54 protein-coding genes, 4 tRNA genes and 1 pseudogene are annotated in these 57,671 nt (G+C 43.5%); 18 read left to right on the top strand and 41 right to left on the bottom strand.

Annotated elements, in window-relative coordinates:
- Window positions 1-42 precede the first annotated feature (42 nt).
- The 6 genes from DBZ36_RS12985 to dnaQ all read right to left on the bottom strand — a co-directional run bounded on the left by DBZ36_RS12985 (window position 43) and on the right by dnaQ (window position 2,783).
- A tRNA-Asp gene (locus DBZ36_RS12985) sits at window positions 43-119 on the bottom strand.
- 33 nt (window positions 120-152) lie between these two features.
- A tRNA-Asp gene (locus tag DBZ36_RS12990) sits at window positions 153-229 on the bottom strand.
- Window positions 230-264: 35 nt separating this feature from the next.
- A tRNA-Asp gene (locus DBZ36_RS12995) sits at window positions 265-341 on the bottom strand.
- Between the two features lie 29 nt (window positions 342-370).
- Window positions 371-447: transfer RNA gene (locus DBZ36_RS13000), tRNA-Asp, on the bottom strand.
- A 162-nt stretch (window positions 448-609) separates the two neighbouring features.
- On the bottom strand, window positions 610-1,917 hold the full coding sequence (locus DBZ36_RS13005) for a hypothetical protein (protein ID WP_120355398.1): 1,308 nt from the start codon (window positions 1,915-1,917) through the stop codon (window positions 610-612).
- Window positions 1,918-2,012: 95 nt separating this feature from the next.
- Window positions 2,013-2,783 carry a DNA polymerase III subunit epsilon gene (dnaQ, locus tag DBZ36_RS13010; protein ID WP_120355399.1) on the bottom strand — a complete coding sequence of 257 codons (771 nt, stop codon included), beginning with the start codon at window positions 2,781-2,783 and terminating at the stop codon, window positions 2,013-2,015.
- Window positions 2,784-2,834: 51 nt separating this feature from the next.
- Between dnaQ and rnhA the strand changes: the two genes are divergently transcribed.
- Window positions 2,835-3,305 (top strand): ribonuclease HI, encoded by a 471-nt coding sequence (rnhA, locus tag DBZ36_RS13015; RefSeq protein WP_120355556.1) that lies wholly within the window; start codon window positions 2,835-2,837, stop codon window positions 3,303-3,305.
- On the opposite strand, the gene DBZ36_RS13020 is transcribed toward rnhA, so the two are convergent.
- A complete protein-coding gene (locus tag DBZ36_RS13020; RefSeq protein ID WP_120355400.1) occupies window positions 3,302-4,015 on the bottom strand; it encodes a methyltransferase domain-containing protein in 714 nt (237 codons plus the stop codon). The genes rnhA and DBZ36_RS13020 overlap by 4 nt on opposite strands.
- A gap of 162 nt (window positions 4,016-4,177) precedes the next feature.
- Between DBZ36_RS13020 and gloB the strand changes: the two genes are divergently transcribed.
- The 5 genes from gloB to DBZ36_RS13045 all read left to right on the top strand — a co-directional run bounded on the left by gloB (window position 4,178) and on the right by DBZ36_RS13045 (window position 11,139).
- On the top strand, window positions 4,178-4,942 hold the full coding sequence (gene gloB / locus DBZ36_RS13025; protein ID WP_120355401.1) for a hydroxyacylglutathione hydrolase: 765 nt from the start codon (window positions 4,178-4,180) through the stop codon (window positions 4,940-4,942).
- 87 nt (window positions 4,943-5,029) lie between these two features.
- The gene (locus DBZ36_RS13030; RefSeq protein WP_120355402.1) at window positions 5,030-6,550 is read left to right on the top strand and encodes a LysM peptidoglycan-binding domain-containing protein; all 1,521 of its coding nucleotides are present in this window, start codon (window positions 5,030-5,032) and stop codon (window positions 6,548-6,550) included.
- Between the two features lie 10 nt (window positions 6,551-6,560).
- Window positions 6,561-7,103 (top strand): DUF1439 domain-containing protein, encoded by a 543-nt coding sequence (locus tag DBZ36_RS13035; RefSeq protein WP_120355403.1) that lies wholly within the window; start codon window positions 6,561-6,563, stop codon window positions 7,101-7,103.
- 434 nt (window positions 7,104-7,537) lie between these two features.
- On the top strand, window positions 7,538-9,205 hold the full coding sequence (locus tag DBZ36_RS13040) for a methyl-accepting chemotaxis protein (protein WP_120355404.1): 1,668 nt from the start codon (window positions 7,538-7,540) through the stop codon (window positions 9,203-9,205).
- 266 nt (window positions 9,206-9,471) lie between these two features.
- Window positions 9,472-11,139, top strand: coding sequence for a methyl-accepting chemotaxis protein (locus tag DBZ36_RS13045; RefSeq protein WP_120355405.1), 1,668 nt, complete (start codon window positions 9,472-9,474; stop codon window positions 11,137-11,139).
- A 63-nt stretch (window positions 11,140-11,202) separates the two neighbouring features.
- Here DBZ36_RS13045 and DBZ36_RS13050 read toward each other — a convergent pair whose 3' ends face one another.
- Both DBZ36_RS13050 and purL read right to left on the bottom strand, forming a co-directional pair.
- On the bottom strand, window positions 11,203-11,538 hold the full coding sequence (locus DBZ36_RS13050; RefSeq protein ID WP_120355406.1) for a YciI family protein: 336 nt from the start codon (window positions 11,536-11,538) through the stop codon (window positions 11,203-11,205).
- 141 nt (window positions 11,539-11,679) lie between these two features.
- Window positions 11,680-15,573 (bottom strand): phosphoribosylformylglycinamidine synthase, encoded by a 3,894-nt coding sequence (gene purL / locus DBZ36_RS13055; RefSeq protein WP_120355407.1) that lies wholly within the window; start codon window positions 15,571-15,573, stop codon window positions 11,680-11,682.
- A 180-nt stretch (window positions 15,574-15,753) separates the two neighbouring features.
- On the opposite strand from purL, the gene mltF reads away from it, so the two are divergent.
- Window positions 15,754-17,379, top strand: coding sequence for a membrane-bound lytic murein transglycosylase MltF (gene mltF / locus DBZ36_RS13060; protein WP_158589099.1), 1,626 nt, complete (start codon window positions 15,754-15,756; stop codon window positions 17,377-17,379).
- 533 nt (window positions 17,380-17,912) lie between these two features.
- Here the strand turns inward: mltF and DBZ36_RS13065 are convergent.
- Window positions 17,913-18,371, bottom strand: coding sequence for a hypothetical protein (locus tag DBZ36_RS13065; RefSeq protein WP_120355409.1), 459 nt, complete (start codon window positions 18,369-18,371; stop codon window positions 17,913-17,915).
- A 306-nt stretch (window positions 18,372-18,677) separates the two neighbouring features.
- On the opposite strand from DBZ36_RS13065, the gene DBZ36_RS13070 reads away from it, so the two are divergent.
- A complete protein-coding gene (locus DBZ36_RS13070; protein WP_120355410.1) occupies window positions 18,678-19,166 on the top strand; it encodes a hotdog fold domain-containing protein in 489 nt (162 codons plus the stop codon).
- 105 nt (window positions 19,167-19,271) lie between these two features.
- Here the strand turns inward: DBZ36_RS13070 and DBZ36_RS13075 are convergent, their stop codons facing one another.
- Window positions 19,272-20,174 carry a LysR family transcriptional regulator gene (locus DBZ36_RS13075; protein ID WP_120355411.1) on the bottom strand — a complete coding sequence of 301 codons (903 nt, stop codon included), beginning with the start codon at window positions 20,172-20,174 and terminating at the stop codon, window positions 19,272-19,274.
- A 97-nt stretch (window positions 20,175-20,271) separates the two neighbouring features.
- Here DBZ36_RS13075 and DBZ36_RS13080 point away from each other — a divergent pair, with 97 nt between their 5' ends.
- Complete coding sequence (locus DBZ36_RS13080; protein WP_199711869.1) at window positions 20,272-21,066, top strand: TSUP family transporter; 795 nt, start codon at window positions 20,272-20,274, stop codon at window positions 21,064-21,066.
- A gap of 3 nt (window positions 21,067-21,069) precedes the next feature.
- Here the strand turns inward: DBZ36_RS13080 and tadA are convergent, their stop codons facing one another.
- Entirely contained in the window at window positions 21,070-21,597 is a 528-nt protein-coding gene (gene tadA, locus DBZ36_RS13085) for a tRNA adenosine(34) deaminase TadA (protein ID WP_199711870.1), read from the bottom strand.
- A gap of 140 nt (window positions 21,598-21,737) precedes the next feature.
- Here tadA and DBZ36_RS13090 point away from each other — a divergent pair, with 140 nt between their 5' ends.
- Complete coding sequence (locus DBZ36_RS13090; RefSeq protein ID WP_158589100.1) at window positions 21,738-23,663, top strand: methyl-accepting chemotaxis protein; 1,926 nt, start codon at window positions 21,738-21,740, stop codon at window positions 23,661-23,663.
- 171 nt (window positions 23,664-23,834) lie between these two features.
- Here the strand turns inward: DBZ36_RS13090 and DBZ36_RS13095 are convergent, their stop codons facing one another.
- From DBZ36_RS13095 to ppnP, 15 genes are all read right to left on the bottom strand, one after another.
- Complete coding sequence (locus DBZ36_RS13095; RefSeq protein ID WP_120355413.1) at window positions 23,835-24,230, bottom strand: ACT domain-containing protein; 396 nt, start codon at window positions 24,228-24,230, stop codon at window positions 23,835-23,837.
- Between the two features lie 284 nt (window positions 24,231-24,514).
- Complete coding sequence (locus tag DBZ36_RS13100; protein ID WP_120355414.1) at window positions 24,515-24,973, bottom strand: GNAT family N-acetyltransferase; 459 nt, start codon at window positions 24,971-24,973, stop codon at window positions 24,515-24,517.
- A 121-nt stretch (window positions 24,974-25,094) separates the two neighbouring features.
- Window positions 25,095-25,403: a hypothetical protein gene (locus DBZ36_RS13105; protein WP_120355415.1), complete on the bottom strand. Its 309-nt coding sequence runs from the start codon at window positions 25,401-25,403 to the stop codon at window positions 25,095-25,097.
- A 105-nt stretch (window positions 25,404-25,508) separates the two neighbouring features.
- Window positions 25,509-26,123: a LysE family translocator gene (locus DBZ36_RS13110; protein WP_120355416.1), complete on the bottom strand. Its 615-nt coding sequence runs from the start codon at window positions 26,121-26,123 to the stop codon at window positions 25,509-25,511.
- A gap of 611 nt (window positions 26,124-26,734) precedes the next feature.
- A complete protein-coding gene (locus tag DBZ36_RS13115; RefSeq protein WP_120355417.1) occupies window positions 26,735-27,367 on the bottom strand; it encodes a glutathione S-transferase family protein in 633 nt (210 codons plus the stop codon).
- Window positions 27,368-28,180: 813 nt separating this feature from the next.
- Complete coding sequence (locus tag DBZ36_RS13120) at window positions 28,181-29,170, bottom strand: transposase (protein WP_120355418.1); 990 nt, start codon at window positions 29,168-29,170, stop codon at window positions 28,181-28,183.
- Between the two features lie 190 nt (window positions 29,171-29,360).
- Window positions 29,361-29,927: an acyloxyacyl hydrolase gene (locus tag DBZ36_RS13125; RefSeq protein WP_120355419.1), complete on the bottom strand. Its 567-nt coding sequence runs from the start codon at window positions 29,925-29,927 to the stop codon at window positions 29,361-29,363.
- A gap of 210 nt (window positions 29,928-30,137) precedes the next feature.
- The gene (locus tag DBZ36_RS13130; RefSeq protein WP_120355420.1) at window positions 30,138-30,554 is read right to left on the bottom strand and encodes a GNAT family N-acetyltransferase; all 417 of its coding nucleotides are present in this window, start codon (window positions 30,552-30,554) and stop codon (window positions 30,138-30,140) included.
- Between the two features lie 82 nt (window positions 30,555-30,636).
- Window positions 30,637-31,284 carry a glutathione S-transferase family protein gene (locus tag DBZ36_RS13135; protein ID WP_120355421.1) on the bottom strand — a complete coding sequence of 216 codons (648 nt, stop codon included), beginning with the start codon at window positions 31,282-31,284 and terminating at the stop codon, window positions 30,637-30,639.
- Between the two features lie 44 nt (window positions 31,285-31,328).
- Window positions 31,329-32,603: an O-acetylhomoserine aminocarboxypropyltransferase/cysteine synthase family protein gene (locus DBZ36_RS13140; RefSeq protein WP_120355422.1), complete on the bottom strand. Its 1,275-nt coding sequence runs from the start codon at window positions 32,601-32,603 to the stop codon at window positions 31,329-31,331.
- Between the two features lie 128 nt (window positions 32,604-32,731).
- Window positions 32,732-34,594: a TIGR00341 family protein gene (locus DBZ36_RS13145; RefSeq protein ID WP_120355423.1), complete on the bottom strand. Its 1,863-nt coding sequence runs from the start codon at window positions 34,592-34,594 to the stop codon at window positions 32,732-32,734.
- Window positions 34,595-34,624: 30 nt separating this feature from the next.
- Window positions 34,625-35,071, bottom strand: a complete 447-nt coding sequence (locus DBZ36_RS13150; RefSeq protein ID WP_120355424.1) for a GFA family protein — start codon at window positions 35,069-35,071, stop codon at window positions 34,625-34,627.
- Window positions 35,072-35,265: 194 nt separating this feature from the next.
- Window positions 35,266-36,123, bottom strand: a complete 858-nt coding sequence (locus tag DBZ36_RS13155; RefSeq protein ID WP_120355425.1) for an SMP-30/gluconolactonase/LRE family protein — start codon at window positions 36,121-36,123, stop codon at window positions 35,266-35,268.
- Between the two features lie 38 nt (window positions 36,124-36,161).
- Window positions 36,162-36,758, bottom strand: coding sequence for a GNAT family N-acetyltransferase (locus DBZ36_RS13160; RefSeq protein WP_120355426.1), 597 nt, complete (start codon window positions 36,756-36,758; stop codon window positions 36,162-36,164).
- 42 nt (window positions 36,759-36,800) lie between these two features.
- Window positions 36,801-37,118, bottom strand: coding sequence for a pyrimidine/purine nucleoside phosphorylase (gene ppnP / locus DBZ36_RS13165; protein WP_120355427.1), 318 nt, complete (start codon window positions 37,116-37,118; stop codon window positions 36,801-36,803).
- A gap of 259 nt (window positions 37,119-37,377) precedes the next feature.
- Here ppnP and DBZ36_RS13170 point away from each other — a divergent pair, with 259 nt between their 5' ends.
- Window positions 37,378-37,884, top strand: a complete 507-nt coding sequence (locus DBZ36_RS13170) for a GNAT family N-acetyltransferase (protein ID WP_120355428.1) — start codon at window positions 37,378-37,380, stop codon at window positions 37,882-37,884.
- A 12-nt stretch (window positions 37,885-37,896) separates the two neighbouring features.
- Here the strand turns inward: DBZ36_RS13170 and DBZ36_RS13175 are convergent, their stop codons facing one another.
- From DBZ36_RS13175 to DBZ36_RS13195, 5 genes are all read right to left on the bottom strand, one after another.
- Window positions 37,897-38,775, bottom strand: coding sequence for an aldo/keto reductase (locus DBZ36_RS13175; protein ID WP_120355429.1), 879 nt, complete (start codon window positions 38,773-38,775; stop codon window positions 37,897-37,899).
- A 155-nt stretch (window positions 38,776-38,930) separates the two neighbouring features.
- Window positions 38,931-39,560 (bottom strand): LysE family translocator, encoded by a 630-nt coding sequence (locus DBZ36_RS13180; RefSeq protein ID WP_120355430.1) that lies wholly within the window; start codon window positions 39,558-39,560, stop codon window positions 38,931-38,933.
- Between the two features lie 55 nt (window positions 39,561-39,615).
- Window positions 39,616-39,999: a nuclear transport factor 2 family protein gene (locus DBZ36_RS13185; RefSeq protein WP_120355431.1), complete on the bottom strand. Its 384-nt coding sequence runs from the start codon at window positions 39,997-39,999 to the stop codon at window positions 39,616-39,618.
- Window positions 40,000-40,016: 17 nt separating this feature from the next.
- A complete protein-coding gene (locus DBZ36_RS13190) occupies window positions 40,017-40,718 on the bottom strand; it encodes an aspartate/glutamate racemase family protein (protein WP_120355432.1) in 702 nt (233 codons plus the stop codon).
- 33 nt (window positions 40,719-40,751) lie between these two features.
- Window positions 40,752-41,318 (bottom strand): class I SAM-dependent methyltransferase, encoded by a 567-nt coding sequence (locus DBZ36_RS13195; protein ID WP_120355433.1) that lies wholly within the window; start codon window positions 41,316-41,318, stop codon window positions 40,752-40,754.
- A gap of 204 nt (window positions 41,319-41,522) precedes the next feature.
- On the opposite strand from DBZ36_RS13195, the gene DBZ36_RS13200 reads away from it, so the two are divergent.
- The 3 genes from DBZ36_RS13200 to DBZ36_RS13210 all read left to right on the top strand — a co-directional run bounded on the left by DBZ36_RS13200 (window position 41,523) and on the right by DBZ36_RS13210 (window position 45,220).
- On the top strand, window positions 41,523-42,662 hold the full coding sequence (locus DBZ36_RS13200) for a hypothetical protein (protein WP_199711871.1): 1,140 nt from the start codon (window positions 41,523-41,525) through the stop codon (window positions 42,660-42,662).
- A gap of 334 nt (window positions 42,663-42,996) precedes the next feature.
- Window positions 42,997-44,517 (top strand): M20 family peptidase, encoded by a 1,521-nt coding sequence (locus DBZ36_RS13205; RefSeq protein ID WP_120355435.1) that lies wholly within the window; start codon window positions 42,997-42,999, stop codon window positions 44,515-44,517.
- A gap of 94 nt (window positions 44,518-44,611) precedes the next feature.
- Entirely contained in the window at window positions 44,612-45,220 is a 609-nt protein-coding gene (locus tag DBZ36_RS13210) for a DUF3299 domain-containing protein (protein ID WP_120355436.1), read from the top strand.
- A gap of 532 nt (window positions 45,221-45,752) precedes the next feature.
- Here the strand turns inward: DBZ36_RS13210 and DBZ36_RS20470 are convergent.
- Window positions 45,753-46,070, bottom strand: a pseudogene (locus DBZ36_RS20470) (transposase); the annotation flags it as partial.
- A gap of 341 nt (window positions 46,071-46,411) precedes the next feature.
- Between DBZ36_RS20470 and DBZ36_RS13215 the strand changes: the two are divergent.
- Together DBZ36_RS13215 and DBZ36_RS13220 are read left to right on the top strand one after the other, a co-directional pair.
- Window positions 46,412-47,047, top strand: a complete 636-nt coding sequence (locus DBZ36_RS13215; protein WP_199711872.1) for a carboxymuconolactone decarboxylase family protein — start codon at window positions 46,412-46,414, stop codon at window positions 47,045-47,047.
- A gap of 524 nt (window positions 47,048-47,571) precedes the next feature.
- The gene (locus DBZ36_RS13220) at window positions 47,572-48,330 is read left to right on the top strand and encodes a hypothetical protein (RefSeq protein ID WP_120355437.1); all 759 of its coding nucleotides are present in this window, start codon (window positions 47,572-47,574) and stop codon (window positions 48,328-48,330) included.
- Window positions 48,331-48,666: 336 nt separating this feature from the next.
- Here the strand turns inward: DBZ36_RS13220 and DBZ36_RS13225 are convergent, their stop codons facing one another.
- The 6 genes from DBZ36_RS13225 to DBZ36_RS13250 all read right to left on the bottom strand — a co-directional run bounded on the left by DBZ36_RS13225 (window position 48,667) and on the right by DBZ36_RS13250 (window position 53,135).
- On the bottom strand, window positions 48,667-49,344 hold the full coding sequence (locus tag DBZ36_RS13225; RefSeq protein ID WP_233558137.1) for an NAD(P)H-binding protein: 678 nt from the start codon (window positions 49,342-49,344) through the stop codon (window positions 48,667-48,669).
- A 333-nt stretch (window positions 49,345-49,677) separates the two neighbouring features.
- Window positions 49,678-50,100, bottom strand: coding sequence for a hypothetical protein (locus DBZ36_RS13230; protein ID WP_120355439.1), 423 nt, complete (start codon window positions 50,098-50,100; stop codon window positions 49,678-49,680).
- Window positions 50,101-50,192: 92 nt separating this feature from the next.
- Window positions 50,193-50,756: a Crp/Fnr family transcriptional regulator gene (locus DBZ36_RS13235; RefSeq protein WP_120355440.1), complete on the bottom strand. Its 564-nt coding sequence runs from the start codon at window positions 50,754-50,756 to the stop codon at window positions 50,193-50,195.
- A 32-nt stretch (window positions 50,757-50,788) separates the two neighbouring features.
- Window positions 50,789-50,968 (bottom strand): DUF2986 domain-containing protein, encoded by a 180-nt coding sequence (locus DBZ36_RS13240; RefSeq protein WP_120355441.1) that lies wholly within the window; start codon window positions 50,966-50,968, stop codon window positions 50,789-50,791.
- Between the two features lie 122 nt (window positions 50,969-51,090).
- The gene (fghA, locus tag DBZ36_RS13245) at window positions 51,091-51,933 is read right to left on the bottom strand and encodes an S-formylglutathione hydrolase (RefSeq protein ID WP_120355442.1); all 843 of its coding nucleotides are present in this window, start codon (window positions 51,931-51,933) and stop codon (window positions 51,091-51,093) included.
- A 71-nt stretch (window positions 51,934-52,004) separates the two neighbouring features.
- Complete coding sequence (locus DBZ36_RS13250; RefSeq protein WP_120355443.1) at window positions 52,005-53,135, bottom strand: S-(hydroxymethyl)glutathione dehydrogenase/class III alcohol dehydrogenase; 1,131 nt, start codon at window positions 53,133-53,135, stop codon at window positions 52,005-52,007.
- Between the two features lie 198 nt (window positions 53,136-53,333).
- On the opposite strand from DBZ36_RS13250, the gene DBZ36_RS13255 reads away from it, so the two are divergent.
- Together DBZ36_RS13255 and DBZ36_RS13260 are read left to right on the top strand one after the other, a co-directional pair.
- The gene (locus DBZ36_RS13255) at window positions 53,334-54,200 is read left to right on the top strand and encodes a LysR substrate-binding domain-containing protein (RefSeq protein ID WP_120355444.1); all 867 of its coding nucleotides are present in this window, start codon (window positions 53,334-53,336) and stop codon (window positions 54,198-54,200) included.
- 420 nt (window positions 54,201-54,620) lie between these two features.
- Window positions 54,621-55,397, top strand: a complete 777-nt coding sequence (locus DBZ36_RS13260) for a PEP-CTERM sorting domain-containing protein (RefSeq protein ID WP_120355445.1) — start codon at window positions 54,621-54,623, stop codon at window positions 55,395-55,397.
- A 215-nt stretch (window positions 55,398-55,612) separates the two neighbouring features.
- Here the strand turns inward: DBZ36_RS13260 and DBZ36_RS13265 are convergent, their stop codons facing one another.
- Both DBZ36_RS13265 and DBZ36_RS13270 read right to left on the bottom strand, forming a co-directional pair.
- Complete coding sequence (locus DBZ36_RS13265; protein WP_120355446.1) at window positions 55,613-56,197, bottom strand: DJ-1/PfpI family protein; 585 nt, start codon at window positions 56,195-56,197, stop codon at window positions 55,613-55,615.
- A gap of 109 nt (window positions 56,198-56,306) precedes the next feature.
- Window positions 56,307-57,305, bottom strand: coding sequence for a hypothetical protein (locus DBZ36_RS13270; protein WP_120355447.1), 999 nt, complete (start codon window positions 57,303-57,305; stop codon window positions 56,307-56,309).
- Between the last annotated feature and the right edge of the window lie 366 nt (window positions 57,306-57,671).

The following is a 57,671-nucleotide window of genomic DNA, read 5'->3' on the forward strand; positions in this document are numbered from 1 at the left end:
AAAATCAGATACAAAAAAACCAGCACAAGGCTGGTTATTTGTTGGCGGAGTGGACGGGACTCGAACCCGCGACCCCCGGCGTGACAGGCCGGTATTCTAACCAACTGAACTACCACTCCGCTACAAAGTGGTTATTTTTTTGAGAGAAACGTTGGCGGAGTGGACGGGACTCGAACCCGCGACCCCCGGCGTGACAGGCCGGTATTCTAACCAACTGAACTACCACTCCAGCTGTATAACGCTCAAAAAAATTGTTTTCAATATTGGCGGAGTGGACGGGACTCGAACCCGCGACCCCCGGCGTGACAGGCCGGTATTCTAACCAACTGAACTACCACTCCGCTGTATTGAAATGCACTAAGAAAAGAGTTGGCGGAGTGGACGGGACTCGAACCCGCGACCCCCGGCGTGACAGGCCGGTATTCTAACCAACTGAACTACCACTCCGAAACACTGTTCTCTGGTGCGGCGCAGATAATAGGTTTTTGGGGTTTTTGAGTCAACTAAGTTTTGCGTTTTTCTTCAAAAAAACGTTTAAGCGTCTTAGTTTTAACCAAAGCAGCTATTTTTCACTCAATCTCACTCCAAATAGCCAACTTATGGGACTCATCATTCTGAACCAGGAATTTTCAGTGGCTGCATGTTTTCCATGTTTGGGGCATTTTCAGATAGCACCTTAGCGTTCTGGTCATCTTGCTCTTGTTCTTGCGCTTGTCGTAATGCTTCGCGATAAGCTTTACGTTTACGCCACCAAATAAATCCAAAAATTGCTCCGGCTAGCAACAACACAATTAACAGGCCGCCGACAATCCAAGGCCAAACGCTAGGTTCAGGTTCTGGCTCCACAACGGCGACTTGCGGTTTAGGTTCAGGTGGCGGCGGCGGTGGTGGTAGAATCTTAAAGGCATGTTCCTTTAAGTCGATTACGATTTCACGTCCAGACATCGTTTGTCCAAAAAGACTTACACTGACGCGATAACGTCCATCTTTGTCTAAGCTCGGGATATCAAAACTTGTTCGTTGTTCATCAGGATAAATCTCAAAGGTTTCTTCCCAACCAACATTGTTAAATACTTTGCCTGCAAAATAGAGGCCTTCAGGGTTAAGCTCATCGTCATTAATAACAAAACTGAATTTTGCTTTTTCGCCAAAAGCCGCAGGCGGTTCTAAGGTTATGGTTACAGGAGATGGGTAAACAAATACCGCTTGTCGATAAGCTCGAGAAAAAACTTCATTTTGAGTCGAGACCACAAAATCAAATCGCCCAGGCAAAACGTCCATTACCGCGTGTGCAGTAAAAATACCGTCCTGAGCATAAGCATCATAGTTTTTACCATCATCAAGATATTCGCCGATGACGATTTCTTCTACCCCTTGATTGTCGTCAGTAATTTCCAAGGCACTAAACAGACTAAGGCGCATAAAGGCGCTAGGTAACATGGTCTCTAAGACTACCGGAGACCCAGAATCACTGAGAACAGCTTCGATCTTTAGGCGTTCATTTTGAAATAAAAATCTAGGAAAAGGCGCCACAGCTAACTCAACATCGGATAAGATCCGGATGCGATTGGTGCCGTCATTTTTAGCGATAGCTTGCCAAGGTCCTGGTTCTGGGTTGCTTAGAGTCACAATGTCCATATTTGCGGTTTCAACCCAAGCTACACCACTGGGCACGTCCCAAGCATGTATTTTGCTACCGTCAGGACGTACGATAACTGCTGCGGGCGCATTATCACGGCGATAGAGTAGGAATGTAGCTTCCTTAACGCCGGGATCAATACGAAAACGGTTGTCGAGTAAGCGAATGTCGGTGTTTCGTATGATATTAAAATTGTCGGCAGCTAAAGCTGGCCACAATAATGTCAAACTCAAAAATACGATGTTGAACAAGCAACGCAAACTTTGTTTAAGGTTCATTCCATAATCCTGTAAGCGTGATATCAGCAGCTTTCATAATGTCATCAGTCGAGCGGCTATGACCTATACACGGGCCGAACAAATAAGCTAATTTCTTAGCTTGTCCACAAACACGAACCGCCTTTTTTCTCGACCAAAGCTAAACGCTCTTCATGCGCGGCTTGTTCTTCATCACTGGCGACCAACACGCTAAGATGGCCTCCTTTAAGGTCAACAGGCATCGGCTCTAAGCCGAAGTTCGAATTTTGTAATAGTTGCAAATTAAGTTTATTTTGCCCACCGGTCATCTTTAGAAAAACATCTGCGAGTAGCTCAGCATCAAGCAATGCGCCGTGATAGGTACGCGAACTTCTATCCACGCCATAATAGTCACTTAGAGCATCCAAGTTTTTGCGTCCAGGAAGTGGCTTTGCCCCAGCCTGCTGAACTTCACGTCCTCGATATTCACCTTTACGCGCAATTAATAGTGAATCGGTGATAGTACAAATATCGGCACAACGGATTGGATCTTGAGAGTTCATCATAGAAAACTCATGATCTAAAAAGGAAATATCAAAATTAGCGTTGTGTGCTACAAGCTCTGCCCCGCGAATAAACTCGATAAAGTCGCCGGCTACGGAAGCAAACAAAGGTTTATCAGCAAGAAATTCATCGCTGATCCCATGAACTTGATAAGCTTCTTCGTCAACTAATTGCTGGGGATTAACATAAACATGGAAAGTGTTACCAGTAAATTTCCTATCAACCACTTCAACACAGCCAATTTCAATGACTCGATGCCCAATATAAACGGGGCCACTGCCCTCATTCATACCTGTGGTTTCTGTATCAAATATAACTAAGCGATGCTTATCTCTATCACTCATCTTGCAACCTATGCGAAACTAAACAAAATTTTTTATAGTGTAACAAAGACGATGTCAAAACACGTGCAACTATTTACAGACGGTTCATGTCTGGGTAATCCAGGACCTGGCGGATATGGCGCCATTTTAATTTATCAAGGACATAGAAAGGAATTGGCAGAAGGCTATCAACTAACCACCAATAACCGAATGGAGATGATGGCTTGTATCATTGCTTTAGAAAGTCTGAAACAAGCCTGTGAAGTGGTATTAACTACTGACAGCCAATATGTTCGACAAGGGATTACGCAGTGGATCCACAATTGGAAATTACGCGACTGGAAAACGTCAGCAAAAAAGCCGGTTAAAAATGCTGACCTTTGGCGCAGGCTAGATAAAGCGCGTGAAATACACCAAATTGAATGGAAGTGGGTAAAAGGTCACTCCGGTCACCCGGAAAACGAACGCTGTGATGACATCGCCCGTATAGCCGCGACCGACAATGCAACGCTAGTCGACCAAGGTTATTTAGATCAAATCTAACTTGCTGTAGCGGTTGCCGATACTCGACGCTTGATTCGCCAGCTTTGACGGATCGGTGTCAATGGAGAACGTCGTTTACGGGCAACCATAAAGTAGCATGATGAAAAAGGCCGCGCATAATTTTGCCCCCAGTTTTCTAACCAAGCAGGCGTCGGGCGCTGATTAACAAAGCTAGTAAAGGCAAAGCGCTCATCATACAACACTTCAAAGCCTAGCAGTTGCAGCCAATCTTTAACTCGCGCAGGTCCAAACATACGTGCTGACCAAGGTGAGCTTTTACGTGGCCACGGCAAGTAACGCCGTAGTCCGACTAAACTCATAGGATTAAATCCGCTGATAATTATATAGCCGTCAGCCGTAAGAACTCGTTCTACTTCACGGAGTACTTGATGAGGGTCGCGGCTATAATCCAAAACGTGTAGTAATACTGAACAATCAATACTGCTTTCTTGCAAAGGTAATTCTGATGGTTTGGCTTGTAGTCCGACTAATTGACCGTTTTTTGCCAAATTCAGTTGATGCCGGATCATACTGGCATGACAAGATAATTCGCAGCTTAAGTTACCCACCTTAAGCAGATGATATCCAAACACACGTGGCAAATGAGCATCAAGCAAGGCTTGCTGTTGCTCTGCTAAGTTTTTGCCCTGCGATATACTCGCCCAAGAATCTGGGACGCTGATTAAGTCTTTTATTTTAGCGGGTTTCATTTCAACTCAATAGCTAAACCGGTCTTTGCAATCATACCAGTTGCACCGCATAATCAAACCCATTCTAGATGCATTTTGTTAATCGTTTGTGAGACAGTAGGATATTGTTAACTCAAAAACTAAACAAAGCTAGCAAGACTTGTTAATTATCATGGAGTTATAATGCAAGTAATTCAGATTCCGGCCTTTAATGATAACTATATTTGGTTAATCAAAGCCTCTAATAGTCAACAATGTATTGTCGTTGATCCTGGAGATGCACAGCCAGTGCTGGAGCGAATCAAAAGTTTAGAATTAGAACTCTGCGGCGTTTTACTGACCCACCACCACAACGATCATCATGGCGGGATCCCAAGGTTACTCGAAGAATATCCGCAAGCAAAAGTTTATGGTTTAACCAAGCCCCAATACAGCTTTGATTGTGAAAGTATCTCCGAACTTGAGCAAATAGAAGTTATTGGTCTAAAGTTTGACGTTCTGCATTTTTCAGGTCACACAGTCGACCACATTGGCTTTATGATTGAAAACAACCTTTTTTGTGGTGATACCCTATTCTCCGCTGGTTGCGGGCGATTACTCGGTGGCAGCGCAAAACAATTGTTCGAAAGTCTGAAAATTATTAGCGCGCTCCCAAGCCACACTCGTATCTATTGCGCTCACGAATACACCTTGGATAATCTACGCTTTGCCCACAAGATTGAGCCGCACAACCCAGATTTGACGGCGTACATAGCTCGTGTCAGCAAATTACGTCACCAGGGTTTACCGACAATCCCAAGTACTTTAGATCTAGAGCTAAAGGTCAATCCATTTTTACGCACGGATAGTCCTGAGCTACAAGCCACCGTTCAAATGCATTGCAAGCGGGCAATTAACGATGAGCTTGAGTTTTTCACCGAACTAAGACGTTGGAAAGATGATTTTTAAAACCAACGCCGCGTTAAGAATGCATGTAACTTGCGAAACAAGCGCAATATCTCTAATATTGCGCCAAACTTAAAGTATAAAATACCTATGAAAATCATATATCTGACTCTTCTTATTAGCCTTTTAAGCGCTTGCCAAACAACGACCGTTGATAATGGCAATGCCGACAATACTGCAAACCAGCAGGCAAAGAACCACCAATCATCTAAATCGATGGCTAACCAGAAAACGAAGGGAAACAAGACTTTAAGTCCGCAACAGCAAAGCGATTTGTGGCAACGTATTACCATGCAACTTAATCCTGAGATTGATGTTAGCCAGCAACGTTTTCAAGACCAACTTAACTGGTATAAAAAACACCCTAGCTATATGAAGCACATTTCACGACGTGCCCAACCTTACCTTTACTACATGGTTGAAGAAATAGAAAAACGCGACCTGCCTCTGGAGCTTGCTCTACTCCCCATCGTAGAAAGCGCATTTATTCCTGATGCCTACTCAAGTGGTCACGCTGCCGGCCTTTGGCAGATTATTCCCATGACAGGTAAACGGTTCGGTTTAGCACAAAACTCATGGTATGACGGCCGTCGTGATGTTCACGCCTCAACCCAAGCAGCGTTAGATTATCTAGAGTACTTGAACCGATTTTTTGATGGTAATTGGGAGCATGCAATTGCAGCTTATAACTCTGGTGAAGGTCGGGTACAAAACGCCATTCGCGCTAATGCCAGACAAGAATTACCCATCGATTTCTATTCATTAAACTTGCCGCGTGAAACCCAAGCTTACGTGCCTAAACTGCTTGCTTTAAGCTATATCCTACAAAACCCAAGTGAATTTGACATCGAGGTTCCAGCAATTGCAAACGAAGTTGTGTTTGAGCGCGTTGAAATTGGTGGACAAATAAGCTTTTCAAAAGTTTCTGAGCTCACCGGCGCCACTCAAGAACAATTAAGCCAATTGAACCCTGGTCACAAAAAGTGGGCGACTTCTCCAGCCGGCCCACACTATCTTTTGGTGCCTTATGAAAGCGCGCCGAAATTTACTTTAGCGCTAGAGTCCCTGCCACAAAAAGACCGCATGCAATACCTATACTATTCGGTCGTCTCTGGCGACAATCTTGGGTCTATCGCCCAAAGACATCAAAGTTCAGTATCCGAACTTAAGTCAACCAACCGCCTGAAGTCAGACCGATTAAAGATCGGTCAAGAATTGTTAATTCCACAAGCTCCAGATTTTGTAGTTGCAGCAGCCAAAAAATCGCAAGCGAATAAAAAGGCCATTTCAGGGGTAACTCATCAAGTGGTAAGTGGAGATAGCCTGTGGAGCATCAGTCGTAAGCATGAAGTAAGTACGAGTCAATTGATGCAATGGAATGGGCTTACTAAAAACAGTGTGTTGAAGCTGGGTCAAAAAATAGTAGTTAAACCAACATCAGTAACAGCGTCAGCAGATAAAGGTCAACGTAATTATGAGGTGGTATCTGGTGATTCACTTTCGGTCATTGCCGAAAAGTTTGAAGTGTCTATTTCCGAGCTTTTAAAATGGAATAACCTCAACAAGAACCACTACATTAAGCCAGGACAAACTCTAAAAATAAGAATCTAAGCGAGGGAATATGCGCCTACTATTAATCCTAACCAGCGTAGTACTGATTAGCGCCTGCAGTTACAACGCTGGTATTAGTGAGCAAAAAATAAATAGTTATTTAGCAGAACAAAGTGGATTTGAGCAAAATGTTGGACTGCCAGGTTTATTCAACTTAGCCATTGAAGTTGATGATGCCTCTGTCAAATTGGGACAAAATGACGACCAACGGATCCGCTTAAATGCAGCCGGACAAATGGAACTTCAAAGCCCAATCCAAAATCTAGATTTAGCTGTTAAATTGCATTTTAGCGCAAAACCCCGATATCAAGCCGATGAGGCCGCCATCTATCTTGATAATCCTTTACTCGAAGAACTAGAAGTGAAGCCGGCGCAGTACCAGAGTTTAATTAACCAGTTTTTGCCAGCAATCAGCATTGCCCTTGGGCAAGTTCTGGCTCAGTACCCTGTGTACGAGCTCGATAGCGAGGACAAAGCGCAAGCCTTAGCCAAAGACCTTGGTAAAGCTATTCACGTTAAACCCGGTCGCATTGAATTTGAGTTAGCACCTTAATCGAACATCGTTGGCGGCTGCCCTAGCCGCCTTGCTCCCCTTCTATTTAAAAACCATCACTTCATGGCCCTTTCACTTTTTAGAAGCTCAAATCGTATTGTTGTTTTCTATTTGTAAATAAAACGGCTCACTTATTACAACAAATGTGATTGCGACCAATCATTAGCAGGCGCTAATTTATAAAAAATTGATTTAGGCCAATGTTTGTTATGCCAATAGAGCGATTCTAGGCGTGAAATCAAAATGCAGCGATCTTGGAAAATTAACCTTGAGAAAACGTATTTGATAGAAGCTTTCAAGTAGATGAGCTTTCGCTCACAAACTGCACTAAATAGGTACAAACCTAGATAGAACAGCATTTGACCATCAACTACGCTGCACACTAGAACCTGTGACGAAGTATCACCGGTAAATTATTGGTAAAGGATTAATCCATGAAATTTAATATTCGCCAACGTCTGCTCGCTTTAACGCTGATCCCAATATTGTTAATTGCGATTTCGATGCTGTATGTCAACTACAGTGAAAGTCGTAAGTTAAACGACCAACAGATGATATTAACTGAAGCCCGAATGATGGAGATGAAACAGACAGAACTTCATTCTTTAGTTGAAATGGCGGAGTCTGCCATTGCACCACTGCTTGCCTCTGATGCTGGCATCGATGAAGTTATTGAACATCTTTCATCCCTTAAATTTGGCAAATCCGGCTATATTTTTGCGTACGATTCTAAAGGTGTTCGTCGGGTACTTGGCACAAGTGACAAAGGTATTGGAGAAAACTTTTGGAATTTACGCGACGTAAAAAACAACCTTTTCATTCAAGAGCTAATCAATAAGGCTAAAAGTAACTCGAGAGAGTTCACCACCTATTATTTCCCCAAGCCAGGAGAGTCAGACGCTCTTCCCAAACTAGGTTACGCAATCTATTTGGCAAAATGGGACTTAATTGTAGGTACCGGCTTTTACACCGACGACATTGACGCTGTCATTAATGAACTAGACCAACAGAGTGAATCGATTTTAGCTCAAAGCATTTTCAAAATTGTTATTGTCTGTATCGTTATGTTCTTGATTGCCGTCGCTTTTGGCTTGCTGATCAATCGAAGCATTATTCGCCCGCTACAAGAGTTTAGTGATTCCATCGCTAGATTTGCATCAGGTGAAGCAGACCTCACCGCGCGCATGGCTCCATCTAACATTCCTGAATACGCAGTTTTAGCTGATAACTTTAATGCCTTCGTGGAACATCTTCATTCCATCATAAGTTTAGTTAAACAAGTTGCTGATCATGTTGTCGAAGAAACCTCAAAAATGAGCGAACGCGCTAAAAATGTTGACCAACTCAGTAGCTCACAACGAGAAGAAACAGAGCAAGTTGCCACTGCGATGACTGAAATGACAACGACTGCTCATGAAATTTCTGATAACGCGAATCAAGCCGCTGGCTCTGCACAAACTGCAGAAAACAACTCCGAACAAGCGATGCAAACCGTAAATGCCGCCGCCAGTTCCGTGAAATCATTAGCCAACGAAGTTTCAGAAGCGAGCGATGTAATTGGTCGCTTAGAAGGCGATGTACAAAATATTTCTTCCGCTTTAGGAGTGATACAAGGCATTGCAGAACAGACCAACTTATTGGCGCTTAATGCAGCGATAGAAGCTGCTCGCGCTGGAGAACAAGGCCGCGGATTTGCAGTCGTAGCCGATGAAGTAAGACAATTGGCGAGCCGGACTCAAAAAAGTACCGGTGAAATTCATGAAATGATCCAAAGCTTAAAATCAGCCTCCGATGCTGCAGTTTTGGCGATGCAATCAAGTTGCGAACGCGGCGAAACCACTGTCCACGAAGCCGAAGCTGCAGCTGATGCACTGCAGATTATACGTGAGTCAATTCAGACAATTATGGATATGAATGCACTTATCGCCACTTCGACCGAAGAACAAAGCATTGTAGGGCAAGAAATATCTGAACGGATCGTTGTCATTGCGGATCAAAGCTCTCAATCAGCTCAGTTGGCCGCTTCTAATCGTCTCGGAAGCACTGAACTACAAGGCCGTGCTGGAGAACTTGAAGATCTAGTTAAGAAATTCACCCTATAAGGTAGGCAGCAGCATCTCCTACACTAAAAGAAAGAGCACCCACGTGGTGCTCTTTCGCATTCTTAAACAAACAGTTAAGCAACTCCTCTTTATTTCCAAACTTCAGGCAAGTCAACCGAGACGACATTGCTTTTTTAGTGAGTAAGCTCACTTATTTAAAAGAAAACAGCTTACTTCCGACGATTTGTTAAAAAAATTAACACAACAGCCGTTACTCTATAAGTGAGGTTTATATCCAGTAAATCCCCGACTCTATAGGATCTACTATGCAACTAAATATCCGCCAACGCCTATTAGCACTCACTATTATTCCAATTCTAATTGTAGCCATTACTATGTTGGTTTCGAATCATAGTGAAAACCAAAAACTAAATGATAAGCAAATGTTGTTAACCCAAGAGCGCATGATGGGCATGAAACAACAAGAATTACGCTCTCAAGTGGAAATTGCTCAAAGCGCAATCCAGCCGCTACTTGGAGATGACGCCAACCAAGCGCAAGCCATTGAGCAATTGAAGTCAATCAAGTTTGGAACTTCTGGGTACATTTTTGGTTACAACAGCAAAGGAGACCGAGTTTTCAGCGGTGCTAGCGATGCTGGAGTTGGCGACAACTTTTGGAATCTAAAAGATGAGAAAGGTACCTACCTTATTCAAGAGTTGGTCAACAACGCTAAAGCCCAACGCGATGAATTCACCTACTATTACTTCCCCAAACCCGGTGAGAGTGAAGCCTTGCCCAAAATGGGATTAGCGACTTATATAGCCCAATGGGACTTAGTCATTGGAACTGGTTTCTACATTGATGATATAGATGCAACCATCGCAGAGCTTAAGTCCCAAAGCGATCAATCCTTATCTGAAAGCACGCTATATGATTCGCTACTCAGTTTAGCGTTGGTTATTGCCGCGATTGTTTTTGGTCTGTTTGTGACCCGCAGTATAATGCGCCCCCTAAATGAGTTTCGATCATCCATTGAAAAATTTGCCCAAGGCGATGGTGATCTTACCGCTAGAATGACGCCATTCACCATCCCTGAATTTGCCGAACTATCAAGCAACTTCAATACGTTTGTGGAAAACTTACACACAATTATTTCCAAAGTGCGGCAAGTCGCAGAAGATGTTGTTTCAGAAACTACGCTGATGAGCGAACGAGCTGGCAATGTTGATACCCTGAGTCATTCACAGCGCGAAGAAACCGAGCAAGTGGCAACAGCAATGACGCAAATGACAACTACCGCCCATGAAATATCAGGCAATGCAAGTCAGGCTGCTTCCTCTGCCCAATCAGCAGAAAATAGTTCCGAACAAGCGAGCCAAACCGTTACTGCGGCAACTACATCAGTCCGTTCCTTAGCTGCAGAAGTATTGCAAGCTAGTGAGGTAATCTCTCGTTTGGAAGGCGATGTTCAAAACATTTCATCTGCTTTAGGTGTTATCCAAGGTATTGCCGAGCAGACTAATCTACTGGCGCTAAATGCTGCTATCGAAGCGGCCCGAGCCGGAGAACAAGGTCGTGGTTTTGCAGTGGTTGCCGACGAAGTCCGACAATTGGCCAGCCGCACACAAAAAAGCACTGGCGAAATTCATGAAATGATTGAGTCCTTAAAATCAGCTTCTGACGCGGCCGTATTAGCTATGGAGTCCAGTTGTCAACGTGGCGAAACTACAGTTCAAGAAGCCGAAGCAGCAAGCGAAGCTCTGCAATTAATTCGTGACTCGATACAAACAATCATGGATGTCAGCGCGCTTATCGCTACCTCAACTGAGCAACAAAGTATTGTGGGACAAGAGATTTCAGAACGCATAGTTGTCATTGCTGATCAAAGCAGTCAATCAGCACAACTGGCAATATCTAATCGAGAAGGGAGCGCAACGCTTCAAGAACGCGCAACAGATTTGGATGACTTAGTTCGTAAGTTTAAACTTTAGGCCTATAACATCTGGTATTTGTATCGCGCGGTGGGCAGTACGCGCGATACAAATCCACCATTTTTAGAGATTGATGGTCGGGCGTACTTCAATGGTCCCATAACGGGCGCTAGGTATCTTTGCAGCCCATTGCAAGGCGCTGTCCATACTTTCACATTCAAGTACATAGTATCCGCCAAGTTGCTGTGTACCGTCTTTAACCGGTCCCTGCTCTATAATTGACTCTCCCTCACGTACTTTCAACGATCGGGCTGTATTACTTTCTTGGAGCGCTTCTCCGGTGACGATCACACCAGCGTTTTTGGCCTCACGACCAAACTCCCGGTATTGCTGCATTAATTCTGACATATCGACATCAGCGTAGTTTTCAAGGTTATAAATGAGCGCTACAAATTGCATCGCTGTTGGCCCTCTAGTTATCATCTACTACTTCAAACATAGTCGCCAACATCAGGTTTGTCATCAGCCTACAGGGATTGATACATAAAAAAAACCTAGCTCAAAGGCTAGGTTTTTTAGGCTTTTATGACTTAAGCTTGCTTAGCCTAAGTTAACCCGTGCATTTCTAAACATACGCATCCAAGCGCCATCTTCGCCCCATTGATCAGGGTGCCAAGAGTTTGCAACGGTTCTAAACACGCGCTCCGGGTGAGGCATCATAATCGTAACTCGTCCATCGCTTGAGGTCACGCCAGTGATGCCTTGCGGTGAACCATTTGGATTACTAGGATAGTTTTCCGTTACTTTGCCATAGTTATCAATGTACTTAAGAGCGACTTGTCCGCTTGCTGCCAATTGCTCAAGGTGTTGATCTGATTTAAGTTCAACACGCCCTTCCCCATGTGACACAGCGATTGGTAAACGGCTGCCCTGCATGCCTTGTAAGAATATAGAGGCAGACTCTTGCACCTCAACCATACTAAAGCGCGCTTCAAACTGCTCAGAGTTATTGCGGACAAAACGAGGCCATAAGTCACTACCCGGAATAAGCTCATGTAAATTTGATAGCATTTGGCAACCATTACAGACACCTAACGCAAACGAATCACTGCGTTCAAAGAAACTAGCAAATTGTGCTCGGGCGCGTTCGTTGAACAAAATGGACTTAGCCCATCCTTCACCCGCACCTAATACATCGCCGTAAGAGAAACCGCCGCAAGCAACTAAGCCAGCAAAGGTATCTAAGCTGACGCGTCCTGCAAGCACATCACTCATATGTACATCGATGGCATCAAAACCAGCGCGGTTAAATGCTGCCGCCATTTCGTAATGGGAGTTAACCCCTTGCTCTCGCAAAATAGCCATTTGCGGGCGTACACCTGTCAATATCATTGGTGCGGCAATATCTTGCTTAGGATCAAAGCTCAAGTTTGCATGTAAGCCAGGATCTTTGGCATCGAGTTTCAATTCAAACTCTTGCTGGGCGCACTCAGGGTTATCACGGAGTGCTTGCATTCTAAGTGTGGTTTGCGCCCAAATTTCGCGATAATGGGTGCGACTATTTCCAAGTACCATTTCCCCGCCGCGTTGGAATCGGATCATGTCAGTGTCGTTGAGCTCGCCAATAACATGACTGCAATGGGCAAGCCCATGACCTGCAAGGCAATTAAGGACCGCTTCTTTATCGTCGCTACGCACTTGGATAACACAACCGAGCTCTTCACTAAATAAAGCCCCCAAGTTGTCGCCTCCGAGTTGGTCTAAGCTGATATCAACACCAACATGCCCAGCGAACGCCATTTCAGTAATAGTCGTAAACAGGCCACCGTCACTACGATCGTGATAAGCCAATAGTTTTTGCTCTGCAGTTAATTGCTGCATCGCATTAAAGAAACCAAGCATTAACTCCGGGGAGTCAAGATCAGCAGCCTCATTACCCAACTGTTGATAAACTTGCGCAAGCGCACTGGCACCCAATCGGTTTTGGTTTTGGCCCAAGTCCACTAAAATAAGATTACTGTCACCCAAGTCACTTCGAAGCTCTGGTGTGACGCTAAGACGGATATCTTCTACTCGGGCAAACGCGGTTATAACTAAGGATAGTGGTGAGGTAACAGCTTGATCTTCACCGGTCTCATTCCATGCAGTTTTCATCGACATCGAGTCCTTGCCTACCGGGATGGTAATCCCAAGTGCAGGGCAAAGCTCTTCACCGACAGCTTTAACAGCTTCATATAGACCGGCATCTTCACCAGGGTGGCCACCAGCTGCCATCCAGTTAGCTGACATCTTAATGCGTTTAATATCGCCAATATTGGTAGCGGCGATGTTAGTTAAAGACTCAGCAACGGCCATACGAGCAGATGCGCCATGGCTTATTAGCGCCGTTGGAGTACGCTCACCTAGCGACATGGCTTCGCCATGATAGGTGTCGTAACTTGCCGCTGTGACCGCGCAATCTGCAACGGGGACTTGCCACGGACCGACCATTTGGTCTCGAGCGACTAGGCCAGTAACACTGCGATCACCAATAGTGATCAAGAAGGTTTTTTCTGCAACAGCCGGCAGGCGTAAAATACGCTCGGCTGCATCGTTGATTTCAATTAAAGAGGTATCTAACGCCGGCCCGGTAAAGCGCTCAGTCTTAACATCTCTGTGCATTTTCGGCGCTTTGCCCAACAACACTTCTAGAGGCATACGGATAGGATCGTTACCGAAATAACTATCATGTAAGATCAGGTCGCGCTCTTCTAACGCCTCACCGATAACCGCATACTGAGCGCGCTCGCGCTGACATATTTGGTCAAAGACATCTAGTTTCTCAACTGGAATAGCCATCACATAACGTTCTTGAGACTCGTTACACCAAATCTCAAGAGGTGACATGCCTGGCTCATCGTTTGGAACAGCACGTAAATCAAAGCGACCACCACGACCACCATCGTCAACCAGTTCAGGGCAGCCATTTGATAAGCCACCAGCACCAATATCATGAATAAACACGATCGGGTTGTCGTCACCCAACTGCCAACAGCGGTCTATCACTTCTTGGCATCGTCTTTCCATCTCTGGATTTTCACGTTGAACCGATGCAAAGTCGAGATCTTCTGCGCTTTGTCCGCTATCCATTGAAGAGGCTGCACCTCCACCAAGACCGATATTCATTGCAGGACCGCCTAAGACAATAATCTTAGCGCCGACAGGAATTTCTTTCTTCTGTACGTGTTCACCGCGAATATTACCTAGGCCACCAGCCAACATAATTGGTTTGTGATAACCGCGAACTTCAGTGCCATTAAAGCTTTCTACTTTTTGCTCATAGGTACGGAAATAGCCCAAAATATTAGGACGACCAAACTCATTGTTGAATGCAGCGCCGCCTAGAGGGCCTTCGAGCATAATGTCTAAAGCTTCGACGATGCGCGCGGGTTTACCGTATTCAACTTCCCACGCTTGTTCAAAGCCTGGGATGCGTAAGTTACTAACCGTGAAACCAACCAAACCTGCTTTAGGTTTAGAGCCAATGCCGGTAGCGCCTTCATCTCGAATTTCGCCACCAGAGCCTGTTGCTGCTCCTGGAAACGGAGAAATAGCAGTTGGGTGGTTATGGGTTTCAACTTTCATCAAGATATGAATATCTTCTTGGTGAAAATCATATTGATGGCTGGCAGCATTAGGGAAAAAGCGCCCAGCTTTCGAACCTTCCATTACTGAAGCATTATCTTTATAGGCCGACAACACAAAACAGCTTTCTTGCTCGTAGGTATTCTTAATCATTTTGAACAAGGATTTAGGCTGAACTTCGCCATCAATTGTCCAATCCGCGTTAAAGATTTTATGACGACAATGTTCTGAGTTCGCTTGGGCAAACATCATTAGTTCTATGTCGTTAGGATTGCGATCAAGGCCTTTGAAACTATCGACAAGATAGTCAATTTCATCTTCAGCTAATGCTAGTCCCAAATTCTGATTGGCTAACTCAAGCGCATTACGGCCGTCACCTAGTACATCAACAGCGACAAAGGGGCTTGGTTTAGCCACATGGAAAAGCTTTTGCGCATCGCTCATTTGAGAGAACACAGCTTCCATCATCCGGTCGTGGAGCATTGCTTTAAGAGTACTTAACTGCATTTCATCTAGGTCAGCACTAAGTTCAATATAGTAAGCTAAACCACGTTCTAATCGAGCAATACAGGCTAAACCACAGTTATGTGCAATATCACTGGCTTTAGATGACCAAGGTGAAATCGTACCCGGGCGCGGCGTAATCAACAACAACAAGCCTTCGGGTTGATGTTCCTCAATGCTCGGTCCATAGCTTAAGAGCCGTTCTAAAACTTGCTCTTGCGTGCCATTAAGTTCGCTGGTTACATCAGCAAAATGCATGTACTCGGCGTAAATATTAGTCACTGGAAGCTGCTGAGCGCGACAACGCTTTAGCAGTTGAGATACTCGAAAATCTGAAAGCGCTGGTGCGCCACGTAAGGTCAACATAGTTAAAGCTCGCTTTTCCGCTGTGGAGGTGGGAGGTAGAGCCCAAGCCATATGGCTTGGAAAATTGCGCCGAATTATAGGGTAAATCAACTAGATGGTAAACCTAGGAGTTAATATCAATTGCATTGATCTTGAACCAAATATCTCTAGAATCTACAAAGACAATCAAAGGAGATTCATTTGCCGCGTTTTTTAGTTCGCCTTTTTGCCGTGTTTTCAGTTGTTTTGCTTTTACAAGCCTGCGAACGCCAGCCTACAACTAACTACTTAGACCAGATCAAAGACAGCGGTGAATTAAGGGTTGGAACACTTTATAGCCATCAAACCTTCTTCTATAATCAAGATGGTCTTGAAAGTGGCCTTGAATACGACCTACTTACGCAATTAGCTCAATCTCTGGGCGTGACATTACGGATGATCCCGTTAATTAGCCAAGAAGAACTTTTTAAGGCGATGAACAACGATCAAGTCGATCTATTGGCTGCTGGCCTTTCTCCAACCCGTAAAAACCGAGTTTTCTTTCGCTATTCCCCGCATATTTATAAAGTGAATAGTCACCTGGTTTATCGCCGCGGCTCTAACCGCCCACGTACTTTGGAAGAAATCGACGATACCGTTTGGTTATTAAGAAACAGCTACAATGAACAATTACTTGAAGAAAGCATAGATGGCGACGAAACCATCGAGATTAAGTTTGCCGACTATGACGAAAACGAACTACTTCGCCAAATAGCCGAGCAAGAAATCAGCTATGCGCTTGTCAATGACTCAAACCTGATGATCCAACGCCGTTCATATCCAGAACTGTCCAGTGCATTAACCCTAGAGGAAGATCTAGGCATTGTCTGGTATATGTCTCGAGAACGCGACGACAGCTTCTACAGTACCGTTTTGGATTTTGTCGGAAAGCGCCACATTGACGGAACCATTGCCAAGCTATATCAGCGCTATTTGAGTTACATCGAAGACTTTGACTATGTGGATACTCGCGCATTTGTTCGAGCTGTTGACGACCGCCTGCCAAAATACCAAGCTTGGTTTGAGCAATATGCTGGTACTTTAGATTGGCGTTTGCTTGCAGCCGTTGGTTACCAAGAATCTCATTGGAAAGCGGATGCGGTATCACCTACCGGAGTCCGCGGAATTATGATGCTCACCAACCCTACCGCTAAATCAGTTGGGGTTAAGGACCGAACCGATCCTGAGCAAAGCATTAGAGGGGGTGCAACTTATCTACAACAATTGATCGGTCGTGTGCCAGAAACCATCCCTGAAGATGAAAAAATTTGGTTTGCCTTAGCCAGCTACAATATAGGTTTTGGTCACGTACTCGACGCTCGTTTATTAACACGAATGCAAGGTGCCGATGACAACAGCTGGGATGAGGTTAAAGAACGACTGCCATTACTGATGCAGCGTAAATGGCACCGCCAAACTCGTTACGGCTATGCCCGTGGGAAAGAGGCGTACCATTATGTCACCAATATACAAATGTATTATCAAAACCTGTTGTTACTCTTAAACCAACAACAAGAACAACAACGTATTGAAGAGCTAGCAATTCTTGAACAACAGAAACTGGATTTAGCTGCTGAACTGGCAGCATCACAGATGGCGGCCGCCGAACAAGGAATGCAATATGGGCATGAAATATTCAACTTAGATTTTCAATTAACGACCCTAAGCGACGCTTCCTCAGCTGAAACGCAAGATGTCCAAAGTGTTGAAAACGAAATGGGAAAAGCAGTAGACCCGATTGAGTCAGCAGACGACAGTATCGATAAGCTCGAAAAAAACAGCCAATGACCGGCTTTGATAGCAGGCTAATCGGGTGAATAAGGCGTTTGAAAGACCAATAATCGCTTTCGAATCTAGGCCAACTATTCCGAAGCTAAACTTTAGATTCAAATGCTGGGAAACTATATTCCTATGAAATATGTCACTATAAAATCGGCTGAGTCCCAGTACGACTAAATAAATGCCCCAAAACTTGAATTTAACGACACTTCATGTAATTGTCATAATCGTCTTCTATATTGAAGGCGCATTAATAATAAAAAGAGAAAATCTATGTTAAGTCGTAAACGTTGTTTTAGGCATTCGCCACGTCGCCGTATCCAAATAGCACGTGCGCATAAAAAAATGCAACAACGCCAACAGTCTTTCGTTCTGTCTGAACTCTTAATCAACTAAGAACAAATACTGAAAGCGTTACCCGAATACCTCAAGAAAATCAAAACGCGAAATCACAAAACGCCAGCCTTGCAATAGACTGGAAGCGTTTTTCTTGAGGGACAACCTTCCCTTTATTGTTTAGCTCCCTACCTTCCTAATTTTCACTATGCACAGCTTTCGGACTCTCGCCGTGATACATAATCGCCACGACAGGTTTGGTGTCTAACCTTAAGTAAAGTTTGTTCAATTATCTCTTGGGTATTCACTAAGGCCATCAAAGCTACCATTAACGCAGGCCCAGATTTGGGATAATTGTCTGTGGGTGCGAGCTCTAGTAACCGGGTGAGAAAATAGCGATTAGCACGATCCGGAAGTTCTAGATTGATATATTCCTTACCGTTAATGCGTACTCGACTTTCCAAGGTCTCTGCCGTTGGCTCTAGCCGGTGCAACGAATCGGTGACTAAGCGCATTACCGCAACTCGAGTTGACTCCTTGGCAACTTCATAATGGTCGAACTCAAGTCCAAAAACTTTATCGATAAGTTCGGCAAGTCTTTGGTTTAAGTCACACTCAGACATACGGGCGTAGTCATCTAGTTTCGATTGTTTGGCAATAAACATAACTAATTCTTACCTTCTAGAAGTATCCAATTAGGGCTGACAAGTTCGCAAGATCTGCGTTCCACAAGCATAAAAGCTATTTGCTCATTGCACGCTTTGAGGTTGGTATCACAAACATCGGACAATCAATATAGGCTAATCCACACGCTAGGATTTGATATGCATCAATTGGCTCCAATAGCCTTAGACCGAATAGTTCTAGTAGTTAAGATGCTTATAAGCACTTTGATAAACAATAGCTGCAAAAACGCTATAACATTTTGGTAACAAGGCTGATATACTCCACTGGTCGGAGGAGATACATTCATGTCAAAAAATTACGTATTAGCCATTTATCATCGTTTTCAGAAATTCCCATTCGGGCAGCAATTATTTAGCCTATATGCAGCCAGACGCGCCCCCTACTTCCAAAGTATTTCGCCGCTGGTAACATCGCTAAAAGAAAACTATTGCGAATGCTTAATTAAGAAGCGCAAAAAGGTGACCAACCACATCGGTACCGTTCATGTCATTGCGATCTGCAATGGTATGGAACTGGCGATGGGCTTTATGGCCGAAGCCTCTATTCCAAAACACTTACGCTGGATCCCTAAAGGCATGCAAGTCGATTACACAGCTAAAGCTGCTAGTGATGTGCGCTGTATTGCGAAAGTTAATCCAGAACAGTGGCAGGTAGGTGAGTTAGTGGTACCAATAGAAGCTTTGGATACTGACGGCGTCTGTGTGGTACGTGGCAGCATTACCTTATGGGTCACAGAAAAACCACAACGCGACGAGAAACCACCAGCCAGTTAATAGTCAATGTGGAAAGTGGAAAGTGGAAAGTGGAAAGTGGAAAATTACGCAGACACCTGCGTAACACAACAAACACTGCGCTGCACCTTTCCACATAAAGTCGGCTCATAAACGTATGGCAAGTTGTTGCTGTACAAATTCGAGGAATAAACTCACCTTTCGGGGCCGGCTATTCGCTCCAGAGGACATCAGCGCCAAAATATCCGCACTTGCAAGCTGGTAATTGCTCAGAACTTTTACCAATTCACCGCGTTGCAACTCCGCTTTTACATCCCATTGCGATCGTTGCATCACCCCGCAGCCAGCTATACACCATTCTTTTACAACCTGACCAACATTACTAGCTAACACAGGCTCAATCCTCACGCTGCAATCGCTGTTATCTTTAAGATCGATAAAGCGCCACATTGTTGCATCTTCATCGTTTTCACGCAGTGCAATACAGCGATGCCGATCCAAATCTTTCGGGTGAGTTAAATTCGAACTCGTTTTCAAGTAATCGGGGGACGCCAAAAGCAAACGCCTATTTTTTGCTAATACAACGCGCTTAAGTGACGAGTCTTGCATGTGACCGATGTAAAACATTAAGTCGTAATTGTCTCGTGCAGACCAGTTGGGCGTGTCTGACAGCTGCAATTCAATGCTTAATTCGGGGTAGTGACTTTGGAATTGTCTAACAATCGGAGCTATATGTTTAACCCCGAAGCCAATTGGACTTAATAGTCTCAACTTGCCGGAAATTGAGATATTTTGATTCGAGATGTCGAGGTGAAGCGCTTCCAAGTCTTTAAGTAAGACTTTTCCTTTGAGCGCTAAAATTTCTCCCTCAGGGGTTAGTGCAATAGCACGAGCGCTTCTTTCAACCAAGATAACGCCAAGTTTTCGCTCAATATTCTGTAGCCGTTGCGACACACTCGGAGGCGTAACATTTAGCTTTCGTGCCGCCGCTGCTAAGGATTTACTCGCAGCAATGGTAACAAAAAAGTCTATCTCTTGGGATGACAGCATTAAGCTTCGCCTTAATGTATGAATAATAATACGTTAATTTAACTACACCCTATCCAATGTTACAAATCCTTAAGTGCAATTGGATTAGGATAGTAAATTGGAAAACATAGTTACTTTTAGTTACGTCGACTCGGTCTACTGGATACTTTTCTCACTGGCAATTGTCGCTGGTATTGTTGACGCGATTGCAGGGGGCGGTGGATTGATAACCGTTCCATGTCTGTTGTTGGCAGGTGTCCCTCCACTTAGCGCTTTAGGAACCAACCGGCTTCAAGCCGTTATTGGAGAAGCGACCGCCTCCCTAACATTTATCATGAGTAAACAAATCCCTTTGGACGGTTTAGTTCGCGGTAGTGTATGGACCTACGCCGGAGCCCTATTGGGCTCAGTTACGATTAGCTTAGTCGATAAAGAATCCTTGGAAATTCTGCTGCCAGTTCTTATGGCTGCGATCACCGTTTACTCTGTTGCAAGCAAAAAACTTAAAGCTGAGTCCCCCCGCATCGCAAAAATGAATACCAAGCAATTTATGATGGTTTGCGGGCTACTGATAGGATTTTACAACGGCTTCTTTGGTCCAGGCACAGGTTCATTGTGGATGCTTTGCTTCGTTGTTTTGCTGGGCTTTACGCTTAAACAGGCAACTATGGTCACTAAACCTTTAAACTTAGTGGGCAACCTAGTCTCTTTGTTAATGTTCATTTACTTAGGTCACGTAGATTTCGCGTTAGGACTAATTATGGGGCTTGGGCAGGTGATAGGCTCGATAGCTGGGAGTAAATTGGTTCTTTCTTATGGTTCACGACTGGTGCGTCCGGTTTTTATCTCTGTCACCACACTTATGACCGCCAAGCTTATTTTTGACCGGGTGTTTACCGACGGACTGGTCTAAGGATTATGAGGTTTCATTTGAACTTGCTAATAACTCAGCTTGCCGCTTTGCAAGCTTAAGGGCTTTTATTTCACTACGTCGTTGTTTAAAGAAAGCTTGTAATTGCTCTTTACACGCCACAGCTTCCACATTCGCTTGGATTTCAAGTTGATGATTGAGCCGTAAATCTTGAACTACATTGTAAACGCTTCCCGCAGCACCTGTTTTTGAATCGTTTGCACCATACACCAAGCGTGCAACACGCGCATGTACCATCGCGCCAGCGCACATCGTACAAGGCTCTAGAGTCACGTATAACGTTGCATCGACTAGGCGATAGTTGCTGATAGCTTTACCCGCTTCTTGTAAGGCCATAATTTCCGCATGTGCACAAGCATTATGCTGCGTTATCGATTGATTCCAACCTTGCCCAATCGCACGCCCCTGGTGCACAACTACAGCGCCCACAGGGACTTCTCCTTCGGCTTGGGCGCGCTTAGCCAATTGCATAGCATGGCGCATCCAGCGTTTATCTTGACTCGACTGGGACACAGCAACTCCTGAAAATTGAAATTTAGCTCGTTTGTAGCATTTTCTGCTAAAAGTAGTTAAAACTAAAGCTTTAGTCGATTGTGCCGTTGAATATTATGTATGATGAGTTTGAGTTGTCGCAAAAAAATAAGGATTATTTAATGGCTAATACGACTAAGTCCTCGCTATTACGCGAAATGCTACTGGGGCTGCTTGTTTTAATCGCGCTTCAGCTTTTCGGCTTGGCCTGGATTTCTCAACAATCGTCGGCAACCCTTAGCAGTAATATTCAAGCTGGCATTGAAGACAGTAATCAAAAGATTACTCAAAACATGTTGCAACAACAACAGCAGCTTGAAAGAAGTGGCCAAGAGAACGCAATCCAAGCTGGTTTAAAACTAAAGCAGCAACTCGACCTAACTTTAACTCAGCAATTAGATGAGCAATTAAGTTATCAACGCCAACAACTGGAACAAAGCTCCTCAACCCTTGCTCAATTGCTTGCTGATATGGCAGCGCCAGCGATATGGGATCAAGACGTTCCTGCTTTAACTCAGCTTGTCGAGGTCGCTCATCAAAATCCAAATGTTATTTTTGCCGTGTTTTTTAACACCGAAGATAAATACCTTACCCGCTATCTCAATCGTAAAGACCCACGCCTAAGCGCCTTGCTGAAAAAAGGAGAAGCCAAAAAAGCTGTCAATAAAGTGATGGAGGCCGCCAAACGCGACTCCAACGTACTATTGGTCGAAGCGAGTATTAATCCAAATGGTGCTGAAATAGGTAAGTTTTATTTGGCAATCGATTTAAGCGCAATTGAATTGCGCATGGCCGCAATTAAACAGTCCAATGGCCAACTTAGCGATAATGTCGGCCAAGCAGGTGAACTTCAGATTCAAGCTCAATCACAAGCGGCTAATCAGCAGCTCGGTGAGCTTATTGAGTCAATTCGTCAACAAAATCAAGCTACAGAAGACGCTTTAGTTAAATCAACCAGCTCAGAGGCTAAGCAGTTCAGCTTTGAAATTTTGATGGCAAGTTTAGTTTCAGGCATTGCGGTGTTACTTGCCGTAGCCGCATTTTTCATTATCAGGGTACAACGTAAGTTGAATACCTTACGCAGCTCACTGGACGAATTAGCCCAAAACGGTGGCGACTTAAGTCGTGCTATAGATGTGAAAGGTAATGATGAAATATCTGCAATGACAGCCTCAATCAATCAATTTTTGCAGACCACTCGTCAACTCATTCAAAAAGCCAATCAAAACAGCGACGACACCCATTCTCAGGTTTTACTACTGAACCAAAGTTGTGAAAACTCTGAGGCGGCGGTAAATGGACAGCAAAATGGTTTGGATCAAGTTGCATTATCCATGGAAGAAGTCGCTCAATCTGTGAGCGAGGAAACCCAAGCTATTTTAATGGTTCAAGAAGAAATGAACCGAGTTAAAGAACAGCACGAGAATGCGTCGAAAGTATCTAACGAGCTATCCACTCTACTCAACGTGTTTATTTCGCAAGTAGAGAAAGCTCACCAAGATGTCCTAGGGTTTGAAACGCTAAGTAATGAAATTGCGACCATTGTAGATGTAATTGAAGCTATCGCAGACCAAACCAACTTGCTTGCGCTTAATGCCGCCATTGAAGCGGCTCGCGCCGGAGAAAGCGGCCGTGGTTTTGCAGTAGTTGCGGATGAAGTTCGTGGGCTGGCGAACAAAACCCGTCAATCAACTGAAGAGATACAACAAACCGTCGAGAAACTCCAATCAGGAGCCAAACGCTCAGTTTCAACCATGAAAGAAGCCGGCGAACAGGCGACAGAGTCTCGTGAGCAACTCACGAAAAGTGAAAGCGTGCAGCAATTGATCGAAACCAGTATGGATTTAGTTAGCGATCAAGTCACCAACATCGCTTCCATGGCAGAAGAACAACAAGCGGTGTCCAGCCAGGTTAGACAAAGTGCGCAGCACATCTTAGAGCAAAACCAACACTCACTTCAGTCGGTGCAACAAAGCACTCAACAAAGTCAGGCCTTGCAAGCACTAGCTCAACAGCTTCGTCAAACCATGTCGACGTTTAAGGTTTAGTTACAGCAACAATAACGTGAACCCGACTTAACTTATGTAATGTAAGCGAAGAAAATCAAGATCTAAAATACCAAAAAGTCGACGCAGAACACGTCGACTTCAACAACTGGGACTTCATCCTATTGGCAGTCAAGTCGCTTAGCTAGCCACTGACCGCCGCAGCTGTATACCTTATTGAGAAAACTCAGCAAGTGCTAGCATAGCTTGGCCTGCTTTATCCACTTGAACAAAGATATGGTCATGATAGTACGCTGCAATAACGTTAGCACTGATGTCTTTCTCGGCAAGCTTCGTCGCAACCGTTGCGGTTAAGCCAACAGCATCCAAACTTGAATGAACCGTTAAGGTGATTGCTTTAAATACCGACTCAAATGCTAGTGCATGCGTGACCGCCATTTGTTTAGTTACGACCAGCGTCAAGCCTTCAGCTTCGCGAAATGTAGCTAAGGGCTGTAAAGCTTGGTAATTCCCATCTGTATTCTCTACCGTACAAAATACGTACTCATCGGCCATTAACTGCGGAGACATTGACGCTAACAATGTTGCTAAATTCGTTTCTCCAGCCATTACAGACTCCTTGTATTAAACCCTTTAGATTAGAGACGTAGAATAGTCTTAAACATCAATTGAAAACAACTAATCAAGATCCAATTTTTAGAACTAGTACGAACACTCTTGCTTGTCACTTCTATGGTCATAAATCATGCGCACATGGACATGTAACACATATCTGGATAAGAACGTGTTTGGGTGGTCTATTCAGATGTGTTCCGGATTAGCGGAAGTATGGACAGTTGAAGCGAACGCCTGCTTAAGTGGTGAGAAACGAATGGTCACGCGTTTTGTGCGCGCTAAACAAGATACTTTTGCCAATGATTTAGCCCTTTCAACACCACTTGAAAATCTTCGAACCCACAAGATTCATAGAGCCTTTGTGCAATCTTATTGTCATCATCGACCTCAAGTGTGATTTTAAGATAGTCATTCTCAAAGCAGTATTGCTCAATACTAGCAAGTAGTGACTTAGCTAATCCCTTGCCACAATAGCGATTGGATACCATGAAATCATGAATATTAAGAACCTTTCGAGCACGATAGGTTGAATAAGATTCAAAACACACAGCGAACCCAGCTGGCTTATTGTCAGCAAAACATAGAAAACCGCGAAAATATGGGAGCTCTAACAATTGGCTAACTATTGTAGAATCGATAGAAGCCGATACACCTGAAGAATACTCTTGAAACAAAGAATCAAGTGCGTTTCGATGGTCTAAGCTACCAACTTCAATGTATTTGATAGAATTACTCATATCTATTTCCTGAGAAAGCACATAACCCCGCGTTATGACGCGAAGTAACGTGTGCAATACTTGAGCAAGGTGAAACCGGCACACGTCACGGAGTCACTATTAACGCTTGTTTGGTGAAGTTCTACGGGCAGTTCTCGGAGCTTTCCTGACTTTGGCACGGAAAACAACTTTCGATTTGCCTGCCAACGTAAGTACTGCAAACCTCTCCAAGCTCGTCGTTTACGATGAAAGAACGATTTAGGTCGATTGAGAAGAAGTGCGTAAACTCCATGCCCTGTTCTTGAAACGCATAAGTTTCTATCGGCTCTTCAACAACACTTAACAGTTTCTCAAGCGTACGAATTGAATCATAAAACTCAGGCTCATTTGACGCTAGAAGTGGTTTATTGAATGCGAACAAGAGCACACTAAACAGCAGCACGGTTTTCATTGATTGCTCCTTTCACTTAACGCCGCAGCTGCGGGCGACTTGTTGTGACGAAGGAACGAAAAGGCGCTCGGACAACCTGCATTTGTTATGCCTTTTGACCATGACTTAACGCTCAGCAAGGGCTAGCTTTGCACCTAACATGGCAAATGTAGCTGAAAAAGTACGTTGTACGTATTTCATTATCTTAGGAGAATTTACAACATATGTACTGACACCGCTTGCTAACAAGCCATAAAAAATGAAAACGAACAAAGTCATAGCCATAAAAACGACACCGAGAACGAACATGTTTGTTAAAGGCGATGCTGCTTGTGCAGGGACAAACTGGGGAAGAAAAGCCAAGAAAAATACTGATAGTTTGGGGTTTAGAATGTTGATAAGGAATCCCTTTAAACCAATCCCGAGCATACTTGCTCTCTCACCATTATCCCCTAGAACTAAGCCGCCAGTATCTTTCCACATACCCCACGCAAGATAGAGCAAATACGCCACACCTATAAACTTTATGATTTGAAATAGTAACGCACTGGTATGTATCACTGCCGCCAATCCCAAGATACAGGCCAATAGTGAAGGAATAATACCAGCTGTACAGCCTAGCGCTGCAAATACACTTGCACGAGAGCTCTGAAAAAGGCCTATCGATATAGTATAAATAACACCTGTGCCCGGAAGTAAAACAACTATGAGGGACGTAATTAAAAATTCTGTGCTTATCATATGGGCTCCTTATATGAGTGAGGCCTAACGCTAAGTAGGAAGCAAGTGCTTCCTATCACCGAAAAGGTGCAGTGACGCACATTTAAGCAATCAGCGTGTTTTTCCTTAAGTTATTGTCTAATCTCATTTTTTATCAATAATCAATCAACAGCTTTACCTGTTTTTCTGTTGGTTACTTTGACAAATGAAGTATAGGCAACCATCAATGCTTTATATACATACAACCAAAAGGTGCACAGCTCGACAAATCATTTCCGCGACTCCAACAGCGTTTCAGAAATACGATCTATCAACATCACTACAGTATCCGTACCGAACAAACCATTGTCATTAGTTCAAACTTTTTTGTACTTCCACGACAAGCAGCCTTAATCCTAGTGGTGATTAACTCTCGAACAACAGATCTGCACTGTTACGTGAAAATACCGTATCGCGAACGAGTCTATGCTCGTATAGAGGCTAGAGGCGCCTTATAATTGCACCATAGAAATCATACTTAAGTTATGCAAAACACTTAAAGTCTTGTACAACTAAAAACGATACGATTATAGCTCTTTCGTCTTAAGCGAAAACAGCGGGCTCGGCAAGCCTTATCGTTATTGCGACGTGATCTAGTCTTGAGCGGCATCTGCCTCAATTTGCTGACGACGCAAGAAACTTGGGGCTTTCTCCAGCAACAGTTGATGCGCCCTCAACACTGGATACGCATCTAAGGCAAAACCACCTCTTTGGGCACGGGTATAACACCAGTGCAGGTAGGTATCGACAATCGACCATTGCTCGCCATACCACCAAGTCGACTTTTCTAGCCGCTGCTCCGCTATTTTCAAAGCTAAATCTAAAGTGAGCCTACCTTTTTCGACAACGCCCTTCGTATCTTCTAAGGTAAAATGTACTGGCATACACACTTGTCTCACTGCAGGGTGGACGGTACCTGATAACCAAAACAAATCGGAATAAATACAGGACAATTGATATGCATCTTCAACATTTGGGAATAGTTTAGAGCCAGGGACAAGGCTGTTAAGATAAATTAGAATAGCGCCATTTTCGGTAAGTAATTCACCATCAACAAGCAAGGCTGGTACTTTTCCGAAGGGATTCAAAGCGAGATAGCTTTCAGACTTTTGCTCACCTTTGTGGATCTGAATACGCTGACGTTCATAGTCGAGATTTAGTTCTTCTAAAGCATTTAACGTCACCCCAGAGCAAGCGCCCGGTGCGAAAAACAATTTTAATGTCATCGTTTTATTTCCATATCAGAATAAGTTGGCGTAACAAGTTCCCTTTTTTAACACTAGCATTTACGGCCATCTTCGAACTTTTGTCAAATAACGCAGCTTAAGCTTAATGAACTTGCCGTTTGTTTGTTTCGCGAAATTGTCAATTGGACATGACACTAGTCAATGGGAATGGATAACAAGGGATAACAATAAAGGGATAACAAGACACCCATGATAAGTTAGTACAGCACTTCCTCAAACAAGGGATAACAAGACACCCATGATAAGTTAGTACAGCACTTCCTCAAAAATTGGATAAAAAGACACCCATGATAAGTTAGTACTGCAGTACCGCAAAAACAATTATCCTTTTAGGCCATGATGACCTCAGACTTGTACTATAAAATCGTCACTCTTCCTCAATTTATCCAATTTTGATGTATTTCAGGCACAGTAAGTGGACTCAAGCTAGTTAGAGCTGGGAGTAGATTGTTGTTAGAAAAAGTTAAGCGTTGTTTAGTAGTCGTTTGGCCGCGCCCATGCCGTGCAGGCGTTGGTATTCATGCTCACTTTTATAAAGAAACATACTCGAATGGATAACAAGACACCCATGATAAGTTAGTACAGCACTTCCTCAAACAAGGGATAACAAGACACCCATGATAAGTTAGTACAGCACTTCCTCAAAAACAATTGTCCTTTAGACCATGAAGACCTCTGGTGTGTACTATAAAATCGTCACTCTTCCTCAATTTATCCAATTTTGATGTATCTCAGCCACAGTAAGTGGACTCAAGCTAGTTAGAGCTGCGAGAAGACTGTTTTTTGAAATAGTTAAGCGCTGTTTAGTAGCCGTTTGGCTGCGCCCATGCCATGCAGGCGTTGTTGTTTATGCTCGCTTTTGTAGAGCAACATACTCGAGCAATTACCGACCACCGCACCGAATTGCTGCTCTAAGCCTGTCGTAAGGGTGAGCCAACTACTTTGGTCGATGTTTAAACGCGCTAAGATTGGGCTAAGGTTAGCACTAATATACCCGCGCTTATCCTGACGGATAGCTCTGCTGGTTAAATCAACGAGGGTTAAATAGTCTTTAAGCTCAAATGGCAGGCCTTTGGGCATGTTATTACGAGGGTTACCTACGAACGGATATAAAGCTTTAGGCTGCTTAGCTTGTTTGGCCTGTTTAATTCGCTGTTTTATACTGGTGTGGCCAGAGCTTTCTGGTTTGTCAGCTATTTTCGCGCGTACCGGGTTTAAATCGACGTAAGCCATACAGGCCGCAAGCGCGGCTTCATCAAGTAAGGCTTGGGATTTGAACCGACCTTCCCAAAATCGTCCGGTACATTGGTCTTCTTGGTTGGCTTCGCGAGCGATATATTCGTTCAAATGGCGCATAAACCAACTTAAATCGAACAGTCGTTGGCGATAGATTTCGGCAGTATCACTCACGGCCTGCAGTTGCACAGCATCAAGCTCTGATTGTAAAGTGGGATTAAGGTAGCGCTGAGTTAACAGGGTGCCTTTGTGTAAGCGATGCCAACGCTGCAGAACTTCGTCCATTGACCAACTGATGGCTTGTTGTTGATTTACATGCAATACCAAATGGGTGTGGTTACTCATCACCGCAAAGGCACAAACATCTATCGAAAATATGCCAGCAAGCTTAAGCAGATAATCCTCAACCCACTGGCGACGATGTTCAAAACTGCGCCCACTTACAACGTCTTCGCCACACAAGTAAGCACGACGTACACAACGCGAAATACAATGGTAATAGGGCGTATCCGATAAACTCACTTGCTTCTTACGGGGCCTTGGCATCACAGAACTCTTATTGATTAAGTAGTCATTTAAGCCTAGACCATCATCCCGAGTGTGCTACTATCATGGGTGTCTTGGTATTTTCTCTATCCTGATAAGAACTACGATTTCTTTCCATTTCCCCTAAGATTATTAGAAATCAACCATTAATATATCTGCTAAGTATATAGCGATGTATACATTCCTATTCTTAAAACTTATGCCCTAAAGTGAAGGTGAACGGTACATCAAAACCCGGATTTGGTGGTGTTAAATTGGCATTACTGAGGTGTCGCCAAGACATATTTAGTTCCCAGTCTTTTTCTTCACCAAATTTAACCCCTACTCCAATCCAGTCGTTGAATAGAAAGCGAGAACCCTGGACTTGATTGCCAAGTTGGGCCGAGCTCATCACTGAAGGCCCCGCTCCAACTTGAAAGAACCATTGGCGCTTTTCAGATTCGGAAATGGTGTAACGAAACATGGGAATAAACGAGACCACATCTACATTTGAATGATGACCTGCATCGGTCGCCAGACGACTATAAGCACCACCAAGTAAAACCTGCCAACGTGGGTATTTTTTGAATTGGTACTCGTAAAAGTAGTACTGAAAGTCTAAAACAGCATTACTCTGACCAAGACTGCGACCTCCCGGTTGAGGCCCAGCTCCCAGACCAATATTTAGTTGTTGAATAGCCCCTGCAATGCTTATTGATGGAAGTAATAGTAACAGCACTACGATTAACTGCTTCGATGATATTTGGATAGCTCGCATATTGGACTTAAAGGTAAAATCTAGGATGGCGGTAGATTAGCAGTACTTTGGTAATCGATAGAGCTAGTTCCCATTACCAAATCGAATGGGTTGTAGGGTAAGGCCAAAATTTTCACTAGTAAAAGTACGGCACAAAAATCAGAAGAGAAAATCTAGTTTCTAACACTTCAAAAATGGGACTGTTCTACATCTATCATTAAACCAAACTTATTAATTTAACTTCATTAGATAGTAGCTCTCTAAACCATCGCCTCCTTGGGAGTCACGAACAAAGCCCTTTGCTGCATAGAACTCGAGCGCTTTGTGGTTTTGGACATTGCACTTTAAACTCAATTCACTATAGGTGAATTGAACCTCTGCAAGTAATTGACTACCAACGCCTTTGCCTTGATGAACACTATCAACATATAAGTGATGGATAAAAGAGTCCGCCGGCCAAACTGAGATAAATCCAATAATTTCAGTGCTTAGGCTTGCCACCCACAGACGCTCTCCCTCAGTATCACTTTCAAAATCACTTAACTGATAACTCGAGGTATCTAGGTAGCTAAACGTTAATTGGCGCTGCGCTAAATATAGCTGGCGCAATGCAAGCCAATCGCGGTCTTCAGCTTCTCTAATGTCCATACATGTTCCGGTAATAAAGCGGGACCCGCATTTGCGGTAATACCAAGGCCATCCTGAATTCACTTTGACCTTTCACTTTTTTTTAAGTTGCGGCTTTAAGATGGGTTAATACTTCGGTTTCAGTGTCTGCAGCTTGCAGCCAAGCTTGCACACTGGAGTGAGCGATAAGGCTGTCTGCATAAGCTTGCGCTAATAGTGATAACTTCACGCCATAGCTTTTAAAACGCAGGGCTACCGGCGCATAAAAACAATCGAGTATCGAAAACTGTCCCAGAAGAAAGATCTCGCCATCAGCGTTCATCGCACTGTATTGCGCCCAAATATGATCAACACGATCAATTTCAACGGCTAAGTCGTCGCTGACATCAATATTGGTTCTTAGTTTACAATCCAACGGCATTGCGTTTCGTATCTGGGTAAATCCCGAGTGCATTTCGCAAGTCAATGCCCGCGCAATGGCTCGTGTTGAAGCGTCTTTAGGCCAAGCGGCATGTGCTAGGTAAATCTCGTTAATGTATTCGCAAATCGCCAACGAGTCCCAAAGGTGTAATTCATTATCGAGCAGCACCGGAACTTTAGCTGAGCCGGAATATGCCAGTAAGCGCTCACGAACGCCTTCACTATTTAACGAAACATTGACCTCATCAAACGCTAGTCCAAATCCATGAAGCAATAACCATGGCCGCATAGACCATGAAGAGTAACGTTTGTTTCCAATAACTAATTGCATGTGAAGCTCCATAGAGCCGACTCAAGGTCGGCTAGTTACGATGTCTAGCTCACTTGGTCCAATGCCTGGGAAATATCAGCAATAATGTCGTCGATATTCTCAATTCCCACTGAAATACGAACTAAGTCTTCACTTACACCCGCGGCAGCTAGTTCAGTAGGGTTGAGCTGACGGTGGGTAGTTGAAGCAGGGTGACAAGCCAAGGATTTTGCATCGCCAATATTAACCAAGCGCAAAATCATTTGTAGGCCATCAATAAAGGTTGCTCCGCTCTCGCTACCGCCTTTTATTCCAAAGCTAAGAATACCAGATGCTTTACCTGAGCATATTTTTTGGCAAAGTTCGTGATAAGGGCTTTCGGCTAAAGCGGCATAATTAACCCACGCAACTTTGGGATGTTTCGACAAATACTCAGCCACTTTCTCTGCATTTTCGCAGTGACGCTCCATACGTAAGCCAAGGGTTTCCAAGCCTTGCATGATCTGGAACGAGTTCATTGGAGAGATTGCAGCCCCGGTATTGCGAAGCGGCACCACGCGACAACGGCCAATATACGCAGCTGCGCCTAAGGCCTCGGTATATACAACGCCATGATATGAGGGATCAGGCTGGTTTAGCACAGGGAAACGCTCAGCGTTTGCAACCCAATCAAATTTACCTGAATCAACTATAATGCCACCAATACTTGTGCCATGCCCACCCATGTATTTGGTCAGTGAATGCACGACAATATCAGCACCGAGTTCAAACGGACGGCACAAGAAAGGCGTTGCCACAGTATTATCAACAATCAATGGCACGCCATGTTTATGCGCGATTTCAGCTAAGCGTTTAATATCCACGACATTGCCCGCTGGATTGCCGATAGACTCGCAAAATAGAGCCTTAGTTTTTGAGTCGATAGCTTGCTCGAATCCAGCGTAATCATCATGGGTAATTAGCCGCGCTTCAATGCCTTGCTTAGGCAAAGTGTGAGCGAAAAAGTTGTAGCTTCCGCCATACAACTGGCTGGTGCTAACAATATTGTCGCCAACTTCGCAGATGCATTGTATGGCATAGGTAATAGCTGCCATTCCGGATGCGACAGCTAACGCGCCAATACCGCCTTCCATCGCCGCTACTCGCTGCTCCAAAACATCGGTCGTTGGATTCATAATCCGAGTATAAATATTACCTGGTACTTTAAGATCAAACAGATCTGCACCATGCTGGGTGTCATCAAAGGTAAACGAAGTCGTTTGATAAATAGGCACCGCTGCTGCTTTGGTCGTTGCTTCTGAGGTATAACCGTGGTGAAGCGCGATTGATTCAAGTTTCATAGCCTTGCATATCCGTATATTAAAAGGTCGAAGATTTAATATAGATGGCATTGACGAATAATGCATCACCTTCCGATGGATCGGATGGAATATGCCTAGTAAACAAAGCCCACTGATAAAACTTTCAACTATTCAATAAGTAACAAGCTACGTGCCTTCAACACCACCTTTTGTCCTAATAAGCCTTCGATATGCTGTTTAACCCGCTGATGATCTTCAGCTAATAGTGGTTGCTTGGATAGCAAGTTTAAAGAAATGGTTAAGGGTTGGGCGGCACTTATCTGTATGCTCTCAAGCCTAATATTATCGATCTGCAAGCCTTCTAGTTTTTGTACCGTGATACTCTCATTTAACATATTGGAAAAACTAAATGCTAAGGGCACACTGACCAATGCAACCGCAAGGGTAGAGATAATCAAACCGCGTTTAGCCCGCTGAAACGGCGCATAGCCAAGCAATATGAAAGTAATGGCAGCCGATAAAACAATCCCGCATAAGTTGGTAAAAAATAATAAGAAAGCGCCGCTCATCATGGGCAGATCCCACCACGATATGCCAATACCAGTGACCGCTAATGGCGGAACCAGAGCCACTGCAATGGCGACACCTGCCATACTTTTAGCCAAGGAAGCTTTAGCATGGGCATAAGCCCCAGCGATGCCAGAAACCACAGCCACCCCTAAATCGATCAAGGTTGGGCGCACCCTGGCTAATATTTCGCTGGTATTGGGCACCAAGGGTATTAACCAGCTCACGATAATCGCAAACAACAACCCCAAACCTAGGCCAATCAATAAGGTGATAACACTGCTACGTAGTAAGTTTAAATCTTGACGAACCATGGCCATGGCCAATGAAATAATAGGCCCCATTAAGGGAGCTAATATCATTGCACCGATAATCACAGGTGGTGAATTTGCGAATAATCCAAAAGAGGCAAGCAAGGTCGACAATATCATTAAAGTTAAAAACACTGCCGAAGGCGTGGCATTTTCGCGTAAGGTTTGATAAAGCTCTCTAAAGTCATCACCGCTAGCGTGCGTTATCCAACGAAGTGGGCGCTTACACAGTTCGCTAACGGTTTCGCCCATGGGTAGATGTTGGATTTTACGTTGTTCTTTTTGTTCGGTGGTTTTAAGGTCAATTTCGACATGACGTCCGGGAATTAACCCCAAGACTTGAGGCTGGCATTCGAGTTCCAAACGACTGGCACACATCTCCACACCATCTTGACGGTATTCAATCCCCGGCTCACTGCTAATCACTGCCTGCATGGTTTTAAACAATGCAATACTACGCGGAACTGAGTTTACATTTCTGGCGAAAACCGAATGACTAATTAGACGAAAAAATTCAACCACACTACGCGGGGCCAACATAATGATATGAAACATGCCGTCATTGATTTGTGAATCGGGTAATAATTTGCGGCCAAGGCTTGAATTACGGCCATGTTCAACCACCGTCATACCTATGCTGGCCGTTTCAATGGCATCCGCATTTTTAGTTTGCACCACATAGCGTTTAGGAATGATGGCTCTAAGGCTTATTAACGAGCGAAATATATGCTGCCACTTTTTAGCAATACCTTCGACTGCCCCACCCGGCCTTAAACTGTAAACTTGACCGATGATCAAGGCATTTAAAATAGGACGTTGATTACACAATAATAGGTCAACCTTGCTCACGTCTTGAGTTAACGCATCCTCTTCGGCTTCGTCAAGCTTAACGCTACAACCCCAGCCTTTCATCGAATGCGCTGCATTCGGATGCGGCAGTAAAGCCAAATGCCATTTACGCTCCACTGCCAGCGCTAGCATGCTGCAGATCTGTTCATCGCTTAGATATAAAAGCACCCGAGAACCTGCAGGCCAGTCCGGTAGACTTTCGGCTTTATACTCACAGGGAAAAACTTCATCGACCTTGAGTAAGGGCAATACATTTTCTTTAACTTGATCAATGCATTGGCTATCAAAGAGCAAAAAATCCATAATTGCCTTTTCAGATTAGTTGGTGGCTGTTCAGCTTGGCGTTTGAGCCGAAGGTGGCGAATCATTGGCATAGCGATCAAAAACCTCTTGCCCAGTGTAATTTTTAGTCGCGTTGGAGAAACAGTAATGCTTGGGCTTTTGGTCAATAAAAACTTGGTGATCAAAGGTTAAATTGAGTTGCTGCTCGAATAATCCAGGGGAGAGTATGTAACTATGATCGTGTTGCAATCGGTAAAACAGGTGGGTACCACATTGTGAGCAAAAACCACGTTCGGCCCAATCCGAGCTTTGATAAACAGTTAAGGTATTTCCCTTTACCGACACATTGCGGCCCGCCTCCATTCCAAAAAATGGCCCTCCACCCCATTGTAGACAAGTGTGGCAATGACAAGCACCTACATTCAAATTGATTTCACTACTAAATATGTCGATAGCGCCACATAAGCAACTGCCTTTACCCCTAGCTAATGTTTCCATAATCGAGCTTCCTTGGTTAAGAGTTACGAGAGTTGAATTCATCGTGACAAATTAGACCTGGATACGAGCCAATACCATCCGTGACCACTTGCTTCATTCGACTCTCGTTCAATACCCATTTAATTGAGCAAGAATTTATGCTGTAAATCTTATTACACTAGTTATAGGCTAAAAGTAACAGTATGCCGAATCCCTTATAGTTGCAGGGCTGGTTCGGGCTTGCCTTGTCCACAATCAAAGAGCTTAAGTACTTGTCCATCAGCCTGCGTGCAACGTTCGTTTAAACCAATACTGGCACTGGTAACAAATAGGTCTTGCAAATTATTGCCCCCAAAGGCGGGGCAAGTCGGTTGGATTGCATCGGTTTTAATGGTTTTAATTAGCTGTCCATCACTTGAATAACATACAATTTCAGAGCTCCCCCAATGGGTTGTCCACAACTGGTTATTAGCATCAATGATGGCACCATCAGGAATGAGTTGCTCCTCGCTACGGTCAACGAATACCTGTGCCGACTCAAGAAAACTACCATCGTCTGGATTTAACTTAACTCGGTATATTTTGCTGCTGGGTGAGTCTGCGTAGTATCCCCACTGCTTATCTGCAGAAAAACAAATGCCGTTGGGGATCGTTAAGCCATCAACAATAAGCTGCAGCTTACCTTGATAGAAACGGTATATTTTCCCCTCTCCTTGGATTTCATCAAGGCTCAAGGTACTGATCCAAAATCCACCCCAGGGATCAGCACGTCCGTCGTTGCTTCGATACTGTTGACTATCGTGGTCAAAGGCTACCAACAAGCTTAGATCGGTTGAATCACTTAAACTATCAAAGCGATACAAACCTGACTCCATTGCAATCACAATCCATTGTTCATCGACCCAAGCAATAGCTGATGGCATTTGTTCAAATTGCCAAAATTTTAGTTCCGAAGACTGGCAATAAAGACGTTTTTCGGGGATATCAACCCAATAAAAACGCTGTTGTGTCGGATGCCAAATTGGCCCTTCTCCTAGAGTACAACGGGGATGACTCATAATTTCGCTTGGCATAAAACCTCTTCAAATATTACGTGTTGGAATGACGACGCTTAGACTTCTAATTTAAACTGTAAGCTGCGTTTCACCACTGGCCATTCATGATTGATGATTGAAAAAACAACCGTATCACGGTAAACCCCGTCAGCTGAGCAACTGTGATTACGTAATACCCCATCTTGCTTAGCACCTAAGCGAGCGATGGCTTGGCGTGAGCGCTGATTGTGCCAATGGGTTCTAAACTCAACCGCAATTGATGATAAGCGCTCAAAGGCATGCTCTAACAGCAGTAACTTACACTCGGTATTCACAGCACTGCGTTGGAAGCTTTTTGCATACCAGGTGTAGCCTATTTCCAAGCGCTGATTGTGAGGTTCAGCATTGCAATAGCGCGTTGACCCTATCACTTGTTGACTGGCATTATCGACAACAACAAAAGGCAACGCTAAGCCTAATTGTTGCTGATGCAGCGCGGTATCAATATAGCTTTGAATACGCTCTTGATTTGGGACGCTGGTGTACCATAACTTGTCTAGGTCACCATCCGCCGCAGCACTCACTAATGCTGCACTATGTGACGCTTGTAGGGGTAGTAAACTTACTGTTTCCCCCACCAATGGTGTTGGCTGTAGCCAACGTAGTTGGTCCATACCCATCCTTAGCCGCCGCTGGTTTAGTTTAGTTCGGTGACTCTAGTCTTTAAGGTAAGAGCAGCAATAATCGGTGACCGCGCTGACTTTAAGCTTAAACTTGGAATTGGCTGGTACTTCAAACTCTTGGCCACCAACAATAGATTGCCAACCCTTCGTTTCATCAATCAGTACTTCGAGTTCACCGACCGTAATTTCCATGATTTCACGCTCGGCAGTGCCAAATTCATAGTCACCGGGCAACATGATCCCTAAGGTTTTATGGCTGCCATCTGCAAATTTAATAGTACGGCTGGTGACCTTTCCATCAAAATAAACACTAGCCTTTTTCAGCACACTTACATGGTTAAACTCAGACATCAATAACTCCATTTATAGCTTGTTTAAACCTAATTACGTCAATAATTCCTATAATTACAGGCTAAACACCATAGTCTCAAGTAATAATTACGGTTTTCGCCGCTATTGCTTGCAATGCTCACTTCATTGGCAATGATGCGAGGCTGGACATTCGATAAAGTCTAGGCTTAATCTAAGGCTATACAGTTTGGCTTAACCAGCCCAAGCGCCATTTATTAGCGTCATTATACGCGTCGGCTTTTAAGCAGGGATCTCAGACATGGATATTATTGAAGTCAGCTCAATCGAAGGCATAGAACCGCAACTGCAGGATCTATTAGTCAATTGCATCGAAGATGGAGCATCCTTAGGTTTTCTCACCCCGTCGAATCAAGACGAAGTAAAAAGCTACTGGCATAGCGTAGAGCAAGGCTTACAGAACAGCTCACGTAAACTATTTGTCGCCTTACATGAACAGCAAGTACTTGGGACAGTTCAATTAGCGCTATGCAGCAAAGCTAATGGGTCACATCGCGGTGAAGTTGAAAAATTAATGGTGAATACCCAAGCTCGTGGTCAAGGTATTGCCAGGCAACTCATGCAATTGATGGAAGAGCATGCGGCTGAAATTGGCCTATCATTATTGGTACTAGACACCCGCTTTGGCGATGTCGCGTCTACCTTGTACCGCAATAACAACTACATTGAAGCTGGCAGTATTCCGCAGTTTGCCCGTAGCTCAAGTGGTGAACTCGAAGCTACGGTTTATTTCTATAAATTGTTATAGGTTCGCGAACCGCTAGATTTGACCAACCCAGTCTTGGTCGCATTCTAGAAAGCGGGTTTGCAATGCCTTTAACACGGCTTGTGGCAAGGGCCCATTTTCAAGTGCTCGGCAATTTTGCTGTAAGTGATCTAAGCTTGTCGTTCCTACAATAATACTGTCTACACCATAGGTAAACGCAGCAAATCGCAACGCTAGTTCTTGCCAGTCTATGTCAAATTCTAAAGCCATCTGCTGCCAGCGTTGCCAATAAACTTCGGCGTAGTGTCCAACGGGGCGCGCATCAAAACGCCAAGGTGCGTTAGCGACCGGACGTTTAGCTATAATACCCATACCTTTTAGTTTTGCGTCGCTAAGTTGGTCATTGATAAATCGTTGATCACAAATATTGACTGACATCAGCAAGCTTTGAAAATTGCCGCTGTCTTTAGCAAAGTTTAAATCGTCATTTTCACCTGCGTAGGCTATCAGCGATAGCTTGCCAGCTCGCTGGGCATTCGTTAGCTCTTGAATAACCGCATCTTGCGCCAGTACCGATGTTGGACAGGAGTGTAAGTGGACGATGTCGATGTGGTCGGTTTGCAAGCGTTTTAAGGCGGCATCAATACCTAAACGAATGCATTCGGCAGACCAATCCTCGGTCCCTTCAATGCCGTAGCCAATTTTGGTAGAAATAAGAAACTCGTGGCGGCGATGCTTTAAAAATTTACCAATTCGTTCTTCAGACACACCGTAACCGCGAGCACTATCAAATAGGTTTATTCCCAAGTCCAAGGCTTGGTTCAATAATGTGTTAACTTGCTTATCTGCTAGGCTCTCATCGCCGATCTGCCCCGCTCCAAAGCCTAAAGCACTAACCTTTAAAGCACTGTTACCAAATTGACGTTGTTGCATCTTTTTATCCTCATACCTACCACTTCAAATCTAGTGGTTTCTAATTGTAGAGGATAGTCTAAGGTTTTGAATTGTAATGATAAGAGCTGATTGAAAAAATCAGAATTTGCCACAGATTACAATCCAGCGTTACGCTTACTGGATTGTTCTGGTAACTAAGCCCGGCTAGTTGTTGATAACAGAGCACCCGCGCCAACAAATACGCTACCACTGAGACGATTAAACAGTTTTGCGCGCCCTTTGCTTAAGATCCAGGCTGATGATTTAGCGCCCAAGTAGCCATAAATACTAAGCCATGTGAGTTCAAACACCACAAACGTTGCTGCGAATACTAGATACTGCGGTAGCAACGCCAATTGCGGATCTATAAACTGTGGGAACAATGCGCTAAAAAACAAAATCGCTTTAGGGTTGCTCGCACCTACAATAAAACCACTGACAAAATGTTTGCGTCGATTTAGTGGTACGGATTCAGCGCTACTCGATATTTGATAAGAGTCTTGTTTGGAGGTAAAGGCTTTTATACCTAAATAAATAAGATAAGCCGCACCGAGGTACTTCACAATACTAAAGACCAATTCTGAGCTGGAAATAATCAAACCTAATCCCGTAAACGACAAAGTCATTATTGTGCTGATTGCTAGCAAACTGCCAAACGCGGTGTAGAGCGCTGCGCCGCGCCCTTGAGTCACACCTTTGGTCATGCACAACAGAGAACTAGGCCCTGGTGACGCCGTTAAAATCAGTACTGCTAAACAAAAATACAGCCATGTTTCTATAGTCATCTGAAACCTCCATGTCTCAATCGTTGAACCCTATAACCACTGCAATAGGTATTGCTTAGTACATCCCATTTTCATTTTTTGCTTGCTTAGGGATCTCTTGAATTGCGTCCCAGTGCTCGACAATTTTGCCATTTTCATCAAACCTAAAAAAATCCATGGTGACATAATGCTCATCGCCAGGCCAAGTTTGATGGGTATGTAAAGCGACTAAATCATCTTGCGCAATCGTTCGCACAAACTCAATACTCTTATCTGGGTAGTCATGGGCCATTTCAGTAAAGTAATCGATAAACGCCTGCTTACCATCCCCAACTAGCGGATTGTGCTGGATGTAGTTATCGCCCACATATTGTTTTACAGCACTCGCAGGGTCGCCTGCGTAAGCAGTACGATAGAAATCAATGGCATTATTTTTATTTGCGGTTAAATCATGAGTCATAGTAGTTACCTTTTAGCTTACTTGTCATCTTCTAAAGCCAGTGTTACGGCCATTTGCGCATGGATTTGAGTGGTGTCATACAAGGGCACATCGGTATGTTCTTGTTCGACCAATAGTGCTATTTCGGTACATCCCAGTATCACCGCCTGCGCCCCTTGCCGATAAAGATCGTCAATGATGCTTAAATAACGTTCGCGAGCACTTTGCTTAATAATACCGTGGCAAAGCTGCTCATAAATAACACGGTGAACATCTTGCTGTTGAGTCTCGCTGGGCACCAGCACTTGAACCCCAAATTTGTCTCGCAATCGGTCTTTATAAAATCCTTGCTGCATTGTGAATTGGGTCCCCAGCAACCCGACTGTTGTAATGCCATCTTGTTGTAATACTTGCGCGGTCGCATCGGCAATATGCAGCAACGGGATCGAAATCCCGCTTTCAACTTGCGCGGCCACTTTATGCATCGTATTGGTGCATATCATTAAAAAGTCAGCTCCCCCGGCTTGTACCGACTGCGCCGCTTGGGTTAGTAAAACTGCGGTCTCGTCCCATCGGCCTTGATGTTGCAAAGCCTCAATCTGAGCAAAATCGACACTGACCAAACAAATTTTAGCACTATGTAAACCGCCTAGTGCTTGCGAAACACCTTGGTTAATCGCTTGGTAATAACTAGTCGTTGATTGCCAACTCATGCCGCCAAGCAGACCAATAGTTTTCATTTTATTCCCCTGACTTTAATTTTTGTATCAATCTTAGGCTTTCTTGCGAGCAATGATAAAAGCTGAATCATCTCTTTCAAATTCGCTATATTTCCACACGCTAAGAATTTCAAAATTCTCACTTATTACGGCCCGTAGCTGCTCTATTTTGTAATAGCTAAACAACATACCGTGCATATGTTGGTCTTCGTCGCCTAACCAAAAGGAATGGGCAATTAAGCCCTTGCTGTCGAGTATTTTTGATTGTTGTTGCAAACTGTGTTGTAACTGGGTTTGGCTTAAATGGTGCAAAACTTTATTTGAGAATATGCACTCATATCTTTCATTTAAGTCTAATTGGGTTGCATTTAGCTTTAGGAAACTCAGATGGGGGAAAGCAGCTCGACAATGGTCTAAAAAAGCATCGCTTAAATCTGAGCCGGTAACTTGATAGTGATTTGATAAGTGCCCTAGGTCACTTCCACCTCCACTACCGAGTTCTAACAAACGGGACTGCTCAGGCAATAGCTTGGCTAACTCGGCGTAAAGTTCGGAGCCATCATAGCCTTGGCACATCCTTATATAGTCTTCTACATTTTTTGGATCGTCATAGTAATCCATATTTACCTCCGTCAGTCCACCATCCAAAACTACTATGAGCTACTCACTTGTCAACGTTGATTATTAAGCATTCTTAATTGAAGTCGGATTTATACAAGTAAATCAACAAGTAGCCATATTCTATTACAGGGCAACTATAGATATTGTCGAATATTTGCTCTACTGTGGATGCTAATACTAATCAAAACAATGTGTAACACAATTATGAAATGGAATTTACTGTGGCCTATCTTATTGACGATAATCACGCCTTTGGCAGTGTCTTGGTTTGTTTATCCAACACATTTCCCACCCGGATTTGGAGAATTTCCACCTCAATACAAAGGCGATCCGCCAGGCTTTAATCTGACCTATTTTCTAGCGGTCTTAGCCGCGATCATCCTTATCAGCACATTTCTACTTTTCCCAATGAAATTTGGTTTTAAAGGGGGCAAACCGGAACAACGGAATCCAATTCAGGTCAAACTTCCGCTGTGGTTTTGGATCGGCGGTTTGTGTATGACATTCTTTTGGTGGCTAATGTGGTCGCACTCGATGGCATTTGGTAATTTGGTTTATTGGTCATTCACGCCCATGTGGTGGGGGTTCATATTCCTGTTGGATGGAATCGTCTATAAGCGCAATAACGGTGTATCGCTTTTTTCTTCAAAACCTAAAACCTTATTGATTTCCGGCTTAGTCTCCATTGCTGGCTGGGCCTATTTCGAGTTTTACGACTACTTTGTATTAGGCAATTGGTACTACCCCAACGCAAAAGATGCGCCATGGACAGACCTCGTTATCTCTATCGAATTCTTAATCACCTATAGCACGGTGACACCCGTTTTACTGCAATGGTATAACTTGCTTAATACCTTCCCTCGCCTCATCGCGCGCTACCAAAATGGCCCAATAATACGACTTAATGGCACCATTATGATTTGGCTTGGTTTATTGATTATCGCCTTAATGACCATATGGCCTTATCCACTGTTTTGGTCGGTTTGGATAGGCCCACTTGCAGTACTTAGCGGCATACTTTTAAACCTAAAAATATGGAATCCACTAACAGACTTAGCTAAGGGTAACTGGAACGCAGCAATACTTATTTGCTTATCATCGTTGGCAACGGGCTTGTTTTGGGAGTTCTGGAATCACGGCAGCGGTCTAGTTGCGGGAACACCTACCAATCCAAATTATTGGGTTTACAACATCCCGTATGTAAATGTATTGCACTTCTTTTCAGAAATGCCCTTGTTAGGTTATTGGGGTTACCTGCCCTTTGGTTTATTTGTTTGGCAGGTTTTTATCTGGATGGGAAATTGTTTTGGATTCTCAACCGATATTCAACTAACTCAGAAATAAGATAACTAAGTTCAACTTAATTTAAGCTTAGGCGTAAATCACTTACGCCTAAGCTAATTTAGATTGGTCTATGTCTAACTCACTTTTGGACAAAACCTTTACCAATCTCACATCACAGATGTGAACTCGAATAAATTCAGCTGGTGTAACAGCCTTCTAATCGCCTACATGTTCAAGCCTATTTTTCTCATACACTAACGCTTATTAGCTAAAGCTTGCGTCTATTGATGGATGGAGTCCTTCGCTAGAGATTAGTTGAGTTTACGTTGTTCACCTATAGTTACCGCATTAACGAAAACGCAGATTTACTTTTTATCTATTTAAGGCCTAATTCATGACAAAACCATCAAAACTCTTTACTAGTATCGCTTCTGCTTTGGCGCTTACCGCTAGCATTTCGGCTTGGTCTGTTGAGCAAGACTTTAGCTCTATGCAAATGAAAGGTGTCGAGAAAGTTGAAATTCCAGTAGATGTAGAAGGCGCTGCACAGCGCTTATCACGAGCGGTTCAGTTTCAAACTATCTCTAACCAAGACCGTAGTGATTTTGATGAACAAGCATTTCGTGACTATCACCAATTTCTTGAAGAATCGTATCCATTAGTGCACAAAACACTTAAGCGAGAAGAAGTCGGCGACCCACGCCCTTTCAGCTTGATTTACACCTGGGAAGGTAAAGATCCATCATTGCCTCCCGCTATTTTTATGGCACACCAAGATGTGGTACCGATCGCAGAAGAGTCTCGCGATGAATGGAAAGAAGAGCCATTTTCAGGTGTGATTAAAGATGGTTATATCTGGGGCCGCGGTTCTTTAGATGATAAAAACCAACTACAAGCACTGTTAGAAGCCACTGAAATGAAGTTAAAAGAAGGTTTCCAGCCTGAACGAACCATTTTATTTGTATTTGGTCACGATGAAGAGGTCGGCGGGCCAGAGGGAGCCAAGCATGCCGCTGATATCATTGAACAACGCTATGAGAAAATTGCGTTTGTTATGGATGAATCCGCACCACTGGTACCCGGAATTTTCCCTGGCATTCGTGAAAACACGGCATTGATTGGGATTGCTCAAAAAGGGTTCGTTAGCCTAGAGATTGCCATCCACGGAGTTGGTGGACACTCATCACAGCCGGGAGAAGAGTCGAATATTGTCGCCTTAGCCAAAGCCGTTGAGAAAGTTGAAGCTGCACAATTCCCTTACAAAATTCACGATGCTGTAAGATACCAATACCGTTATATGGGTCCAGAGCTTCCAGAAGCGCAACAACCACTCTACAAAGCCGTAGCCTATGGTGACAATGACACTGTCACTGACTTAGAGAAAAACTTCATTGAGGTCATGTCTAAAAATCAGGTTACTCGTGCCATGCTTCACACTACAACGGCAGTAACCATGTTTAATGCCGGCATTAAAGATAACGTGTTACCGCCAGCAGCTACCGCCGTTGTGAACTTTAGACCAATGCCAGGTGACACTCCAGAGGTGATCATTGAACATGTGAAGAAAGCGATCGGTGATGAAAGAATGACTATTCGTGATATCTCAGCGTCAACCCCTGCTACCAATGTTGCGGATCCTAGCGGTTCAGGTTATGCCATGTTGGAGAAAACGATTCGTCAAACTTGGGGTAATGACCTTATCGTATCACCGTTCTTTGTCATTGGTGGTTCCGATTCTAAGCATTTCCAAGCTCGAGACTTTGCCCCAGATGTATACACTATGACGGCTATTCAATTAGAAAGCGTAAAAGAATTCGAAGGCTTCCACGGTGTCAACGAACGTATTTTAGTTGAAGAGTACGGGCGCTCTATTGGGTTCTTCTACCAACTTATGGACAACCTAGAAAATCTATAATTTGAGTTTTATTTACTGATATAAAACGAAACGATGGCTAAGAATTTCTTAGCCATCTATTCATAAGCCCTTATTCTTATTAGAAGATATTGAAATGAAAAATGCATTATTAATTGTTATTGCTTGTTGTTTTAGTTTATTTGCACAAGCCGCTGAAAATGTATCTTGGGAGTCATTAAAACCATTGCAGAATCAATATCAAACTCTTTCTCCTGGGGATAAGGCGCTACTTTCTGAGATATACGCCTATGAAGTCGTTCAAGAGACTCGTCAGTTAAGTCCAATGGAAAACGATGGATACATGCAACGCGTGGCATTGGCTGAAAAGTTTGGCTTAAACGTACGTGAACTGCTTATACAACGAACACAGCAAGCGAGCGAGATTATTACCGATCTTACTATTAACGATATGAAAATCGCTGGTTTTTTAGTTCCGCTTGAAATGGAAGGCTTAGTTGGAATCCAATTTATTTTGGTACCAACCGCAGGGGCTTGCATTCACACGCCGCCCCCACCAGTAAACCAAACGATTTTGGTCGAATTTCCTGAAGGCCATGAATTACAAAGTTTATACACGCCAGTATGGGTAAAAGGAGATATTAAAACAGGGGCTGTTGATACGTCGGTTGCACTTTCTGATGGCTATCAAGATATTCAAACTGGGTACGTCATTAACGCGTCGGATATTGAGCTTTATCACTAGCCGGAGTAACAATTTAAGAAGTTGAATAGTTTACTAGCACGGAGATATTTGACAGCTTTGTATCGCTCTATGTCTCCCCTGCGTGCTCTGCAAATGGTAACACTAAGCATTAAAAGCTTTGGAATCACCTTTGCTAGGTAAAATCAACGAGAATAGTATGTGAATGATAGTCAACCGTTCACAACTTAGGGGGAAAAGCTAGTTAGATGATAGGCTCCTAAATAGCAGAAGATACGACAGCTTTTGGCAAAACCAGCAAATGGATTAGCAGAAACCCTGTTAGAGTTGCTCACCGTAAGTCTCTTTATGGAACCCCATTACACCCATGCTCAACAAAACCCTTTCGTTGAGAGAGCCTTTGATAAAGGGATAACAAGACACCCATGATAAGTTAGTAAAGCACTTCCTCAAAAACAATTGTCCTTTTAGACCATGATGACCTCAGACTTGAACTATGAAATCGTCATTCTTCCCGAATTTAGCCTCTTTTGCTGTATCTCAGCCACAGTAAGTGGACTCAAGCTAGTTAGAGCTGAGTAAGCAAGGTGCCTTTGTGTAGGCTGTGCCAACGTTGTAGATCCTCGTCCATTGACCAACTGATGGCTTGTTATTGATTCACGTGCAACACCAAATGGGTGTGGTTACTCATCACTGCATAAGTACAGGCATCTATCGAAAATATGCCAGCAAGCTTAAGCAGATAATCCTCATCCCACTGGCGACGATGTTCAAAACTGCGCCCACTTACAAGGTCTTCGTCACACAAGTAAGCACGACGTACACAACTCGAAATACAATGGTAGTAAGGCGTATCCGATAAACTAACTTGCTCCTTACGGGGCCTAGGCATCACAGAACTTTATTGATAAAATAGTCACCTAAGCCTAGGCCATCATCCTGAGAGTGACACTATAATGGGTGTCTTGGTCTTTTACACTTGTTTGGTATTTTGCCCAACCCAATTTTGGATAAAAGCTTTTTAGAACAATAGCCTAAGGGCTTTTGAGTAAAATGAGTGGAGTTAGTCGTAATGAGTCAAAGTGTGCAGATATTACCTATTTACTTACTAAGACCGCCAAGTCTCCAGTAGATATTTTCGCCAATTTTTTTAACCCTCTAAATCTGCTTTGCGTAGGTTCTTATATAAATAACATTGATGTCTCAACCATAGTTAACACTCTATGAACAACGATGGAAACAGATATCATATCTGTCAGTAATGACACTTTACAAGTCACCATAGACACGACCGAGGATATGATGTTAGTTAATGAAAAGAATGTGAATGAATACCCAGTATTCATCAGGCCTTTTTTCTGGCGACAGAAGAAAAAATATGGAGAAGTATTAAAACCTGGTTTACTTTGGGGAAGAAGCCCATGGTTATTCTCAACCGTGGCAATGCTTTACGGTGCATTAGACCGAAGACGATCTCCAATCGATCCGGTAATCCGCTCTCTGGTGACAGTCCGAGTATCACAGATTAACTGGTGTGAATTTTGTGTAGACATTAACTCCAAAACATTAATGGAGCGTGCAGGGGCACAAGTTAAAGTAGATCAGTTAGAGTTTTGGCGTGACAGTAATATATACACCCATGAAGAACGTCTAGCGATAGAATATTGTGAAGTCATGACCTATTCTGATCTTCAGGTATCGGATGAATTGGCTCAGAGGTTGAAAGCGGTTTATTCAGAAGATGCCATTGTTGAATTAACGGGTTTAATCGCCTTTCAAAACCTTTCTAGTAAGTTTAATGCTGCGCTCAATGTACCAGCACAAGGCTTCTGTAAGATTCCGGCTCAACCATCAACAACAAATGACTGATAGTCTTGAGGCATGCCCTCTGTGCACAGAAGGACATACAAGTCTCTCAATATCTTTTCGCTTCTTTTAAATTGAAACCTCTTTTATGAGGAGAGGTTTCGATGTTCAGGTGCTATTTGATTGCAAACTCTATATTTTAATAAATACCGATTTTGTCCGCCTATTTATCGTACTAGCCAGTGTTTTGTTACCACTTTCGGATAGCAAAATACTATCAACAACAAAGTTAGGTAAATGATCCTTTGGTGAAATTGTTTCCAATGAATCTAAACAAACAATCGCACGAGTGTGCCACTCTCGTGGTGTCTTGTTATTTCTTTTATTTCTTTTATTTCTTTTATTTCTCGTGTCTATTATGTCTATTTTTTTTACAATTATGATTTTTAATTCTTACCCTATGTTTGTATCTATATAAAACTAAACCCTTTTTTGATGCTGGCTTACTTATTGCTCTATGAAACACGCTTATTTAGAAATGCCGACTAAGAACAAAACTAACTGAATAATTTAATAAAGGGTGCGACGTGAGTATTAGTACTGTTAATTTGGCTTTTGCCAGTATGCTAACACTATTTAGCGGTCTAGTTCATGCGGGCCTAATAATCGACTCAGATGGTCTAGAAAACCTAGAATGGTTTGATTTTAACTTGACCGAAGGACTATCTAGAGTTCAGGTAGAAAACTTAATAGATACCTCTTCCGAGTTTGAAGGCTACAGATATGCCTCTGTTGAAGAAACATCCTTACTTTTTGATACCATTTTTAGCTCTGTGGGGATTAGCGAAAACGCAGACTCTGGGAGTGTTGTACTAAACGACACCAATAGAGGGATTGACTTGCACGACGACTTTGAAATGTTTTTTCAGATCAGCGAAGATAAATTAAGTCGGTATTTCGTAAAAACTGGAATTAATAGTGGTGAGTATAGGTATAAAGTAACCAACTATATGTTGTTCGGCGGCGCATTAACTACAGGTAGATTTAACGAAATTTCGTTAACCCGCCAAACACATTGGGATATTTTTTATGGTACAGATGTAAATACAGCGGAAAGCGTATATAGACATAACGACAATAGCTATGACCCGAGTAACGGTGGCGTAAAGAGTTTCGCCACCTCTATTTGGGACGACCCAAATGAAGTGACCACTAGCCTATTAGTAAAAAGCATTAAAGGGAGCGGTCCTGCTGTAAGTGTTAATGAGTCTACAAGTCTAACCTTTTTTACGATAGCAATCATTGGACTAACTCGCCGCCATTTTAGATTAAAATCTAGGAGCTAACAGAGGCTTTTGGCTAATTATCGCGCTATTGGTTGACCAAATAAAAAGTAGGATATCAAGACACCCATGATAAGTTATTACTTAGAAAAAGCATTGAAGAGGCGCTTAGTAAAACTATTATTTTAGCACAGGGTTAAGGCGGGATTTTTTGGGTTATTGGACTAACTGCCGAGCAAACAATTGGGTAAAAATGAGCTAAGAATCCACCCCAATAATTACAATCAAACCTGCATACCTTGGTTAAAAAAAACGTTGAGGGTCACCATAGCAGCGCGGCATAGAATTCCAGTGATTAGCCTTGTCGATGCAGCGCTTAAATCTCGATTCAACATGTAATTACTGCTTAGATAACTCAATAAACTCGCGCCAATGTAGTATCTCTACGCCCGTCAATTGACTATTTTGAAATAGATTATTAGCCATAGCCGTTCCCAGTCTCGCGCAAGAAATACTGCGATACTTATTGAGACTTCCAACAAGCAATGGGTCAATGAATGGCATCACTGCAAGAACAAGCGCTTGTGAAAATCCGTATCGATTGGTGGGGGTCATAATCATTGATGGATGGAATAAGCTTAATCGCTCAAATCCAAGTGCTTTCAAACCATCTTCTAGCTCCCCTTTAGCGCGTAAATAAAATGACGACGATGTTGGACTCACTCCAACCGAACTTAGTAGTTCAAAATGAGTAATACCTGCCTTTTTACAGGCCGATGCAAACTCTAAAACTGCCATCTTATCAATTTTAATGTAGTCTTCTTTGCTCATTTTTGATGGTTGACCCACACCAAGTGTGCAAATTGCGGTGTCGTGCCCTTTTAAAAACGGCTCGTATGCTTTCGGTGAAAAAATGTCTACTTCATGCTGCACGACAGCCCGACCTACGACATTCTCCGCTTCGCGTCGGCCAAGTAAGGTCAGTTTATTAAGCGATGGCATTTTTGATAAGGCTAATGCGGCGTGATTTCCTACAGCGCCGGTAGCGCCGAGCATAACGATTTTATTGGAGTGCAATGGTTAATCCTTTAGCGACGTAAGACCCAATACCCCGCCGAAATAAGCGCCGGTGATTGAGCTCGAATTCATGGCTTGATTAGCCACCTTTCATTTGCGCTAGTTTAGAACCATTACCAATAAATAAACACAAACAACGCAAACAAATGGTGGGTGAGCCACTTAAGCTTTAAGCATAGCTCACTTCTAAGCGTTACCCTGAACACCGCACAGCAATAATAAAGAACTCTACTCCCATTTAGCCACCTACTTATTACTCCCAACCCAAAGTTCCCAGCTTGCTTGCGTCGTTGCAGACCAAAAGAAACATTGACGGTCGTTAAGCCAAGGGCTTCACGCTCTAGCTTCTTTGGCCTTGGAATAGCTGCCCTGTGATTTGAATAGGCGATAAAAGTAGTTCGCAAACAAGGCCAAAAATACAACATCCCCCATAACAATCATGAACACGATAGGGCCGGCAATGCCCAAGAAATAGAGCTTTAACAAGGTAACAATAAAGCCAAGTTTGCCAATACTACCTGTAATCACAACTCCATAGTGCTTGGCTGGATTTCGAGCCACAAGCAGATATCCAATCACATAGGTTAAGGTAGTGCCCCATGAGCCTTGATATATGGCAAGCATAAGCGGGTCATTGAGTTGCTGATTGAACATAAGCTCAAAGGTAGACTCAGTGTTGAAAAAGCCAAATAACGCGCCGCAGAGATTCCAAACTGACGCAAACAGAAATAAGATAGTAAACGGATGACGAAACATAATCTTGTGCCTATAAAGTAATTGATTAGACGCAAGCATGGATAGATATTGAGACCGAAGCATTTACATATGTAAATAAACAAAAATATAAACTAGTTTTTCCGAATTCGACTTAGTTGTGTGGCAGAAATGCCCAAATACGATGCTATATGATACTGCGGTATTATGTCTTCGAAACCTGGGTGCTCTTGTTTGAATATAGAATAACGCTCTTTGGCTTCCAACAAGGCCATTTCAAGCTGTTTCTTTTCGTTGGCGACAAAGAATCGCTCAGCAATTTTGCGCCGCAGCCGCTCTAACTCGGCGTTATTCTCAGACAAACGCTCAATTGCAGCATAGTTTAATCGCCAAATTGAACAATCACTTAAGGCCTGCTGGGGTAAGCTGTTTTTTTTTTTACTAATCAGCGATGCATACGAACCAATGATAGCCGGAGCGGTAAAAAATGTTTTGTTGTACTCTTTCCCCTGCTTATTGGTGTAAAAAGCTCTTACAACGCCATGTTCTAGAAAAGCGATTTCGGTTGCAACGCAACCTTCGCGAATAAAGAAATCCCCTTTTTTTAACCCATCAGCAACCAGTATCAACTCAAGTTGCGCTAATGTTTGCGCAGATAAGGGGCTAATACTCGTGAGCAATGCCTGAAAAGAATTCATTTAAGGCTTAACCATCTCAACGAAGAGCAAATCTAGTCTTCGGAAGATGATTGGGTTTCTAGTACAAGCTGCTCTTCGGTTTCGAACTCAGCATCCATTTTTGCGCGGTCGGCTTTACTTATATATTTTGGCTTGTTGCTTGTAGCAGACTTAGCATTTTTGCGCTTCGCACGCGCTTTTAAAATTTGATTGGTTTTCTTACGGCGGTTCATTCAAACAATTCTCAAGTGGTTATTTCGTATATGGTAGCAGTTTAGTCCATAGAACCAAATCTGAATCAGTACCAAGGCACTCGCCGTGTGTGGCTGGCAGTGCCCAATTTGGCTCCGTTTCCCTACTCTGCTTGCATATGTTTGGCGTGAAAGTCTAAGTGTTGCGCTATAAAACTGGCGATAAAATAATAGCTATGATCGTAGCCCAATTGGCTTCGATATTGGAGTTGGCTATTGTGTTGCTGAGCTGCTGCTAACAGTGCGTCTGGCTTAAGTTGTTGTTCCAAAAAGTTATCCGCATCGCCTTGATCAATCAAAATGGGCATTTGAGCTTGCGCTCGCTTGAGTAGCTCGACGCTGTCATAAGCTTTCCAAGTGTCACGGTCTGTACCCAAGTAGGCCGAAAATGCTTTTTGTCCCCAAGGAACCTGCATTGGATTACTGATGGGACTAAATGCAGAAATACTGCAATAACTACCCTGATTTTTTAAGCCAATACTCAGCGCGCCATGCCCACCCATACTATGCCCCGCTATCGATTTAACCGACGACACCGGGAAGTTGCTTTCAATAAGGGCCGGTAGCTCCTCAACAATGTAATCGTACATTTGATAGTGCGCAGCCCATGGTTGTTGGGTGGCATTTAAATAGAAACCAGCTCCTTGACCAAGATCGTAGGCTTCGTCATCAGCAACGCCTTCACCTCTGGGGCTGGTATCTGGCGCTACTATTGCGATCCCAAGCTTAGCCGCCGCTTCAAAAGCACCGGCTTTTTGCATAAAGTTTTCATCGCTGCAAGTTAACCCTGACAACCAATAGAGAATCGGTACCGGGCTATCTTGCGCGGCATTTGGCGGCAAGAAGATGGCAAAGCGCATGCCGCAGTTTAGAACTGAAGATTGATGCTGATATTGCTTGTGCCAGCCCGAAAAAACTTTGGCTTGGCTAATATTTTCTAAAGACATGTTAGGTCACCTAGATCGATTCGACATTAAGAATAAGTGGCCGCGGACACGAAGCCACCCTATCTATGGGGTTACTTATCCATATGAATAACGCTGCGGATACTTTTACCCTCATGCATCAAATCAAAGGCTTCATTAATTTTGTCCAAGCCCATGGTGTGGGTAATGAACTCTTGTAAACCAAATTCACCAGCCATGTACTTGTTAACAATTTCAGGCAGCTCTGATCGGCCTTTGACGCCTCCAAATGCACTTCCGCGCCATACGCGACCGGTAACCAGTTGGAATGGTCTGGTTGATATCTCTTGTCCAGCTCCAGCAACACCAATAATCACTGATTCACCCCAGCCTTTGTGGCAACATTCAAGTGCTTGGCGCATGACATCTACGTTGCCAATGCATTCGAAAGAGTAATCCACTCCTCCGTCGGTAAGCGCGACAATATGTTCCTGAATAGGCAGATCCACCTTTTGAGGATTAATCACATCTGTAGCACCTAGTTGCTTGGCCAAATCAAACTTACTTTCGTTGATATCAATCCCAATGATGCGACTAGCCCCTGCCATTCGAGCTCCAATTATGGCTGACAGTCCAATGCCGCCTAAACCAAAAATAGCTACCGTATCACCGGCTTGCACTTTGGCTGTATTTAACACAGCGCCCATGCCCGTGGTCACACCGCAGCCAAGCAAACAAACTTCTTCAAGTGGCGCTTCTTTATTGACTTTGGCGAGTGATATTTCAGGTAGTACCGTGTACTCCGAGAAGGTAGAGCAACCCATATAGTGGTAGATAGGCTGGCCATCAATGTAAAAACGGGTAGTACCATCGGGCATTAAGCCCTTGCCTTGTGTTTCACGCACCGCTTGGCAAAGGTTGGTTTTACCCGATAAACAAAATTTACACTTGCCGCATTCAGCCGTGTACAGAGGGATCACATGGTCCCCTATCTCAACGCTCGTGACGCCTTCACCAATCATCTCAACAATTCCGCCACCTTCGTGCCCTAAAATCGATGGAAATATGCCTTCGGGATCTTCACCCGACAAGGTAAAAGCATCGGTGTGACAAACACCACTGGCGATAATTTTGACCAGCACTTCGCCCTTACGCGGAAGCATCACGTCTACTTCTTCCATTTTTAGAGGCTGATTTGGGCCCCAGGCTACAGCGGCTTTAGATTTTATAAATTGATCAGTCATGTCAGTTTCCTATGCCTTAGCTTTGCAGCTAACGATTGTATGAAAAGTATAGATGATGTTTCCCATGTCACTTCGACATGTCGAATTACGCTTAGTATATATACTTGCACTAGCGTTATAATCCTTCTAAATAGCAAAACATTATTACTCATTTGTAATAATGTTTTGCTGGAATGACTAATCACTATGGGAAACTTCATGGCAAATTGGGATGGCGTAAACGAGTTTGTCGCGGTTGGACAAACGCTCAGTTTCACCAAAGCGGCACTAAAACTGAACACATCGGTGGCCCAAATAAGCAGAAAAGTAGGCGCTTTGGAGTCTCGCTTAGCCACTAAGTTACTCAATCGAACCACTCGCAGCGTGGCCTTAACCGATGCTGGTAAAAGTTATTTCTATCAATGTCAGGCTCTAAATGAAGCACTCGAGCAAGCTGAACTGAGCGTGACTCAAATGCAGCGCACCGTTAAAGGACTAATCCGAATAACCGCCCCGGTCACTTATGGCGAACAAAAGCTGGCGCCCTTGTTGTATTCTTTTTTGCTTCACTACCCCGAGCTGGAGCTCGATCTCCACCTCAGTAATCAAAAGCTCGACATGCATGAACAAGGTTTCGATCTAGCGGTGCGTCTAGGGACCTTAACTGATAGCAGTTTAATCGCTCGCAAGCTGGCACCGCGCCAGCTATTTGTGTGCGCCAGTCCCAATTACCTAAAGGCTCGAGGACAGCCACATACCCTAAATGAATTAAAGCACCATCAATGCCTTGTGGGCAGCGTCAATCAATGGCGTTTTGCTCAAGATCAGAAAACCCGCTTACTTAGCGTCTCCGGTCGGGTGAAGTGCAATAGTGGCTTTGCCCTGCTCAATGCCGCAAAACAAGACCTAGGTTTAGTACAACTGCCCGACTATTATGTCGGTGACGCACTGCGCTCCGGTGCTTTAAAAGAAGTATTAAGCCAATACAAAGACGACCGTGAAGGCGTTTGGGCTCTCTACCCCAGCAAGCAACATCTGTCTTCAAAAGTTAGACTGTTAATCGATTATCTAGTCGCCAATATATAAACATCGAGTCAATTGGCAGGTTTTTTTGTCTACTAGTGATAGTCCATTTGTTTGGGCGTTGTTTCTGCAAGCTCAAGGCTGGCTAACTCGGTCGCCAAGTACACTCTCATGTCAATACCGGCTGAAATACCACGGGAATTCACATACTTGCTTTAGCGTCCCCATTCTTTTCGACACCTTGGTTCATAACATTATAGTTAACAATAAACAGTTAAAATTCAGCACCTTATTAACACTCACTTATACCTATCCACAAAACAGAAACATGTTTTACCGGTAATTATTGTCATATTTTTTTACACTTACACTTAATTGGACGAAGCTACTAGTTTTAACCATCTGTTTTATATTAATTTTTTATAGTGGTTCATTTTTTGCATCTACAAAATGGATTTTGTAAACACATGGAAAGTATAATTAATGAACAATGTAGTAAAGTTAGTATGCTTAGGCGCTGTGATGGCAACATCAACGATTTCTATATCGGCCAACGCGGGTGTAATTGGAGTCTTTGGTGCAAGTACTGGAAATGCAGTGAGTATTGCTAGTGCGCAAGGCCATACCATTGAAGTTATATCAGATTTTTCAAACCTAGGTATTTACGATGTGGTTTGGGGGCTAAACGGCCGTAATGACGCTCACAGTTCACAGCTAAGCACTTACTCTGCTGGAATAGAAAGCTACGTTATGCATGGCGGCGTATTAATGTACCATGACCGTTTCGTAACCAGTGGTGAGAACTTTATACCAGGCGCATCTAATTTTTCTTTCACTCGAAACACCAGCAGTAACATTGACCTTGCACAAGCCAGCGGCGTTGCAGGCTCTAGCATTAACGACTTAACCCTAGATGGCGGCAGTAGTTCAAACCATGGTTATGTATTGGAGTCGTCTATCGACCAAGCATATACAGCAATTTTTGATAACGGTGTTGACGGTCAGCTTGTAGATTTTAGTTACGAATATGGCTTAGGTGATGTTTACTACTCGAGTATTCCTTTAGATTACTACCTTGGCGGCGCAAATCCCGTTAGTTTTAGTACCCTTTATACCCCACAGGTTGTTGATTACTCTATTTCTTTAGCCCAAGCTAACAATGGGTTTAGCCCTGCAACCGTTTCTGAACCAGAAAGTATAGCTATCTTCGCTCTATCTTTGCTCGGTCTAGGTGCTCGACGTTTCAAAAAACGCGTTTAACTAACGCGCTTAACTAAAGCAATAATTATTTTTCAAATACTAGTTAGTTAACCTAACTAGTATTTTTTTGCCTACCTGCCAAACTGAACACCTACATTGTCCCAAAAATTGCTTCGCGAAGACTATTTATATGCGCAATCCAAAGCTATCTCAAGACGCATTAGGATCAGCATCTTTGTTCCAAGATTCGGCTTTTACTCGACTATTTAATGGAATCAATTTGATGGCTCAGTTTGCCAATGATAATCCATTTGTTTGGCCGTTGTTTCTGCAAGCTCAGGGCTAGCCAACTCGGACACCAAGTACAAACTCATATCAATTCCAGCAGAGATTCCAGCGGAGCTGACAAACTTGCCTTGTCTCACCCAGCGCTGATTGTCTTTCACTTTAAGCTTGGGAAAACTGTTGCGCAAGTCGGCGACGTCTTCCCAATGGGTAATCACATCTAGGCCATCATACAAACCTGTTTTGGCGAGTAAAAACGCACCGGTACAGACGCTGGCCACTAGATCTGCGGTTTGGGCATTATCGTAAATCCAATCAATCACTTTGGGTTTTTCAAGCTCGGCCGTATGCACGCCGCCAACCACGACCAGCAGATCAATATCTGGATGATTATCAAAGCTATAATGCGGAACCACTAAATAACCACCGCGCGCATTGACGGTTTGCGCTGATTGAGCAACTAGAAAAATGTCCCAATCATTCTGTACTAGGCGTTTTGCGGTACTAAACACTTCAAATGGCCCCGAGAAATCCAGCACCTCAGCGTCATCATAGATATAGATAGCAATATTCATAGCGGTCTGCTCACTTGAGTTTGTGGGGGAGTTAGTGACTCTGCAATTAAATATATAATCAGAGCCAGGCTTTTACGCAAGGCTCATAGTGCTTTGAATTGACGTTAAATTATCGAATTTTATTATCACGACCAAAATAGCGGTCTGTTTCAAATTCTTCAATAAGTTCGTGCAAAGTACCAACGCTGCCCTTTGAAACCAATTTACACGATATTGCGCTTAGTGCGATCAAGATATCTTTACACTCGATACGCGCTTTGGTCACTTCTCGTGATGCATATCTCAGGATCTGCGCTTGCATACGATCGCCCTCATCTATCATATGATTAATAAAGTTCTGAAATACAATATTGGCAAGTTTGTGATTTTCTACAGTGTCGGGCTCAATGACTTCTTTGAGATAGGTTTTTTCTTCACCTGCTGGGACAAATAGTTGGATCCAATCGTAATAATCTTCATCAAACAAAATGGACTTAACCCGGTTCAAACACTTTTCATCTGCTATGACTGTACTTATTCCAATTTTTTCATCACCTTCTGGAGCTTGTAAATCACCGATCAAAACAATCAACGTACCCACTTCACGAAGTAAAGATATGTAACCTGAGCCCAATCGATTGTAGGCTTGCGCAATCTCAGAAACATTGGCTTCAAAAACTTGAATGTATTCGCCTTTGGTATCAATAGACATCAACATCGGAAGCAAAGTGTAGCGTCGCTTTTGGATGATTTCGTAAAACTCTCCAGTACGGCTGCGTATTTTTCCCAGTTGTTGGGTTGAATTTTCCACAAATTCAGAGTCATGTTGTAGCGCTCGTATCAAACGACTGAAGTCAACTTCGCCGTCCTCTACCTTGATAAGACGGTCTATTTTTGATTCGAACGCTGTGGACTCGTCGATTAAACTTGAAAATTCGTTCTCCATTTCGCGCAAAACACTTTGAACCGTTTTCAAACATGTTGAACGCACACGTTGGTCGACACCTTTTTGCGCCTCTTCTTGTGCTCTTTTTTTCTGACTATATGCCCATGAGACTGCTGTTGCGATAATCGTAATGCTAGTAGCTACATCGAACCCAAACTGGATACTATTTGATATATTGAACATATTTCCCTCGAATCTAGATTAAACACACCATTTAAGTTGATGCTTGAAGACGTTCTTTTCTAAACATTTCTTGTATAAAAATGGAACCATTCAATACATTTTTTTGTTGAAAAAACAATCTGTTCCATGACAAAAAGCTAGTCTTTGGTGAGTCGCACTCCTTGTATTCGAAGAGTAACTAATACCCATGGCAATTAGAAGCGACTAAATTAGTCAGAATATGCGCAAACTATTTCATTTTATGACTTTCACTAGCCGTAAATAGAACGCTGAGGCTCGTTAACGCGCGAAGATTGCAAAGAAATTAAAAAAGCTTTTCCAGACATTTATGCGAAGAATTTATTTGATGAAGGAGAGTTTATCGTA

The organism is Alginatibacterium sediminis, from assembly GCF_003610775.1.
GTDB lineage: Bacteria > Pseudomonadota > Gammaproteobacteria > Enterobacterales > Celerinatantimonadaceae > Alginatibacterium > Alginatibacterium sediminis.

What these genes read in the sequence shown, in the direction of transcription:
- rnhA (WP_120355556.1), top strand. Translation starts at nt 2,835, where the DNA reads ATGTCAAAACACGTGCAACTATTTACAGACGGTTCATGTCTGGGTAAT.
- dnaQ (WP_120355399.1), bottom strand. Translation starts at nt 2,783, where the DNA reads ATGAGTGATAGAGATAAGCATCGCTTAGTTATATTTGATACAGAAACC.
- DBZ36_RS13035 (WP_120355403.1), top strand. Translation starts at nt 6,561, where the DNA reads ATGCGCCTACTATTAATCCTAACCAGCGTAGTACTGATTAGCGCCTGC.
- DBZ36_RS13070 (WP_120355410.1), top strand. Translation starts at nt 18,678, where the DNA reads ATGTCAAAAAATTACGTATTAGCCATTTATCATCGTTTTCAGAAATTC.
- DBZ36_RS13235 (WP_120355440.1), bottom strand. Translation starts at nt 50,756, where the DNA reads ATGAATTCTTTTCAGGCATTGCTCACGAGTATTAGCCCCTTATCTGCG.
- DBZ36_RS13030 (WP_120355402.1), top strand. Translation starts at nt 5,030, where the DNA reads ATGAAAATCATATATCTGACTCTTCTTATTAGCCTTTTAAGCGCTTGC.
- DBZ36_RS13155 (WP_120355425.1), bottom strand. Translation starts at nt 36,123, where the DNA reads ATGCCAAGCGAAATTATGAGTCATCCCCGTTGTACTCTAGGAGAAGGG.
- DBZ36_RS13095 (WP_120355413.1), bottom strand. Translation starts at nt 24,230, where the DNA reads ATGGCTGGAGAAACGAATTTAGCAACATTGTTAGCGTCAATGTCTCCG.
- DBZ36_RS13170 (WP_120355428.1), top strand. Translation starts at nt 37,378, where the DNA reads ATGGATATTATTGAAGTCAGCTCAATCGAAGGCATAGAACCGCAACTG.
- DBZ36_RS13210 (WP_120355436.1), top strand. Translation starts at nt 44,612, where the DNA reads ATGAAAAATGCATTATTAATTGTTATTGCTTGTTGTTTTAGTTTATTT.
- DBZ36_RS13185 (WP_120355431.1), bottom strand. Translation starts at nt 39,999, where the DNA reads ATGACTCATGATTTAACCGCAAATAAAAATAATGCCATTGATTTCTAT.
- DBZ36_RS13180 (WP_120355430.1), bottom strand. Translation starts at nt 39,560, where the DNA reads ATGACTATAGAAACATGGCTGTATTTTTGTTTAGCAGTACTGATTTTA.
- DBZ36_RS13255 (WP_120355444.1), top strand. Translation starts at nt 53,334, where the DNA reads ATGGCAAATTGGGATGGCGTAAACGAGTTTGTCGCGGTTGGACAAACG.
- DBZ36_RS13125 (WP_120355419.1), bottom strand. Translation starts at nt 29,927, where the DNA reads ATGCGAGCTATCCAAATATCATCGAAGCAGTTAATCGTAGTGCTGTTA.
- DBZ36_RS13270 (WP_120355447.1), bottom strand. Translation starts at nt 57,305, where the DNA reads ATGTTCAATATATCAAATAGTATCCAGTTTGGGTTCGATGTAGCTACT.
- DBZ36_RS13065 (WP_120355409.1), bottom strand. Translation starts at nt 18,371, where the DNA reads ATGTTTATTGCCAAACAATCGAAACTAGATGACTACGCCCGTATGTCT.
- DBZ36_RS13105 (WP_120355415.1), bottom strand. Translation starts at nt 25,403, where the DNA reads ATGAAAACCGTGCTGCTGTTTAGTGTGCTCTTGTTCGCATTCAATAAA.
- DBZ36_RS13250 (WP_120355443.1), bottom strand. Translation starts at nt 53,135, where the DNA reads ATGACTGATCAATTTATAAAATCTAAAGCCGCTGTAGCCTGGGGCCCA.
- DBZ36_RS13260 (WP_120355445.1), top strand. Translation starts at nt 54,621, where the DNA reads ATGAACAATGTAGTAAAGTTAGTATGCTTAGGCGCTGTGATGGCAACA.
- DBZ36_RS13215 (WP_199711872.1), top strand. Translation starts at nt 46,412, where the DNA reads ATGGAAACAGATATCATATCTGTCAGTAATGACACTTTACAAGTCACC.
- DBZ36_RS13045 (WP_120355405.1), top strand. Translation starts at nt 9,472, where the DNA reads ATGCAACTAAATATCCGCCAACGCCTATTAGCACTCACTATTATTCCA.
- DBZ36_RS13005 (WP_120355398.1), bottom strand. Translation starts at nt 1,917, where the DNA reads ATGAACCTTAAACAAAGTTTGCGTTGCTTGTTCAACATCGTATTTTTG.
- DBZ36_RS13100 (WP_120355414.1), bottom strand. Translation starts at nt 24,973, where the DNA reads ATGAGTAATTCTATCAAATACATTGAAGTTGGTAGCTTAGACCATCGA.
- DBZ36_RS13150 (WP_120355424.1), bottom strand. Translation starts at nt 35,071, where the DNA reads ATGGAAACATTAGCTAGGGGTAAAGGCAGTTGCTTATGTGGCGCTATC.
- DBZ36_RS13120 (WP_120355418.1), bottom strand. Translation starts at nt 29,170, where the DNA reads ATGCCAAGGCCCCGTAAGAAGCAAGTGAGTTTATCGGATACGCCCTAT.
- DBZ36_RS13140 (WP_120355422.1), bottom strand. Translation starts at nt 32,603, where the DNA reads ATGAAACTTGAATCAATCGCGCTTCACCACGGTTATACCTCAGAAGCA.
- DBZ36_RS13040 (WP_120355404.1), top strand. Translation starts at nt 7,538, where the DNA reads ATGAAATTTAATATTCGCCAACGTCTGCTCGCTTTAACGCTGATCCCA.
- DBZ36_RS13205 (WP_120355435.1), top strand. Translation starts at nt 42,997, where the DNA reads ATGACAAAACCATCAAAACTCTTTACTAGTATCGCTTCTGCTTTGGCG.
- DBZ36_RS13240 (WP_120355441.1), bottom strand. Translation starts at nt 50,968, where the DNA reads ATGAACCGCCGTAAGAAAACCAATCAAATTTTAAAAGCGCGTGCGAAG.
- DBZ36_RS13160 (WP_120355426.1), bottom strand. Translation starts at nt 36,758, where the DNA reads ATGGACCAACTACGTTGGCTACAGCCAACACCATTGGTGGGGGAAACA.
- DBZ36_RS13090 (WP_158589100.1), top strand. Translation starts at nt 21,738, where the DNA reads ATGGCTAATACGACTAAGTCCTCGCTATTACGCGAAATGCTACTGGGG.
- DBZ36_RS13175 (WP_120355429.1), bottom strand. Translation starts at nt 38,775, where the DNA reads ATGCAACAACGTCAATTTGGTAACAGTGCTTTAAAGGTTAGTGCTTTA.
- DBZ36_RS13265 (WP_120355446.1), bottom strand. Translation starts at nt 56,197, where the DNA reads ATGAATATTGCTATCTATATCTATGATGACGCTGAGGTGCTGGATTTC.
- DBZ36_RS13020 (WP_120355400.1), bottom strand. Translation starts at nt 4,015, where the DNA reads ATGAAACCCGCTAAAATAAAAGACTTAATCAGCGTCCCAGATTCTTGG.
- DBZ36_RS13135 (WP_120355421.1), bottom strand. Translation starts at nt 31,284, where the DNA reads ATGCAATTAGTTATTGGAAACAAACGTTACTCTTCATGGTCTATGCGG.
- DBZ36_RS13130 (WP_120355420.1), bottom strand. Translation starts at nt 30,554, where the DNA reads ATGGACATTAGAGAAGCTGAAGACCGCGATTGGCTTGCATTGCGCCAG.
- ppnP (WP_120355427.1), bottom strand. Translation starts at nt 37,118, where the DNA reads ATGTCTGAGTTTAACCATGTAAGTGTGCTGAAAAAGGCTAGTGTTTAT.
- DBZ36_RS13145 (WP_120355423.1), bottom strand. Translation starts at nt 34,594, where the DNA reads ATGGATTTTTTGCTCTTTGATAGCCAATGCATTGATCAAGTTAAAGAA.
- DBZ36_RS13050 (WP_120355406.1), bottom strand. Translation starts at nt 11,538, where the DNA reads ATGCAATTTGTAGCGCTCATTTATAACCTTGAAAACTACGCTGATGTC.
- DBZ36_RS13195 (WP_120355433.1), bottom strand. Translation starts at nt 41,318, where the DNA reads ATGGATTACTATGACGATCCAAAAAATGTAGAAGACTATATAAGGATG.
- gloB (WP_120355401.1), top strand. Translation starts at nt 4,178, where the DNA reads ATGCAAGTAATTCAGATTCCGGCCTTTAATGATAACTATATTTGGTTA.
- DBZ36_RS13200 (WP_199711871.1), top strand. Translation starts at nt 41,523, where the DNA reads ATGAAATGGAATTTACTGTGGCCTATCTTATTGACGATAATCACGCCT.
- DBZ36_RS13230 (WP_120355439.1), bottom strand. Translation starts at nt 50,100, where the DNA reads ATGTTTCGTCATCCGTTTACTATCTTATTTCTGTTTGCGTCAGTTTGG.
- DBZ36_RS13190 (WP_120355432.1), bottom strand. Translation starts at nt 40,718, where the DNA reads ATGAAAACTATTGGTCTGCTTGGCGGCATGAGTTGGCAATCAACGACT.
- purL (WP_120355407.1), bottom strand. Translation starts at nt 15,573, where the DNA reads ATGTTGACCTTACGTGGCGCACCAGCGCTTTCAGATTTTCGAGTATCT.
- DBZ36_RS13110 (WP_120355416.1), bottom strand. Translation starts at nt 26,123, where the DNA reads ATGATAAGCACAGAATTTTTAATTACGTCCCTCATAGTTGTTTTACTT.
- fghA (WP_120355442.1), bottom strand. Translation starts at nt 51,933, where the DNA reads ATGTCTTTAGAAAATATTAGCCAAGCCAAAGTTTTTTCGGGCTGGCAC.
- DBZ36_RS13115 (WP_120355417.1), bottom strand. Translation starts at nt 27,367, where the DNA reads ATGACATTAAAATTGTTTTTCGCACCGGGCGCTTGCTCTGGGGTGACG.
- DBZ36_RS13075 (WP_120355411.1), bottom strand. Translation starts at nt 20,174, where the DNA reads ATGCTGTCATCCCAAGAGATAGACTTTTTTGTTACCATTGCTGCGAGT.